Origin of the sequence: Roseococcus microcysteis, from assembly GCF_014764365.1 — a bacterium.
Lineage (GTDB): Bacteria > Pseudomonadota > Alphaproteobacteria > Acetobacterales > Acetobacteraceae > Roseococcus > Roseococcus microcysteis.
In genome coordinates this window covers 2563247-2619149 of the sequence record NZ_CP061718.1, presented here as the reverse complement: position 1 = coordinate 2619149, position 55903 = coordinate 2563247, and the positions used below count along the sequence as shown (strand labels likewise).

Annotated in this window: 52 protein-coding genes, 1 tRNA gene and 1 pseudogene (2 of these 54 cut by a window edge); 27 read left to right on the top strand and 27 right to left on the bottom strand. The window is 70.4% G+C overall.

Features of this window, described 5'->3' with window-relative positions:
- The 6 genes from ICW72_RS12645 to ICW72_RS12620 all read right to left on the bottom strand — a co-directional run.
- Positions 1–1138, bottom strand: partial view of an HAD-IC family P-type ATPase gene (locus ICW72_RS12645; protein ID WP_191083035.1) — the beginning only. 1505 nt of this gene lie to the left of the window's left edge; only the first 1138 of its 2643 coding nucleotides appear in the window; the start codon lies at positions 1136–1138; the stop codon falls past the left edge of the window.
- Between the two features lie 244 nt (positions 1139–1382).
- Complete coding sequence (locus ICW72_RS12640) at positions 1383–2957, bottom strand: PAS domain-containing sensor histidine kinase (RefSeq protein WP_191083034.1); 1575 nt, start codon at positions 2955–2957, stop codon at positions 1383–1385.
- Positions 2958–3305: 348 nt separating this feature from the next.
- Positions 3306–4556, bottom strand: a complete 1251-nt coding sequence (locus ICW72_RS12635) for an MFS transporter (protein ID WP_191083033.1) — start codon at positions 4554–4556, stop codon at positions 3306–3308.
- A gap of 5 nt (positions 4557–4561) precedes the next feature.
- Positions 4562–6538, bottom strand: a complete 1977-nt coding sequence (locus ICW72_RS12630; RefSeq protein WP_191083032.1) for a BCCT family transporter — start codon at positions 6536–6538, stop codon at positions 4562–4564.
- 447 nt (positions 6539–6985) lie between these two features.
- On the bottom strand, positions 6986–7900 hold the full coding sequence (locus ICW72_RS12625) for a hypothetical protein (protein ID WP_191083031.1): 915 nt from the start codon (positions 7898–7900) through the stop codon (positions 6986–6988).
- Complete coding sequence (locus tag ICW72_RS12620; RefSeq protein ID WP_223880566.1) at positions 7897–8109, bottom strand: helix-turn-helix domain-containing protein; 213 nt, start codon at positions 8107–8109, stop codon at positions 7897–7899. Before ICW72_RS12620 ends, ICW72_RS12625 begins: the two co-directional genes overlap by 4 nt.
- A gap of 337 nt (positions 8110–8446) precedes the next feature.
- Between ICW72_RS12620 and ICW72_RS12615 the strand changes: the two genes are divergently transcribed.
- The gene (locus ICW72_RS12615) at positions 8447–9967 is read left to right on the top strand and encodes an N-6 DNA methylase (protein WP_191083030.1); all 1521 of its coding nucleotides are present in this window, start codon (positions 8447–8449) and stop codon (positions 9965–9967) included.
- Positions 9968–10249: 282 nt separating this feature from the next.
- Here the strand turns inward: ICW72_RS12615 and ICW72_RS12610 are convergent.
- From ICW72_RS12610 to ccmA, 3 genes are all read right to left on the bottom strand, one after another.
- Positions 10250–10340, bottom strand: a tRNA-Ser gene (locus tag ICW72_RS12610).
- A gap of 54 nt (positions 10341–10394) precedes the next feature.
- Positions 10395–11045: a heme exporter protein CcmB gene (gene ccmB / locus ICW72_RS12605; protein WP_191083029.1), complete on the bottom strand. Its 651-nt coding sequence runs from the start codon at positions 11043–11045 to the stop codon at positions 10395–10397.
- Positions 11042–11644, bottom strand: a complete 603-nt coding sequence (gene ccmA / locus ICW72_RS12600; RefSeq protein ID WP_191083028.1) for a heme ABC exporter ATP-binding protein CcmA — start codon at positions 11642–11644, stop codon at positions 11042–11044. The genes ccmB and ccmA overlap by 4 nt, the downstream gene beginning before the upstream one ends.
- Before the next feature lie 61 nt (positions 11645–11705).
- Here ccmA and acnA point away from each other — a divergent pair, with 61 nt between their 5' ends.
- Positions 11706–14399: an aconitate hydratase AcnA gene (gene acnA / locus ICW72_RS12595; RefSeq protein ID WP_191083027.1), complete on the top strand. Its 2694-nt coding sequence runs from the start codon at positions 11706–11708 to the stop codon at positions 14397–14399.
- A 48-nt stretch (positions 14400–14447) separates the two neighbouring features.
- Positions 14448–16070 (top strand): Na/Pi cotransporter family protein, encoded by a 1623-nt coding sequence (locus tag ICW72_RS21085; protein WP_191083026.1) that lies wholly within the window; start codon positions 14448–14450, stop codon positions 16068–16070.
- On the opposite strand, the gene ICW72_RS12585 is transcribed toward ICW72_RS21085, so the two are convergent.
- From ICW72_RS12585 to ICW72_RS12565, 5 genes are all read right to left on the bottom strand, one after another.
- Positions 16040–16309 carry a YMGG-like glycine zipper-containing protein gene (locus ICW72_RS12585; protein ID WP_191083025.1) on the bottom strand — a complete coding sequence of 90 codons (270 nt, stop codon included), beginning with the start codon at positions 16307–16309 and terminating at the stop codon, positions 16040–16042. The genes ICW72_RS21085 and ICW72_RS12585 overlap by 31 nt on opposite strands.
- 55 nt (positions 16310–16364) lie before the next feature.
- Positions 16365–16622 carry a hypothetical protein gene (locus ICW72_RS12580; protein WP_191083024.1) on the bottom strand — a complete coding sequence of 86 codons (258 nt, stop codon included), beginning with the start codon at positions 16620–16622 and terminating at the stop codon, positions 16365–16367.
- A 267-nt stretch (positions 16623–16889) separates the two neighbouring features.
- The gene (gene rho, locus ICW72_RS12575; RefSeq protein WP_191083023.1) at positions 16890–18170 is read right to left on the bottom strand and encodes a transcription termination factor Rho; all 1281 of its coding nucleotides are present in this window, start codon (positions 18168–18170) and stop codon (positions 16890–16892) included.
- Between the two features lie 162 nt (positions 18171–18332).
- Complete coding sequence (hemJ, locus tag ICW72_RS12570) at positions 18333–18788, bottom strand: protoporphyrinogen oxidase HemJ (RefSeq protein WP_191083022.1); 456 nt, start codon at positions 18786–18788, stop codon at positions 18333–18335.
- Between the two features lie 36 nt (positions 18789–18824).
- Positions 18825–19781, bottom strand: coding sequence for a GDP-mannose 4,6-dehydratase (locus ICW72_RS12565; protein ID WP_191083021.1), 957 nt, complete (start codon positions 19779–19781; stop codon positions 18825–18827).
- A gap of 74 nt (positions 19782–19855) precedes the next feature.
- Here ICW72_RS12565 and hisB point away from each other — a divergent pair, with 74 nt between their 5' ends.
- The 13 genes and pseudogenes from hisB (at position 19856) to ICW72_RS12500 (ending at position 30319) form a co-directional block, all read left to right on the top strand.
- Complete coding sequence (hisB, locus tag ICW72_RS12560; protein ID WP_191083020.1) at positions 19856–20467, top strand: imidazoleglycerol-phosphate dehydratase HisB; 612 nt, start codon at positions 19856–19858, stop codon at positions 20465–20467.
- Positions 20467–20874 (top strand): DUF2628 domain-containing protein, encoded by a 408-nt coding sequence (locus ICW72_RS12555; RefSeq protein ID WP_191083019.1) that lies wholly within the window; start codon positions 20467–20469, stop codon positions 20872–20874. The genes hisB and ICW72_RS12555 overlap by 1 nt, the downstream gene beginning before the upstream one ends.
- Positions 20871–21518 (top strand): imidazole glycerol phosphate synthase subunit HisH, encoded by a 648-nt coding sequence (gene hisH / locus ICW72_RS12550; RefSeq protein WP_191083018.1) that lies wholly within the window; start codon positions 20871–20873, stop codon positions 21516–21518. The genes ICW72_RS12555 and hisH overlap by 4 nt, the downstream gene beginning before the upstream one ends.
- Positions 21515–22087, top strand: a complete 573-nt coding sequence (locus ICW72_RS12545) for a GNAT family N-acetyltransferase (protein ID WP_223880565.1) — start codon at positions 21515–21517, stop codon at positions 22085–22087. The genes hisH and ICW72_RS12545 overlap by 4 nt, the downstream gene beginning before the upstream one ends.
- Positions 22084–22821, top strand: a complete 738-nt coding sequence (hisA, locus tag ICW72_RS12540; protein ID WP_191083017.1) for a 1-(5-phosphoribosyl)-5-[(5-phosphoribosylamino)methylideneamino]imidazole-4-carboxamide isomerase — start codon at positions 22084–22086, stop codon at positions 22819–22821. The genes ICW72_RS12545 and hisA overlap by 4 nt, the downstream gene beginning before the upstream one ends.
- A 102-nt stretch (positions 22822–22923) precedes the next feature.
- Positions 22924–23694 (top strand): imidazole glycerol phosphate synthase subunit HisF, encoded by a 771-nt coding sequence (gene hisF, locus ICW72_RS12535; protein WP_191083016.1) that lies wholly within the window; start codon positions 22924–22926, stop codon positions 23692–23694.
- Positions 23694–24227, top strand: coding sequence for a phosphoribosyl-ATP diphosphatase (locus ICW72_RS12530; RefSeq protein WP_191083015.1), 534 nt, complete (start codon positions 23694–23696; stop codon positions 24225–24227). Before hisF ends, ICW72_RS12530 begins: the two co-directional genes overlap by 1 nt.
- Positions 24224–25174, top strand: a complete 951-nt coding sequence (locus tag ICW72_RS12525; RefSeq protein ID WP_191083014.1) for a DUF2332 domain-containing protein — start codon at positions 24224–24226, stop codon at positions 25172–25174. The genes ICW72_RS12530 and ICW72_RS12525 overlap by 4 nt, the downstream gene beginning before the upstream one ends.
- Positions 25175–25187: 13 nt before the next feature.
- Positions 25188–25561: pseudogene (locus ICW72_RS12520) on the top strand (histidine triad nucleotide-binding protein).
- A 27-nt stretch (positions 25562–25588) separates the two neighbouring features.
- Positions 25589–26440, top strand: coding sequence for a SirB1 family protein (locus tag ICW72_RS12515; protein WP_191083013.1), 852 nt, complete (start codon positions 25589–25591; stop codon positions 26438–26440).
- A gap of 10 nt (positions 26441–26450) precedes the next feature.
- Positions 26451–27002 (top strand): DUF5943 domain-containing protein, encoded by a 552-nt coding sequence (locus ICW72_RS12510; protein WP_191083012.1) that lies wholly within the window; start codon positions 26451–26453, stop codon positions 27000–27002.
- A 36-nt stretch (positions 27003–27038) separates the two neighbouring features.
- On the top strand, positions 27039–27851 hold the full coding sequence (locus tag ICW72_RS12505) for a substrate-binding periplasmic protein (protein WP_191083011.1): 813 nt from the start codon (positions 27039–27041) through the stop codon (positions 27849–27851).
- A complete protein-coding gene (locus ICW72_RS12500; protein WP_191083010.1) occupies positions 27851–30319 on the top strand; it encodes a hybrid sensor histidine kinase/response regulator in 2469 nt (822 codons plus the stop codon). The genes ICW72_RS12505 and ICW72_RS12500 overlap by 1 nt, the downstream gene beginning before the upstream one ends.
- Before the next feature lie 7 nt (positions 30320–30326).
- Here the strand turns inward: ICW72_RS12500 and ICW72_RS12495 are convergent, their stop codons facing one another.
- Positions 30327–31733, bottom strand: coding sequence for a phospholipase D family protein (locus tag ICW72_RS12495; RefSeq protein WP_191083009.1), 1407 nt, complete (start codon positions 31731–31733; stop codon positions 30327–30329).
- A gap of 16 nt (positions 31734–31749) precedes the next feature.
- Entirely contained in the window at positions 31750–32607 is an 858-nt protein-coding gene (locus ICW72_RS12490) for an endonuclease/exonuclease/phosphatase family protein (RefSeq protein ID WP_191083008.1), read from the bottom strand.
- Between the two features lie 349 nt (positions 32608–32956).
- Here ICW72_RS12490 and rutA point away from each other — a divergent pair, with 349 nt between their 5' ends.
- The 7 genes from rutA to copM all read left to right on the top strand — a co-directional run bounded on the left by rutA (position 32957) and on the right by copM (position 39121).
- Positions 32957–34039, top strand: coding sequence for a pyrimidine utilization protein A (gene rutA, locus ICW72_RS12485; protein ID WP_191083007.1), 1083 nt, complete (start codon positions 32957–32959; stop codon positions 34037–34039).
- The gene (locus tag ICW72_RS12480) at positions 34036–35109 is read left to right on the top strand and encodes an ABC transporter ATP-binding protein (RefSeq protein WP_191083006.1); all 1074 of its coding nucleotides are present in this window, start codon (positions 34036–34038) and stop codon (positions 35107–35109) included. The genes rutA and ICW72_RS12480 overlap by 4 nt, the downstream gene beginning before the upstream one ends.
- Positions 35106–35969 carry an ABC transporter permease gene (locus ICW72_RS12475; RefSeq protein ID WP_191083005.1) on the top strand — a complete coding sequence of 288 codons (864 nt, stop codon included), beginning with the start codon at positions 35106–35108 and terminating at the stop codon, positions 35967–35969. The genes ICW72_RS12480 and ICW72_RS12475 overlap by 4 nt, the downstream gene beginning before the upstream one ends.
- A gap of 29 nt (positions 35970–35998) precedes the next feature.
- Positions 35999–36796: an ABC transporter permease gene (locus ICW72_RS12470; RefSeq protein WP_223880564.1), complete on the top strand. Its 798-nt coding sequence runs from the start codon at positions 35999–36001 to the stop codon at positions 36794–36796.
- A 27-nt stretch (positions 36797–36823) separates the two neighbouring features.
- Positions 36824–37978, top strand: coding sequence for an ABC transporter substrate-binding protein (locus ICW72_RS12465; RefSeq protein ID WP_191083003.1), 1155 nt, complete (start codon positions 36824–36826; stop codon positions 37976–37978).
- A 26-nt stretch (positions 37979–38004) separates the two neighbouring features.
- Entirely contained in the window at positions 38005–38661 is a 657-nt protein-coding gene (locus tag ICW72_RS12460; RefSeq protein WP_223880563.1) for an isochorismatase family protein, read from the top strand.
- Positions 38662–38731: 70 nt separating this feature from the next.
- Positions 38732–39121 (top strand): CopM family metallochaperone, encoded by a 390-nt coding sequence (gene copM, locus ICW72_RS12455; protein WP_191083001.1) that lies wholly within the window; start codon positions 38732–38734, stop codon positions 39119–39121.
- Here the strand turns inward: copM and ICW72_RS12450 are convergent, their stop codons facing one another.
- Genes ICW72_RS12450 through ICW72_RS12440 form a run of 3 tightly spaced genes read right to left on the bottom strand, consistent with a single transcriptional unit; the run spans position 39122 to position 45797 of the window.
- Positions 39122–40000, bottom strand: a complete 879-nt coding sequence (locus ICW72_RS12450; protein WP_191083000.1) for a transglutaminase family protein — start codon at positions 39998–40000, stop codon at positions 39122–39124.
- 33 nt (positions 40001–40033) lie between these two features.
- Complete coding sequence (locus ICW72_RS21080) at positions 40034–42496, bottom strand: circularly permuted type 2 ATP-grasp protein (RefSeq protein ID WP_191082999.1); 2463 nt, start codon at positions 42494–42496, stop codon at positions 40034–40036.
- A complete protein-coding gene (locus ICW72_RS12440) occupies positions 42489–45797 on the bottom strand; it encodes a transglutaminase family protein (protein WP_191082998.1) in 3309 nt (1102 codons plus the stop codon). Before ICW72_RS12440 ends, ICW72_RS21080 begins: the two co-directional genes overlap by 8 nt.
- Before the next feature lie 100 nt (positions 45798–45897).
- On the opposite strand from ICW72_RS12440, the gene ICW72_RS12435 reads away from it, so the two are divergent.
- On the top strand, positions 45898–46977 hold the full coding sequence (locus tag ICW72_RS12435; RefSeq protein ID WP_191082997.1) for an aminotransferase class V-fold PLP-dependent enzyme: 1080 nt from the start codon (positions 45898–45900) through the stop codon (positions 46975–46977).
- 125 nt (positions 46978–47102) lie between these two features.
- On the opposite strand, the gene ICW72_RS12430 is transcribed toward ICW72_RS12435, so the two are convergent.
- Genes ICW72_RS12430 through ICW72_RS12420 form a run of 3 tightly spaced genes read right to left on the bottom strand, consistent with a single transcriptional unit; the run spans position 47103 to position 48757 of the window.
- Positions 47103–47879 carry a sulfite exporter TauE/SafE family protein gene (locus ICW72_RS12430; protein WP_191082996.1) on the bottom strand — a complete coding sequence of 259 codons (777 nt, stop codon included), beginning with the start codon at positions 47877–47879 and terminating at the stop codon, positions 47103–47105.
- 3 nt (positions 47880–47882) lie between these two features.
- Positions 47883–48413, bottom strand: coding sequence for a rhodanese family protein (locus ICW72_RS12425; protein WP_191082995.1), 531 nt, complete (start codon positions 48411–48413; stop codon positions 47883–47885).
- Between the two features lie 20 nt (positions 48414–48433).
- Positions 48434–48757, bottom strand: coding sequence for an ArsR/SmtB family transcription factor (locus tag ICW72_RS12420; protein ID WP_223880562.1), 324 nt, complete (start codon positions 48755–48757; stop codon positions 48434–48436).
- Between the two features lie 78 nt (positions 48758–48835).
- Here ICW72_RS12420 and ICW72_RS12415 point away from each other — a divergent pair, with 78 nt between their 5' ends.
- On the top strand, positions 48836–49717 hold the full coding sequence (locus ICW72_RS12415; RefSeq protein ID WP_191082993.1) for an MBL fold metallo-hydrolase: 882 nt from the start codon (positions 48836–48838) through the stop codon (positions 49715–49717).
- Positions 49718–49865: 148 nt separating this feature from the next.
- A complete protein-coding gene (locus tag ICW72_RS12410; protein WP_184381870.1) occupies positions 49866–50081 on the top strand; it encodes a DUF3126 family protein in 216 nt (71 codons plus the stop codon).
- An 8-nt stretch (positions 50082–50089) separates the two neighbouring features.
- Here ICW72_RS12410 and ICW72_RS12405 read toward each other — a convergent pair whose 3' ends face one another.
- The 3 genes from ICW72_RS12405 to ICW72_RS12395 all read right to left on the bottom strand — a co-directional run bounded on the left by ICW72_RS12405 (position 50090) and on the right by ICW72_RS12395 (position 53840).
- Positions 50090–52096, bottom strand: a complete 2007-nt coding sequence (locus ICW72_RS12405) for an ATP-binding protein (RefSeq protein WP_191082992.1) — start codon at positions 52094–52096, stop codon at positions 50090–50092.
- Positions 52097–52173: 77 nt separating this feature from the next.
- Positions 52174–52812 (bottom strand): serine O-acetyltransferase, encoded by a 639-nt coding sequence (cysE, locus tag ICW72_RS12400; protein WP_191082991.1) that lies wholly within the window; start codon positions 52810–52812, stop codon positions 52174–52176.
- A 2-nt stretch (positions 52813–52814) separates the two neighbouring features.
- Complete coding sequence (locus ICW72_RS12395) at positions 52815–53840, bottom strand: cysteine synthase A (protein WP_191082990.1); 1026 nt, start codon at positions 53838–53840, stop codon at positions 52815–52817.
- Between the two features lie 232 nt (positions 53841–54072).
- Here ICW72_RS12395 and ICW72_RS12390 point away from each other — a divergent pair, with 232 nt between their 5' ends.
- Complete coding sequence (locus tag ICW72_RS12390) at positions 54073–55023, top strand: Bug family tripartite tricarboxylate transporter substrate binding protein (RefSeq protein WP_191082989.1); 951 nt, start codon at positions 54073–54075, stop codon at positions 55021–55023.
- Positions 55024–55029: 6 nt separating this feature from the next.
- Here ICW72_RS12390 and ICW72_RS12385 read toward each other — a convergent pair whose 3' ends face one another.
- Together ICW72_RS12385 and ICW72_RS12380 are read right to left on the bottom strand one after the other, a co-directional pair.
- On the bottom strand, positions 55030–55383 hold the full coding sequence (locus ICW72_RS12385) for a hypothetical protein (RefSeq protein WP_191082988.1): 354 nt from the start codon (positions 55381–55383) through the stop codon (positions 55030–55032).
- Positions 55380–55903 carry the 3' portion of a zinc-binding dehydrogenase gene (locus ICW72_RS12380; protein WP_191082987.1) on the bottom strand. 454 nt of this gene lie beyond the right edge of the window, so 524 of the gene's 978 nt are visible here — the last part of the coding sequence; the start codon falls outside the window, past its right edge; its stop codon occupies positions 55380–55382. The genes ICW72_RS12385 and ICW72_RS12380 overlap by 4 nt, the downstream gene beginning before the upstream one ends.

Below are 55903 nucleotides of genomic sequence, written 5' to 3'. Positions count from 1 at the left end.
CCGGATGGTCGGCGGCCAGCACCGGCGCCGTGCCCTTCGTGACCTCGCCCGTGGGGGCGTAGCCGGTGCCGGCGGCCGTGTATTCGCCGCTCGGCGTGAGCAGGCTGGTCGCCACCATCTCGTTGCGCGTCAGCGTGCCGGTCTTGTCGGTGCAGATGACGGCGACGGCGCCCAGCGTCTCCACCGCCGGCAATTGGCGGATGATGGCCTGGCGCCCCGCCATGCGCCGCACGCCGAGCGCCAGCGTGATGGTGAGCATGGCCGGCAGGCCTTCCGGGATGGCGGCCACGGCCATGCCCACCACGGCCATGAAGCTCTCGTCCAGCGTCTGCGCGCGCACCAGCATGGCGAAGGCCAGCAGCGCCGCCGATAGCGCCAGGATCGCCGCCGTCACCTGGCGGGCGAAGCGCGACATCTGCCGCAGCAGCGGCGTCTGCAGCGTGTCCACCTGGCCCAGCAGCGCGCTGATGCGGCCGAGCTCCGTGCCCGATCCCGTGGCGACGACGACACCCATGCCCGCCCCGGCCGCGACCAGCGTGCCGGACCAGGCCATGCAGTTGCGCTCGGCCAGGGGTGTCTCGGGGGCGAGGGGCGCCACATCCTTGTCCACCGGCACGGATTCGCCGGTCAGCGCGGCCTCGTCCAGGCGCAGGCTTTTCGCGCGCAGCAGGCGCAGGTCGGCCGGCACGCGGTCTCCGGCCTCCAGCAGCACCAGATCGCCGGGGACGATTTCGGCCGCGGGCACGCGCTGGCGCGCGCCGTCGCGCAGCACGAGCGCGGTGGGGTCTATCATGCGGCGGATGGCGTCCAGCGCGCGGGCGGCCTTGCCCTCCTGCACGAAGCCGATGGTGGCGTTGATCAGCACCACGCCCAGGATCACCGCCGCGTCCAGCAGATGGCCCAGCACCAGCGCCAGCACGGCCGCGCCCAGCAGCACATAGATCAGCGCGTCATGGAATTGCAGGGCGAAGCGCAGCAGCGGGCCGCGCCCCGGCGCCTCGGGCAAGGTGTTGGGGCCGTGGCGCGACAGGCGCTCGGCCGCCTCCTGCGCGGCCAGGCCCTGGCGGGTGGTGGCCTGGGCGCGCAGCGCCGCATCTGGCGTCAGGGCATGGGGAGGCGTGGCGTTTTCTTCCGGCATGGCAATCCCTTAGCCGGGCAGGGTTCAGGCGCCGTTGCGGCAGGTCAAGGCCGTAGAGCGGGATGCGTTGAGGGGGAATCACCGAAAACGCTGAATCCCGCTCTCAACAAAGGTTGGAGCAGGCTGCGTGAACGCAGCATGCTCTGGAGCGGGATGCGTTGAGGTGGCATCACCGAAAACGCTGAATCCCGCTCTCAACAAAGGTTGGAGCAGGCTGCGTGAACGCATGTGAACGCAGCATGCTCTAGGCCGGCAGGGCGGCCTGTGACACCACCCGCTCGATGGCCGCGAAGTGCGAGATGACGCCGCGGCGGTCGCGCAGCGGCACGATCCGCATCTCCACCCAATAGGGCGCGCCATCCCGCGCGTAGTTCAGCACCGTGGCGCGGGCGACGAGGCCGGCGTGCAGGTCCTCGGTCACGCGGCGCAGCACGTCGTGGTCGGTGCCGGGGCCTTGCAGCAGGCGGGGCGAGCGGCCCAGCACCTCCTCCGCCGGGTAGCCGGTCAGTTCGGTGAAGGCAGGGTTTACATAGACGATGGTGGGGCCGGGCGTGTCGAGGTCGGCCGCCGTCACCAGGATGATGTCCTGCGTGGCGGCCACCACCTGCTCCAGCGGGAAGCCGGCCTGGGCGAGCACGCGGGGCACGGGCGCGGGCGGGACGGACGGCGTGGGCGGAGGCGGCGCGGCCTCGCGCGCCATGGGCATGGTGAGGCGCAGGCCCGGCGGCGCGCCCTCGTGCCCGCGCTGGATGAAGAGCTGCCCGCCATGGCCGCGCAGCAATTCCCCGGCGGCGGCAACGGAAAGCCCCACGCCTTCCAGCCCACGGGCATGGCTGTCGCGGTCGGCGCCGGCGAAGGGGTTGTCCAGCTCGGCCAGCAGGTCGGGCGCCAAGGTCAGGCCGGGGCAGGCGACATGGATGAAGGCGATGCCTTCCTCCGCCGCCGCGCCCCACTCCAGCGTCACCTGGCCGCCATCGGGCATGTGGCGCAGCACCTCGCGCAGAACGCCCAGCAGCGCCTGGCGCGCGGCGGCGGGGTCGAGGGCGGCCGGTGCCGCGCCGGGGGCGCCCTGGAGGGTCAGGCCCACGCCGCGCCGCGCGAAGGCGGGCTGCACCGTGCTGGCCACATCGGAGACGGTCTTGCCCAGCAGGGTGGAGCGGCGGGGCGGCTGGGGGCGCGCGGCGGCGACGGAGGCCTGGGCGAAGCCGATCGCGTCATCCACCAGGCCCAGCAATTGCTGGGCGGCGGTGCGGATGTCGTCAATCCAGCCCAGTTCCTCGGCGCCGAGGGGCATCTCCTCCGCGGCCACCGCGGCCAGAAGATCCGTCAGGCCCATGATGCCGTGGATGGGTGTGCGCAGCTCATGGCTCATGGCGGAGAGGAAGCGTGTCTTGGCCACGGCGGCCACGCGGGCGCGGGCCTCGGCCTGGCGCTGGGCGGAGGTGTCGAGCAGCAGCACCACCGCGCCAAGCAGGCTGCCCGCCGCGTCATGGAAGGGGCTGGCATGGGCCGAAAGGGGCACCCGCGCGCCATCCCGCCGACGGGCGATGATGTCCACGCCGCGGATCGGCTGGCCCTCGGCCAGGGCGCGAGCCACGGGGTATTGCGCGGGGGCGAGGAGCTGGCCATCGGCGGCGAAGACGGCATCGCTGCCGCACCAGCGCGTGGTGCGAAGCGGCGGCGACCAGCCCCAGAGCTCCGCCGCCGCCGGGTTGTAGGCGGTGAGCCAGCCCTCGCTGTCCGTGGCGAAGAGCGGCTGCCCGATGGCGCCGAGGATGCGTGCCATGTGCGGTGCCAGGGCCTGGTCGAAGCTGGACATCGCAGCGGCATCACCACCCGGCGAGGGGTTGGTCGGGGAGGGGGCCGTTGAGGCACAAATCATGAAACGGGACTTTCGAACACCGCGCGGCAAGGAGCTTCCCATACCGGGCAGGTTCAAGCCAGATGATGTTTTTGCGGGGAAAAGTCCATATCGGCAGCAGGTGAGTCCCCCGCTCGGACATTAAGCCATGATACTGAATTTTTTCACAACTACAGGAATATTGCTGCAATATCTTTTACTTTTTTTCGCCTGACGAAGCGGCCGGCGACGTGGCGGGGCTTTTTTCGTTACTGCGGTGGCGCGAGGCCGAAGGCGGCGACGGATGGCAGGCATGGCGCCAGGTGGTCAGCTTGCGGCCGGCGGCGTGCCCTCTTCGGCCGTGGCCGGGGTCAGCACCGCGCCGATCGTGGCGGGAGAGGTGGCCGCCACGTCGAAGCTCTCGCGCAGCGCCGGCGCCGGGGCGGCGCGCTGCCGCAGGCGCCACAGGATGAAGGCCAGCAGCGCGGCATGGGTCGCGGCCATGAACAGGAACAGCCCCCCGCCGGGCGCGGCCTGCAGCAGCAGCGCCGCCAGCACCGGCCCCAGGATGGACCCGAGCCCATTGACCAGCAGCAGCGAGGAGGCCGTGCCCACATAGTCCGACGGGTCGGCATGGTCATAGGCATGGGCGGCCGCCAGCGAGTAGCAGGGCAGCGCCACCGCCCCGAACAGGGCGATGAGCACCAGCAGCGCCACCCCGCCCGGCGCCAGGACGAACAGCGCGAGCCCCGTGGCGATGGCGAGCAGGAGCAGCGCCGCCAGCACCAGGCGCCGGTCCATCCGGTCCGAGAGCCGCCCCACCGGGATCTGCGTCAGGGCGCCCGCCAGCACGGCCACCGTCATGAAGACCGCCGCCCCCCGCGCATCGAGGCCGAAGCCCATGGCGGCGACGGGCCCCAGCCCCCAGAAGGCCCCATTGGCCACGCCCACCATCAGGCTGCCCACCAGCCCCGCTGGCGAGGCCCGCCACAGCCGGCCCGGGCGGAAGCGCACCTCCGTGATCGGGGGCGGCTGTGGCAGGCGCGTCAGCGCCACCGGAATGGCCGCGACGCTGATCAGGATGCCGGCGAGGGCAAACAGCTCGAACCCCGACACCGGATAGGCGAAGAGCATCATCTGCCCGCCCGCCATCGCCGCGTGGTTGATCATGATGTAGGTGCCGAGCAGCAGGCCGCGCGTGGCGTTGGTCGCGCGGTCATTCAGCCAGGATTCGACCACCAGGTAGAAGACGGCGAGGCCATAGCCGAAGCCGAAGCGCATCAGCGCCCACGACACCTCGCCCACCAGCAGCGGATAGGCGAAGGCCACGGCCGAGACGCCGCAGACCACCGCCGCGAAGGCGCGGATATGCCCGGCCGAGCGCACCAGATGCGGGCCGTGCAGGCAGCCCGCCACGAAGCCCGCGAAATAGGCCGAGCCCAGCAGGCCGATGGCGACCGCGTCGAACCCCTCCGCCGCCCCGCGCAGGGGCAGCAGCAGCGTCAGCAGCCCGTGGCCGGTCAGCAGCAGGGCCACGCCCGCCAGCAGCGTGGCCACCGGGCGCAGCACGCCGAGCATCAGGCTCAGCGCCCGTTGCGCGCCAGCGCGCGGTCGAGATGGGCCATCACGTCGCCGATCACGTCCTCCCTCGTCCAGCCGAACACGTCATAGCCCGCGCCCGCAACCTCGCTGCGCCACCAGCGGTGGCGGCTGGCTTCGGCCTGGCGGGCGCCGCCCAGGGCGAAGGCCGCCTCCTTGATGGGGCGCAGCCGCACCGTATAGGTGAAGCGCCGCCCATCGGGCAGTTCCGCCTCCAGCGCGATGCCATTCGCGGGTTCCACCACCGTGGCGGTGCCGCCGCGCCGCGCCAGTTCCTCCGCCACGGCCTGCAAGGCGGGCCGCACCGAGGCGTCGAGGTGCCGTTCGGCCGTGCCCCGGCCGGGGCGGTGCAATGTGGCGCCCAGCCGCCTTTGCCAGCCCTCCGCGGCGGGGGCGCGGGCGGGCAGGGTGCCGGCCCGGGCGTCCTCCTCCTCACGCAGGGAGCGCGCCAGCCCCCAGCAGGCGAGAAGGATGATCACGGCGAAGGGCAGCGCGCCGATCAATGTGGCCGTCTGCAAGGCGGACAGCCCGCCCGCGATCAGCAGCACCGCCGCCACGGCGCCGATGGCGATGCACCAGAAGATGCGCTGCCAGACGGGGCTTTCCTCCGCCCCGCCGGAGGCGATGGTGTCCACCACCAGCGCCGCGCTGTCGGCCGAGGTGACGAAGAAGGTCACGACCAGCAGCGTCGCCACCCAGGCGGTGATGGCCGAGAGCGGCAGGGCTTCCAGGAACTGGAACAGGGCGGCGGTCTCGTCCCGCGCGACGGCGGCGGCCAGCCACCCGCCCTGCGCCATGTCCATCTGGATGGCGGTGTTTCCGAACACCGTCATCCAGGCGAAGGTGAAGCCGGCCGGTGCCAGCAGCACGCCCAGGATGAATTCGCGGATGGTGCGGCCGCGGCTGACGCGCGCGATGAACATGCCCACGAAGGGCGACCACGCGATCCACCAGCCCCAGTAGAGCAGCGTCCAGCCGCCCAGCCAGCCCGAGGGTTCATAGGCGTGCAGGCGGAAGGTGCGGCCCACGATGTCGGCCAGGTAGGCGCCGGTGTTCTGCACATAGGCCTGCAGCAGGAACAGCGTCGGCCCCGACACGAAGACGAAGACCAGCAGGGCGCCCGCCAGCACCAGGTTCAGGATGGACAGCCGCCTGATGCCGCCATCCAGCCCCAGCAGCACCGAGCCGAGTGCGATGGCGACGACGCCCGCGATCAGCATGACCTGCACATCCTCGCCCGTCCGCAGGCCAAGGAGGTAGGCGAGGCCCGCATTCATCTGCGCGGCGCCGAGGCCGAGCGAGGTGGCCACGCCCAGGATGGTGGCGATGACGGCGAAGGCGTCCACCGCATGGCCCGCCGCCCCGCGGTAACGCTCACCGATGAAGGGGTAGAGGGCGGAGCGGATGCTCAGCGGCAGGCCGCGGCGGAAGCTGAAATAGGCCAGCACCAGGCCCACCACCGCATAGACCGCCCAGGCGTGCAGGCCCCAGTGGAAGAAGGTGGCGATCATCGCCTCGCGCGCCGCGCCCACGCTTTGCGGGGCGCCGGCGGTGCCGGGCGGTGGGGCGGCGTAGTGCATGACGGGCTCGGCCACGCCGAAGAACATGAGGCCGATGCCCATGCCCGCGCTGAACAGCATGGCGAACCAGGAGCCGGTGCCGAATTCGGGCTTCTCGTCATCCGCGCCGAGGCGCACGGCGCCGTGCCGCCCCAGCGCGATGACGATGGCGAAGACCAGGAAGATGCCCACCGCCAGCACGTAGAACCAGCCGAAACGCTCGATCACCCAGGATTGCGCGGTGGTGAAGGTGGCGGCCGCCCGGTCCGGCATGAGGCCGGCGAAGGCGACCAGCGCCAGCAGCGCGAGGCCCGAGGCGCCGAAGACCGGCCAGCTGATGGTGAGGCGGGGTTTGGGGGTTTCGGCCGTGGTGGCTCTGGTTGTGGGGGTGGTGTCATCCATCTTTCGGCCTGGCTCAAGTTTCGTCAGGTCCAACCGTTTTGGCGACCGGAGGTTGCCAAGGCGGGGTGGGTTTGGCCTGTCAGATGCCGTTGGGGGAAGGCTGGATCAGCTCCGGGGGCGCTGGCGCACTCGTCGTGCGTTGCATCGGCCTGGCGCGCGCCACGGCGCGGACCACGCTGGCGAACCTAGCCTATAACATGCGCCGCCTGGCGTGGATCGGCGGGAGAGGTGTGCCCGCCTGACCGCTCTCGACGCCGAAAAACACCACGCTGACCGCCGCCCAGAGGCGGAACAGGCAATCCGAACGGCTGCTCCCCGTGCATCGGCGCTATCTCCAACACTCACCAGCAACCAAACACCGGGTTATTTCGAGTTGTCCGCGCGACTGCCGCTTTGGACACCGGGTCTCCAGCATTCAGGGTGGCCGCACGCCTTACCTTGATCTGGTCACGCAAGAATCTTGGTGGACGCGAAGAACTCATCTGAAAATATTATCTCGCCACCCGTGAAAAGGACATGACTTACGTATTTCTGAGAACTCGAAAGCGATAGCTGCGAGCCAACGTCTACATTCTGAACAATACCAATTTTTATAGTTTTATTGGGATGCACTCGGTAAACCCATTTTTTTTCTCGCGCACCCTGAGCATCAACTCGATCATAAGACTGCTCTCCGAAAAAGATGCCAGTTCGACGCTGTATGTTAATAATTTCTCTCATGTCGTCTTGAGGGATAGCGCGGTAATTCTGCCTGAATGATAGGATGGTGTCTAAGTTCACCATAAAAGCCTCTTGGTCGAAAAAATGCGCGACGAACATGTTGCTGACGCCGGATCGTCTTTGCCACTCGCTGAGGCGATCCAAATCTTCTTCCTTGACGAAGATGTTTGGCGCGGTCGGTGGGGCGGGAGCCTTCTTCGGCAGCTTCTGTCCTGGCTCGTAGGGTTTAGGTAACTTGTGTCGGCCCTTCATGTCCGCGGCCTTATAGGGAGAGAACTCTACCTCGAAGGCTGCGCACGCTTTTCTATAGACAAAATCTGGAAGCCCGCTCCGCGACATATCATCTAAAGCAAAATCAGCATCAAGGAAGAAAGCTTTTTCCTGATCGCTCAGATCATTTTTACAATATACAAGAAGATCAGGCTCCTTTATTGACTCATCACCCGGATCAATTTCGTTAGATTCCGTGAATTTAGAAAGACCAAATCGGATTGCCACAATGTCGGGGTGGGCGTTAAGGTGCCGAAAAAATATATCTTCTGCCCAGCGGCTTGTCTGAAATTTCTGCTTGTAATCTGAGCCGCGGCCGCGCTTTTTTCTGGTAATCTTGATCTCGGTTAGAGGGAGTAGTGTTTCGGTCATGCCTGCTTTCCTCCTGCTTCTGCGCGCGAAAGCAGGGCGGAAAGCGGCATCTTCAATGCCGATGCGAGCCGCCAGAGCACACTGAGGGTCGGATTGCGCCGACCTCGCTCGATGCCACTGATGTAGGTGACGTGGAGACTAGACCGGGCGGCGAGTTCCTCTTGCGACCAGCCGCGGCTGATTCGTTCGTCACGGATCGCCGTTCCCAAGGCTCTGTCTAATGCAACACGGCCTGCTCGAAGCGGTTCTGGGATGGCGCCACACCCTCACTTTCTCTCACTCACGGTGGCGGCACCGGCTCAAATTAAACCACAGACAATGAGTCAACTCGCGCGCGTTCTATGCGGTATCAAGCGTGCACATCACGCAAGGGTATCAACTGAGTCGTGGGCCTTGCTGCATGTCGAGGAACCATCTCGAATCTCGGAGCGAGACGAGTCGATTCGTGAAGTGGCCATCGGTGCATCAGGCAGCAGCGCCAGCCGGCTCCGGCGTAACCCCGCTCTCCGTCAGCATGGCGAGGCAACATCCAAGGTAGGAAGCACCATGGACCATCCTGTCGTTCAAGCTCTCCCCGCGACCGGTCCGAAGCGGGAAGCCCTTCGCGAGAAAGGTCAATTCTGGACGCCGGATTGGGTAGCGGACGCAATGGTGGCTTGGTGCGCAAAGGACGCTGACCACGTGTTTGATCCCGCAGTTGGTGCGGGAGCCTTCTTCCGAGCGGCGAAACGGCTTGCCGCCCGGACCCGTGCACCCCGGGAACTACTTGGCACTGAGATTGATCCGAAGCAGATCGTACTTGGATGCGAATTGGGGCTCGCGCAGACAGATTACGAGAAAGTGGTCGTGACCGACTTCATGCGGCACCGATTTGAGCGACGCTTTGCCTCGGTGGTCGCGAACCCGCCGTACGTCCGCCATCACCGCTTTCACGAGGACTACAAGGCAGAGCTAAGGGCCTACGGCCTTCAGGTGACCGGGAATGAGTTGGACGGCAGAGCCGGTCTGCATGTGTTCTTCCTCATCAAAGCGTTGACCTTGCTACATACGGGCGGACGCCTTGCTTTTATCGTTCCCGCTGACACGTGCGAAGGTCGCTTTGCTCCGCCGCTGTGGGCATGGCTTTCCAAGCGCTTTCAGATTGAAGCAGCAGTCACCTTCGCGCCGTCCGCCTCGCCGTTTCCGGGCGTGGATACCAATCCCATCGTGTTGTTCATCCGTAATGCGCCCCCTTCTAAAAACCTCTGGTGGGGCCATGTGGCCGCGGCGCACACGAGCGAGTTGCTAGCATGGTGCGAGAAGGGACTCGGGCCATGGTCGTCTTCCGAACTCCAAGTTGTGCCTCGGGAAACGTCAGAGGCAGTGAAGACGGGTTTGACGAGGCGCCAGCCGGCGGACGGCCACGCCGACACCGTTCTCCTAGGCGATCTGTTCAGAGTGATGCGCGGTATTGCCACTGGTGATAACGAGTTCTTCTTCATGGACCGGGGACAGGTCAACCACCTTGGGCTGCCCGCGTCGGCATTTGTGCGCGCTATCGGTAGGACTCGGGATCACACCGGAGAAACCCTTACGCAAGAGGCTCTCGATGCTCTTGAGGCGCGGGGCCGGCCAACTTTCCTGCTCTCTCTTGGCCGCGAGCCTATTGAGAGTCTACCGCCTAGCGTGCGCGACTATCTGAAAGTCGGCGAGGCGAAGGGCCTTCCAAAGCGCCCCCTCATCGCACAGCGTTCGCCTTGGTATCGCATGGAGCGCCGTGACCCTCCCGCATGGCTGTTCGCCTATCTTGGCCGGCGCAACTGTCGCTTCATCCGCAACGTCGCCGGCGCGGTGCCCCTTACTGGCTTTCTTTGCGTCTACCCGCTTGCCAAGCGGGCAATTGACCTTGAAGCGGCGACGCGGGCGCTGAACGATGAGCGAACCATTGCAAACCTTCCGTTTGTTGCAAAGAGCTACGGGGGTGGAGCTCTAAAGGTGGAACCACGCAACCTGGAGCGGCTCCCGATCCCGGCCGCAGTTCTGCGTGAGTATGGGCTAGAGCCGCCTGCGCAGCCGCCCCTGCTCTGATCCGTGCGCGCGACGCTAGAGATGGCATCCTCCACTAGGCTTCACCTAGGCCCTCACGGCTGCGCCGACTGTCCGGTCTAATTAGGGGCCGCTCCATCTCCGTCCTGGCTCAGGTACGCCACTCAGCGGAAGCGCGACCAGAAGGCGACGGAAGGAGGCCGGTCTGAGAGGGACGGGAGACTGCCTTACGAAAAGCCAAAACCAAGCCCCCCAAAGCTGTTAGGAACTGCCATGAGGGGCCGAGAATTACCCCATACAAATTGGTAGCTTGAGAGAATTCACTGGCGGACAGGGTGGGATTCGAACCCACGATAGGCTTTTGACCTATACGCACTTTCCAGGCGCGCGCCTTCGACCGCTCGGCCACCTGTCCCGCTGGGCGCCCTCCATACGCGCGGCGCGCCCCCTTCGCAAGCTAGGGTGCCGCTCAATCCCCGCGCAGCGCCGCCCCCGCGGCCAGCGGCGCCATCGGGGCCGCCAGGGCCAGGATCGCCGCCTCCAGCAGCAGATAGGGCCGGGCCTCCAGCCCGCTCGCCGCCGCCTCGATGGCCGCCGCGCCAAAGATCACGGCCGGGATCGCCAGCGGCAGCACCAGCAGCGGCAGCAGCACCCCGCCCCGCCGCGCGCCCAGGGTCAGCGCCGCCCCCGCCGCGCCGAACACCGACAGGATGGCCGAAGCCAGGCCCAGCGAGAGCATCGCCACCCCCCAGGCCTCGATGGGCAGGTTCAGCAGCGCGGCGGCCACGGGGGTCGCCAGCACCAGAGGAATGCCGGTGGTGCACCAATGCCCCAGCGCCTTGGCCCCCGCGATGGCGGCCGGGTGCAGGCCGGACAGCAGCAGCTGGTCCAGCGAGCCATCCTCCGCCTCCGCCCCGAACAGCCGGTCCAGCGGCAGCAGCGCCGCCAGCAGGGCCGAGGCCAGCAGCGCCCCCGGCGCCAGCCGCGCCAGCAATTCGGGCGAGGGCCCGACGCCGAACGGGAAAAGTGCGGCCACCAGCACGAAGAACAGCACGGCCGAGAGCGTATCGGCCGGGTGCCGCAGAGCCAGGCGCAATTCGCGGCCGACGAGAGCCCTCACAGCCGCAACTCCCGCGCATCGGGCAGGGGCAGGGGCAGGTGCGTGGCCGCGATCACCATGCCCCCCCGCGCCCGATGCGCCGCCAGCAGCGGCCCCAGCCGCGCCACCGAGGCCGTATCCAGCCCCACCGTCGGCTCATCCAGCAGCCACAGCCCGCAGGGCGCCAGCGCCAGCCGCGCCAAGGCGAGCCGCCGCTTCTGGCCGGAGGACAAGACCCGCGCCGGCAGGTCGGCCAGGGGCAGCAGGTCCAGCGCCTCCAGCGCGGCGGGCACGTCGCCGCCATGCAGTCTTGCGTAGAAGGCCAGGTTCTCGGCCGCGCTCAGCGCCGGCTTCAGCGCATCCTGGTGGCCCAGGTAGCGCAGGCGGGCGCCATGGGTCACGCGATCGGCCAGGGCGTCCTCGTTGTTCCACAGCAGCCTGCCCTCGGCGGCGGGCAGCAGCCCGGCCAGCACGCGCAGCAGGGTGGATTTGCCCGCGCCATTGGCACCGGTCAGCAAAAGCGCCTCTCCGGGCGCCAGCGTGAACGAGATTTCCGCGAAAACGAGGCGTTCCGCGCGCCAGCAGGCCAAATCTTGCGCGGTGAACAGGGCCGCCTCCATGGACCCGCGCAGAAGGCCATGCTTAAACGCGCGGCGCAAGAGTTGTTGGGGAAGCCGGCCAATGCGCATGATCGGGCATGACAGCCTCCAGACCGGACGCGAACTCCGGGTGGATGGCAAGACCTACAAGTATTTCAGCCTGCCGGAAGCGGCGGCCAAGATCGGCGACATCGCGCGCCTGCCCTATTCTTTGAAGGTGCTGCTGGAGAACATCCTGCGCTTCGAGAATGGCCGCTCCTACACGGTGGAGGACGCGAAGTCCCTGGCCGGCTGGCTGGCCAATGGCGGCAGCTCCACCAAGGAAGTGCCCTTCCGCCCCGCCCGCATCCTGCTGCAGGACTTCACGGGCGTGCCGGCGGTGGTGGACCTCGCCGCCATGCGCGACGCGCTGGCGAAGCTGGGCGGCGACCCGCGCAAGGTGAACCCGCTGGTTCCCGTGGACCTGGTCATTGACCACTCGGTCATGGTGGACGTGTCCGGCACGGCCAACGCGCTCCAGAAGAACGTGGACATCGAGTTCGAGCGCAATGGCGAACGCTACGAGTTCCTGCGCTGGGGCCAGGAAGCGTTCAACAATTTCCGCGTGGTGCCGCCGGGCGCGGGCATCTGCCACCAGGTGAATCTGGAATATCTGGGCCAGGTGGTCTGGACCACGACCGATGCGGGCGACACCTATGTCTACCCCGACAGCTGCTACGGCACCGACAGCCACACCACCATGATCAACGGGTTGGGCGTGCTGGGCTGGGGCGTGGGCGGCATCGAGGCCGAGGCCGCCATGCTCGGCCAGCCCATCGCCATGCTGATCCCGGACGTGATCGGCTTCCGCATCACCGGCAAGCTGAAGGAAGGCGTCACCGCCACCGACATGGTGCTGACGGTGACGCAGATGCTCCGCAAGAAGGGCGTGGTCGGCAAGTTCGTCGAGTTCTTCGGCCCCGGCCTTGGCAACATGCCGCTGGCCGACCGCGCCACCATCGCCAACATGGCCCCGGAATACGGCGCCACCTGTGGCTTCTTCCCGGTGGACGAGATCACGCTGGGCTATCTGAAGCTGTCGGGCCGCGACGAGCACCGGGTGAACCTCGTGCGCGAATACTGCAAGGCCCAGGGCATGTGGCGCGACGAAAACTCGCCCGACCCGGTCTTCACCGACACGCTGGAACTGGACCTCGGCACGGTCGAGCCCTCGCTGGCCGGCCCGAAGCGCCCGCAGGACCGCGTGGCGCTGGGTTCGGTGGCCTCCTCCTTCGCCAAGGACCTGGCCGCCGGCAATATGGGCGTGCCGGGGGATGAGGCGAACAAGCGCGTGCCGGTCGAGGGGTCGAACTTCGACCTCGGCCATGGCGATGTCGTGATCGCGGCCATCACCTCCTGCACCAACACCTCCAACCCCTATGTGCTGGTGGCGGCGGGCCTCGTGGCGCGCAAGGCGCGGGCGAAGGGGCTGCGGCCGAAGGCCTGGGTGAAGACCTCGCTCGCCCCCGGCTCCCAGGTGGTGACGGACTACCTGAACGCCTCCGGCCTGACGGAAGACCTGGACGCCATGGGCTTCCAGACGGTCGGCTATGGCTGCACCACCTGCATCGGCAATTCCGGCCCGCTGCCGGACGCGATGGTGGACGCCATCGAGGGCAACAAGCTGGTCGTGGCCGGCGTGCTCTCGGGCAACCGCAACTTCGAGGGCCGCGTCCACGCGAACGTCCGCGCGAACTACCTGGCCTCGCCCCCGCTGGTGGTGGCCTATTCGCTGGCCGGCAGCGTGAAGCTCGACCTGACGAAGGAGCCGATCGGCACCGGCAGCGACGGCAAGCCCGTGATGCTGGCCGACATCTGGCCGAGCCAGGAGGAGGTGGAAGGCATCGTCCACTCCGTGCTGACGCGGCAGATGTTCATGGACCGCTACAAGGACGTGTTCAACGGCACGACCCAGTGGCGCGCCATCAAGGTGGATGCGGGCAGCGACACCTACCGCTGGAACAGCGGCTCCACCTATGTGCAGAACCCGCCCTATTTCGAGGGCATGACCATGGAGGTGAAGCCGCTCGCCTCCGTGAAGGGCGCGCGCATCCTGGGCCTGCTGGGCGACAGCATCACGACGGACCACATCTCGCCCGCCGGCAACATCCGCAAGGTCAGCCCGGCCGGCGAATACCTGATGGAGCACCAGGTCCGGCAGGCGGATTTCAACAGCTACGGCGCCCGCCGCGGCAACCACCAGGTCATGATGCGGGGCACCTTCGCCAACATCCGCATCAAGAACGAGATGGTGCCGGGCATCGAGGGCGGCATCTCGAAGCACTACCCCTCGGGCGAGACGGCGCCGATCTATGACGTCGCCATGCGCTACAAGAACGAGGGCGTGCCGCTGGTGGTGTTCGGCGGCAAGGAATACGGCACCGGCTCCTCGCGCGACTGGGCGGCCAAGGGCACCTTCCTCCTGGGCGTGAAGGCCGTGATCGCCGAGAGCTTCGAGCGCATCCATCGCTCGAACCTGGTGGGCATGGGCGTGCTGCCGCTGGTCTTCAAGGAAGGCGAGAACCGCCAGACCCTGGGCCTGACCGGCGACGAGACGGTGGACATCCTGGGCGTCGAGGAGCTGAAGCCCCGGATGATGATGCCCATCATCATCACCCGCGCCGATGGCACCCAGGTGAAGACCGAGGTGCAGTGCCGCGTGGATACGGCCGATGAGGTGGAATACTACCGCAATGGCGGCATCCTCCACTACGTGCTGCGCGGCATGGCGGCCTGAGGCTGCGCCTGACACCGGGGGCGGCACCCCGCCCCCGGCCCTTCTGACATGACCGCGGCACTCACCGCCCTGCTGGGCGGGCTGGGCCTCTTCCTCCTCGGCACCTGGATGATGACCGAGGGGTTGAAGGCCGCGGCCGGGGGCGCGCTGCGCGCCATCCTGCAATCCTGGACGCGGTCCCCGCTGCGGGGGCTGCTGGCCGGGTTCCTGATCACGGCGCTGGTGCGGTCTTCCAGCGCGGTCACGGTCGCGGCCATCGGCTTCGTGAATGCGGGGCTGCTGAGCCTGACCCAGGCCGTCTGGGTGGTGTTCGGCACCAATGTCGGCACCACCACCACCGCCTGGCTGGTGGCCTTCATCGGCATCCGCTTCGACATCGGCGCCGCCGCTTTGCCCATGCTGGGGGTGGGGATGCTGCTGCGCCTGCTGGCGGGGGGGCGGCCCCGGCTGGCGGGGCTGGGGCAGGCGCTGGCCGGGTTTGGGGCGTTCTTCCTGGGCATTGATATTCTCCAGGACGGCTTCGCCGGGCTGGCGCCGCGCATCGCGGAGCTGGGCCTGCCCGAGAGCGGGCCCATTGCCATCCTGGGTTTCCTGCTGCTGGGCGTGCTGCTGACGCTCGCCACCCAATCCTCCGCCGCCGCCATGGCCATCGCGCTGACGGCGAGTGCGGGGGGTGCCGTGCCGCTGGAACTGGCGGGGGCGGCGGTGATCGGGACGAATATCGGCACCACCTCGACCGCGCTGCTGGCCAGTATCGGCGCCACGGCCCCGGCGCGGCGGGTGGCCATGGCGCATATCGTCTTCAACCTGCTGACGGGGACGGCCGCGCTGCTGCTGTTGCCCTTGCTGCTGGGGCTGAGCCGATGGATCCCCGCCGTCCTGGGCGCGGGCGAAGACATGCCCACCGTCCTGGCCGTCTTCCACACCCTGTTCAACCTGCTGGGCGTGCTGCTGATGTGGCCGCTGGCGGGGCGGATGGTGCGCTGGCTGGCCGGCCGCTTCACCTCGCCGGAGGAGGAACTCGGCCGCCCCCACCACCTGGACGCCACCCTGCGCGAGGTGCCCGAACTGGCCGCGCAAGGGCTGGAGCGGGAGGTGGCGCGGATGCTGGCCCTGGCCGCGCAGGGGGCGGCGGGGCGCATCCGCCCGGGCGCCGGCCCGACGCCGGAAGCCGAGCTGCGCGCCGTGGCGCCGCTGGGGCAGGAGGTCCGGGGCTTCGTGGCCCAGCTCAACGCCGCGCCCCTGCCGGAGGGCGTGGCCACGGCCCTGCCGCATCTGCTCCGTGCCGCCCAGCATGCGGAGGCCATCGCGGCGCTCGCGGCCGGGCTGGACGAGGCGGCCGCCGCCCCCGCGCAACGCGCCGCCCCCGCCCCCTGGGCCGAGCTGCGGATGCGCGCGCTGGAGGCGCTGACGCCGGTGATGGCCGATGATGTGGCGGCGTCCCGCGAGGCGGAGGCCGCCTACCAGGTGGTGAAGGCCGCGCTGCTGGCGGCGGCGGCGCGCGGCCAGGTGAATGTGTCGGCGCTGGATGCCGCGCTGCTCCAGGCGCAGCTTCTGCGCCGGATGGCCGAGGCGGCGGTGAAGGGGCGGCGCCGCCTGCGGGCGGGCCACCCCGACGCGGCGCCGGAACTGGCTTCCGACTATTTCAGCTCGGGTTCCGGGCGGCCGTAATAGGGAGGGGGCGGCGGTTGCGGCGTGGTGACCACGCCGGTGGCGACACCGACGGCACCGCCGGTGATGGCGCCGATCGCGGCGCCCCGGCCACCGCCGATCATGGCGCCGAGCGCCGCGCCGGCGCCGGCGCCGATCAGTCCGCCGCCCGCGGCGCGCTGGGCCGGGTCATTGGGGTTGGTGCAGCCGGCCGTGGCGAGCGCGGCGGCGAGGGTCAGGGGCAGGGCAAGGCGGCGCATTCGTGGCGGCTCCTCTGGTGTGACCCAGGGAGCCTATCACAAACGCGCCGTTGACTCACCGGTAGTAGTAGCCGCGGCCGCGCGGGCGCTGCGGCGTGGTGATCACACCCGTGGCGGCACCGACCGCACCGCCCGTGATGGCACCGATGGCGGCACCGCTGCCACCGCCCGCCATGCCGCCCAGCAGGGCACCGGCGCCGGCGCCGATCAGGCCGCCACCGGCGGCGCGCTGGCCTTCGCTGTAGGGGTTGGTGCAGCCGGCGGTGGCGAGCGCGGCCACCAGAGCGGCGGCGAGGGTGAATTGACGGGTCATGGCGTCACTCCTTGTTCAACGTCTTCCCGCTCTGGTTGCACCAGGAAGGCGGCGGGAAAATGGGGGCGGCTGTCACTTTGCCGCCAGCATTCAACCATCTTGGGTTGGGTTGGTTGCGCGGAAAGGGGGGCGGCGTCTCAGGGCGAACCACTCCGGGATCCGGCCGCAAGGCGGCCGGCGCCGCCCAGGCAACCGCGCCCCAGGCGCACCCGCCGCGCGGCGAAAGCCAAGCGGCCGGAGGCCGCGCCCGGCGCCTGAGGGCAAAAATCAGGTATTCATTGCGTCGAAGAAGTCCTGATTGGTCTTGCTGTACTTCAGCTTGTCTTGCAGGAACTCCATCGCGTCCTGCGTACCCATGGGGTTCAGGATGCGGCGCAGCACCCACATCTTGGCCAGGGTGCCACGGTCCACCAGCAGTTCTTCCTTGCGGGTGCCGGACTTGGTGATGTCGATGGCCGGGAAGACGCGCTTGTCGGAGAGCTTGCGGTCCAGCACGATCTCGCTGTTGCCGGTGCCCTTGAACTCCTCGAAGATCACCTCGTCCATGCGGCTGCCGGTGTCGATCAGCGCGGTGGCGATGATGGTCAGCGAACCGCCTTCCTCGATGTTGCGCGCGGCGCCGAAGAAGCGCTTGGGGCGCTGGAGGGCATTGGCGTCCACGCCGCCCGTCAGCACCTTGCCGCTGCTCGGCACCACGCTGTTGTAGGCGCGGCCCAGGCGGGTGATCGAGTCGAGAAGGATCACCACGTCGCGCTTGTGCTCGACCAGGCGCTTGGCCTTTTCCAGCACCATCTCCGTGACCTGGACGTGGCGGGTGGCCGGTTCGTCGAAGGTGGAGGCCACGACCTCGCCGCGCACGGTGCGGGCCATGTCGGTCACTTCCTCCGGGCGCTCGTCAATGAGCAGCACCATGAGGAAGACTTCAGGATTGTTGGCCGTGATGGACTTGGCGATGGTCTGCAGCATCATCGTCTTGCCGGTGCGCGGCGGGGCGACGATGAGGGCGCGCTGGCCCATGCCGATGGGCGAGATCAGGTCAATGACGCGGTGCGTCATGTCCTTCATCGGGCCCTTGTTCTTGGAATCCGCCTCCATCTCCGCGTTCTCCATCAGGAGGCGGCGGGTGGGGTAGAGCGGCGTCAAATTGTCGAAGTTGATCCGGTGGCGCAGCGCTTCGGGCGGCTCGAAATTCACCGAATTGATCTTGAGCATGGCGAAGTAGCGTTCGCCATCCTTGGGGGCCCGGATCTGGCCTTCCACCGTGTCACCCGTGCGCAGGCCGAAGCGGCGCACCTGGGCGGGGGAGACGTAGATGTCGTCCGGGCCGGGCAGGAAGTTGGCCTGCGGGCTGCGCAGGTATCCGAAGCCGTCGGGCAGGATTTCCAGCGTGCCTTCGCCGTAGATCGCCTGGTCATTGTCCGCCAGGGTCTTGAGAATGGCGAACATCATGTCCTGCTTGCGCAGGGAGGAGGCGTTCTCGACCTGGACTTCCTCGGCGAAGGCGAGGAGTTCGGGCGGCGTCTTGGCCTTGAGTTCGGAAAGATGCATGGCGGGGACGTGTTCCGCGGGTGTTGGCGCGACGCCTCTCTGGGGCGGGGTCCGGCCGGGCCGGCGGGGGAGACATCTGCGCGGAGGAAGGGCCGGGGGCCTCGCGGGCGCGCCGGTGGCTTGACAGTTAGGGGCGGCCGCGCCGCCCGTCAACAAGGCCGATCAAAACGGCTTCACGATCACCATGAGGACGATGACGATCATCAGCACGGTCGGCACCTCGTTCATGATGCGCCAGTGGCGCTGGGGGAACAGGCGCTCGTCGCGCTCGAAGGCGCGGCGGTGCTTCGCCAGGTACATGTGGAACCAGGTCATCGCCAGCACCGAGGCCAGCTTCAGGTGCCACCAGCCCTCGGTCCAGGAGACGGCGCCGGGCGTCAGCACCAGGATGACGCCGAACAGCCAGGTCGCGATCATGGCGGGGTTCATGATGGCGCGCAGCAACAGGCGTTCCATCTTCTTGAAGCGCTCATGCTCCCGCCCCGCGCCGGGCTCGATCTCGGAGTGATAGACATAGAGGCGCGGCAGGTAGAACAGCCCCGCCATCCAGGCCATCACGGCCATCAAATGCAGGGATTTCACCCAAAGATAGAAGGGCGCCAGCGCGTCTATGGTCATGCGCGCATATGAACGGGAAGGCCCCGGCGCGACAAGCTACGCCTCCTGCCGTGCCCGCCCACGCCAATCCGCCAGCACCGTTTCCAGCGTCTGCTCGATGGTGAATTCCGGCGCCCAACCCAGCAGGTCCCGCGCCGCGCGGGGGTTGCCGCTGGCGCTGGGCACATCGGTGGGGCGCAGCAGGCCGGGACTGGTGCGGATGTCGATGGGGCGGCTGGCCCGCGCCCGCAGCGCCTCCAGCATGTCGGCCACGCGCTGGGGGTGGCCGGTGGCGAGGTTGAAGGCGGCGCCGTTCGGCAGGGCGTCGAAACGGTCCAGAGCAAGGGCATAGGCGCGGCAGACGTCGCGCACATCCAGCATGTCCCGCCAGCGGTCCAGCGCGCCCACCTCCATGACGGGGGGCTGCAACCCGGCCTCGATGCGCGCCACCTGGCGGGCGAAGGCGGGCAGGACGAAGGCCGGTGCCTGGCCCGGGCCGCTGTGGTTGAAGGGGCGCAGGCGCAGCGCCCTCAACCCGCGCAGCGCGGCCTCGCCCACCGCCAGGTCCGCGGCCGCCTTGGAGGCGGCATAGGGGTTGGCCGGGCGCATGGGCGCGTCCTCGTCCAGCGGCAGGCCGCCCTGGAAGGACAGCCCATAGACCTCGGCCGTGGAGGCGAAGACGCAGCGGCATTCCGGCGCCGCCACGCGCACCGCCTCGGCCAGCCGCAGCGTGTGGCCGAGATTGACCTCCCACACCGCCAGCGGGTCCTGGAAGGAGCCGCCCACGGAGGAAAGTGCCGCCAGATGCACCAGCCCATCGGGCCGAAGGGCGGCCAGCGCCGCCTGCAACCCGGCGGAATCCTCCAGGGGCAGTTCCACCGCCTCATCCCAGCCGGCGAGGGCCGCGCCATGCCGCACCCCCATCAGCCGCGCGGCCGGAAAGCAGGCCCGCAGCGCGGGCAGCAAATGGCGGCCGACGAAACCGGAGGCCCCCGTGACGAGGATGCGCTTCATCCCTGATGGATAGCAGGATTCCGGGCACCATGCACCGCTGGCCTTCCGGGGCCGGCGGGATTACACGGGCGGCCATGGACGCCACCTCCGCCCCGCGCCGCGCCGAGATCGCCCGCCGCACCTCCGAGACCGACATCCGCGCCACCCTCGTGCTGGACGGGCAGGGGCAGGCCGAGATCGCCACCGGCGTGGGCTTCCTCGACCACATGCTGGTGGCGCTGACGCGCCATGGCCTGCTGGACCTGGCGCTGCAGGCCGATGGCGACCTGCACATTGATTTCCACCACACCACCGAGGATTGCGGCATCGTCCTCGGCCAGGCCATCCGCCAGGCGCTGGGCGACAAGCGCGGCATCCGCCGCTTCGGCCATGCCCTGGTGCCGATGGACGAGGCGCTGGCCGAATGCGCCATTGATATCTCGGGCCGCCCCTACCTCGCCTGGAGCGTCACCTTCGCCCGCGACAAGGTGGGCGCCATGGACACGGAACTCTTCGAGGAGTTCTTCCGCGCCCTGGTGATGAATGCGGGCCTCACCGTCCACATCACCCAGAAGGCCGGCACCAACGCCCACCATGTGGCCGAGGCCTGCTTCAAGGCCTTCGCCCGCGCCCTTCGCATGGCGGTCGAGACGGACCCGCGCGCGCCGGGCGCCATTCCTTCCACCAAGGGCTCGCTGGAGGGGTGATGCGCGTCTGGACCGTCCACCTTCCGCCCGGCGCGGCCGCCGGCTCCGTCCCCAGCACCGCGAAGCCGGGCCGCGCGCCCGTGCTGCTGCGCGAGGGCTGGTCCTTCTGGGCCTTGATTTTCGGCCCGCTCTGGCTGCTGCGGCATGGCTGCTGGGCGCTGGGGCTGGCCTCGCTCGCCCTGCTGCTGGGCACCTCGCTGCTGCCCGCGCCCTGGGACATCGCCGTGGCGGCGGCGTTGCACATGGCGCTCTGCCTGCACGGGCAGGATGCGCGGCGCTGGACGCTGGCGCGGCGCGGCTGGAAGCTTGTGCATGTCGTGGCCGGGGCGGATGAGGAAACGGCGACCTTCCGCCTGATCCATGCCGAACCGCGCCTGGCGCGGCTTTTCGCCGGGGAGGCCGCATGAAGACCGTGGCGCTGATTGATCCGGGCTCGGGCAACCTCGCCTCGGTGCGGCGGGCGCTGGAACGCGCGGCCGATGCCCCCATGCAGGTGGTGCTGGTGCGCGAGGCCGCGGCGCTGCGCGGGGCGGATGCCATCGTCCTGCCCGGCCAGGGCGCCTTCGCCGCCTGCCGCGCGGGGCTGGACGCGCTGGAGGGCATGGTCTCGGCCCTCTACGAACATGTGCTGCGGCGCGGTACGCCCTTCCTGGGCGTCTGCGTGGGGCTGCAATTGCTGGCCGAACGCGGGCTGGAGCACGGCACCACCCCCGGCCTCGCCTGGCTGCCGGGCGAGGTGGCGGCGATGGACCCGCGCGCCCCCGATGGCGCCCCGCTGCCCCTGCCGCAGATGGGCTGGAACGGTCTGGACTTCACGCCCGGCATCCATCCCTTCCTAGAGGGCATCGAGCCCGGCGACCGCGCCTATTTCGTGCACTCCTACGCCTGGCAGGGTGCCGCGCCGGCGCAGCTTCTCGCCACCACCGACTATGGCGGGCCGGTGCCGGCCATCCTCGGCCGCGACAACATCGTGGGCACGCAATTCCACGTGGAAAAGAGCGGCCCGGTGGGGCTGCGCATGCTCTCCAACTTCCTGCGCTGGTCGCCATGAGCGCCGTGCGGGAAATGAGCGTCGAGCGGGTGGAGGTGCTGGAGCCGCACGACATGGCGGACCTCTGCGACGCCACCAACGCGGCCATCGTGGATGGCGGCGGCTTCGGCTGGCTGGAGGCGCAGAGCCGGTCCTCCCTTGAACGCCATTTCGGCGGCATCCTGCTCATCCCGGACCGCGAATTCTTCATCGCGCGACTGGATGGCGAGGTGGTGGGCAGCGCCCAGCTCATCCGCCCGCCGCGGCACAACGAGGCCCAGGCCTTCACCGCGCAACTGGCCCATGCCTTCATCGCCCCCTATGCACGCGGCTTCGGCCTGGCGCGGATGCTGGTGCGGCGGGTGGAGCAGCGGGCGGCGACGCTCGGGCTGCGCGTCATCAACCTCGATGTGCGGGCCACGCAGGAAAGCGCCATCGCGCTGTTCGAGGGGCTGGGCTACACGCGCTGGGGCACCCACCCGGCCTATGCGCGGGCCCATGGGCAGACCATTCCGGGCTACTACTACTATCGCATCCTCGAAGTGCCGGGCGGGCGCAGCACCGCGGCCGCGCTGGGACATATCGCATGAGCAGCTTCACCCTCTACCCGGCCATTGACCTCAAGGGCGGCGAGGTGGTGCGCCTGAAGCGCGGCGACATGAACGAGGCCACCGTCTATGCCGCCGACCCCGGCGTGCAGGCCCGCGCCTTTGCCGAGCAGGGCTTCCGCTGGCTGCATGTGGTGGACCTGGACGGCGCCTTCGCCGGCAAGCCCGCCAATGCCGAGGCGGTGGCGCGCATCCTGGCCGCCGCGCCCGGCATGCCGGTGCAGCTCGGCGGCGGCATCCGCAACATGCCCACCATCGAGGCCTGGCTGGCCGGTGGCGTCACGCGCGTGATCCTGGGCTCGGTCGCGGTGAAGAACCCCGCTTTGGTGCGCGAGGCCTGCCGCGCCTTCCCGGGGCGCGTCGCGGTGGGCATTGATGCGCGCGGCGGCATGGTGGCGACCGAGGGCTGGGCCGAGACCAGCACCCTCTCCGCGCGCGACCTGGCGCTGCACCTGGAGGATGCCGGGGCGGCGGCCATCATCTACACCGACATTGACCGGGACGGCATGCTCTCGGGCGTGAACCTCGACGCCACGCGGGCGCTGGCGCGGGCGCTGGAGACGCCCGTCATCGCCTCGGGCGGCGTGGCCTCCATCGAGGATGTGCGGGCGCTGAAGGCGGCGGAGGAGGATGGCATCGCGGGCGCCATCCTGGGCCGTTCGCTCTATGAGGGGCGGATCGAGGCGGGGCCGGCGCTCGAGCTGGCGGCGGCGTAAGCCCACCGCCTGAAACCATCGCTTGACCGGGGGCCGAAAAGAAAACATTCACCTCGCCCCAGGGTGATCCGGCGCCCTGGATGACCGGGACATTCATCCACAGTGCTCGCGCTCCGCATCATCCCCTGCCTGGACGTCAAGGAAGGCCGCGTCGTGAAGGGCGTGAACTTCGTCTCGCTGCGCGACGCGGGTGATCCCGTCGAGCAGGCCCGCGCCTATGACGCGCAGGGGGCGGACGAGGTCACCTTCCTCGACATCGGCGCCACGCATGAGAACCGCGACACCATGCTGGACGTGGTCTCGCGCACGGCGGCCGAGGTGTTCATTCCCCTCACCGTGGGCGGCGGCGTCCGCAGCGTGGAGGACATCCGCCGCCTGCTGCTGGCCGGCGCGGACAAGGCCAGCATCAACTCCGCCGCCGTGAGCGAGCCCGAGCTGGTGCGCCGCGCCGCCGAGGCCTTCGGCAGCCAGTGCATCGTGGTGGCGGTGGATGCGAAGCGCGTGGCGGAGGGCCGCTGGGAGGTCTTTACCCATGGCGGCCGGCGCGAGACGGGCATTGACGCCGTTTCCTGGGCCGAGCGCATGGCGAGCCTGGGGGCGGGCGAAATCCTTCTCACCTCCATGGACCGCGACGGCACCAAGCAGGGTTTCGACGTGGAATTGCTGCGCCAGGTCACGTCGCGGGTGCGGGTGCCGGTGGTGGCCTCGGGCGGTGTGGGTTCGTTAAGCCATTTCGCGGAAGGTGCGGCGGCGGGGGCCACCGGCCTGCTGGCCGCCAGCGTCTTCCATGATGGCGTCTACAAGATCCACGAAGCGAAGGATGCGCTGGAGGCCGCGGGCTGGCCCGTGCGCCGCCTGCGGGAGATGGCGTGATGGCGAAATCCGTGAAGCCCAAGGCCGCGCCCAAGGTGAAGGCAAAGGCGAAGCCCAAGGCGAAGCTGCCCCTGCCCAAGGATGTGCCGGCCAAGAAGACCCGCCTGTCCAAGGCGGTGCTGGCGGCGGAGCGCGCGCATCTGGTCACCTACACCCCGCCCGAGGATGGCGATGCGCGGGTGCTGGACCGGCTCTGGGCCACCATCGAGAGCCGCCGCGTCTCGGGCGACAGCACGCTGTCCCACTCCGCCCGGCTGCTGGCGCGCGGCACGCCCAAGGTGGCGCAGAAGCTGGGCGAGGAGGCGGTGGAGCTGGTCATCGAGGCCGTGGCCCACAACAATTCCGCCATCGTGAGCGAGAGCGCGGATCTGCTCTACCACCTCATGCTGCTGCTGGTGGATGCCGGCATCCGCCCCGACGAGGTCTGGACCGAGCTGCGCCGGCGCGAGGGCATCTCGGGCATCGTCGAGAAGGCGTCGCGGCCGCGGCCCAAGGCGCTGCTGGCCATCGCGCAGACCACCAAGCTGCCGTGAGCGGGACGGCGGCGCGCTACCGCCGCTTCGCCACGGACGAGGCGGCCGGGCGCTCGCCGCTCTATGAGGCGCTGGCGCTGGGCGTGGCCGGCGACGCGGACATACTGGCCTTCCTCGATGCCCTGCCGGAGCCGCGGCGCCAGCCCAACCTGCTCTTCGCCGCCTTCCGTCACCTGCATGGCGTGCCCACGGGCTTCGACGCCTTCCGCGCCGCGCTGCTGGCGGCACCCGGCCCGCTGCGGGCCGCGATGCTGGCCCGCACCACCCAGACGAACGAACCGGGGCGCTGCGCGGTGCTGCTGCCCTTCCTGGCCGCCTTGCCGCAGCCGCTCGCGCTGATCGAGGTGGGGGCCTCGGCCGGGCTCTGCCTGCTGCCGGACCGCTATGGCTACGATTATGGCGGGGCGCGGCTGGGCGAGGGGCCGCCGGTGCTGCCCTGCGCGCTGCGCGGCATGGCGCCGCCCGTGGCGCTGCCGCGCATCGCCTGGCGCGCGGGGCTCGACCTCAACCCGCTCGACCCCGCCTCGCCCGAGGATGCCGCCTGGCTGCGGACGCTGGTCTGGCCAGAGCAGCGGGGCCGGGCCGAAAGGCTGGACGCCGCGCTGGCGTTGGCGGCCGCGGACCCGCCCCGGCTGGTGGCGGGCGACCTGCGGCGGGACCTGGCGGCGCTGGCCGCCGAGGCCCCCGCCGGCACCACCCGCGTCATCTTCCACACCGCCGTGCTGGCCTATCTGCCGGACCCCGCCGACCGCGCCGCCTTCATGCGCGAGGTGGGCGGCCTCTGCGATGTCTGGATCGCCAATGAGGCGCCGGGCGTGCTGCCCGGCCTCGCGCCGCCCGGGCCCCCGCCCGCCGCGGGGCGCTTCCTGCTGGCGGTGAATGGCGTGCCCCGGGCCTGGACCGACCCGCACGGGGCTGCCATGGAGGTCTTCCCCGACCCGTCCTGAAGGAGAGCCCGCCATGCCCGTCTCCGGCCTGCCCCCTATGACCCGCAGAACATCTTCGCCCGCATCCTGCGGGGCGAACTGCCCTGCAAGCGGGTGCACGAGGATGAATTCGCCCTCGCCTTCCACGACATCGCCCCCCAGGCCCCGCTGCATGTGCTGGTGATCCCGAAGGGCGCCTATGTCAGCGCCGCCGATTTCCACGCGACGGCGCCGGAGGCCGAGATCGCGGGCTTCTGGCGCGCCGTGGCGAAGGTGGCCAAGGATCTGAACCTCGAGGAACCCGGCTACCGCCTGCTGGCCAATGTGGGCCATGACGCGGGGCAGGAAGTGCCGCATTTCCATGTGCATCTCTTCGCCGGCAAGCCGCTCGGGCGGATGCTGGGCTGACACCCCCGCCCGGTCTATGCTGGGCCCATGAGTGGCAACCCTGAGCAGGAGGCCCGCGCCGCGCTGGACGCGGTCGGCCAGCTTCCGGACGATGAGATCGACATCGGCGCCGCCGCGCTGCAATTCGCGCGCATTGACGCGCCCGATGCCGATTGGCGCGCGGCCGGCGGCCTGCTGTCCGACCTGGCGCGCCAGGCGGTGGAGGCCGCCACCGCCGATGCGCGCGCCGATGCCGGCGATGTGGAGGCGCGCCGCGCCACGCTGGCCCGGCTGCTGCACACCGACTGGGGCTTCGCGGGCGATACCGCCACCTATGACGACCCCCGCAACGCCAACCTGATCCATGTGCTGGAACGCCGGCGCGGCCTGCCCGTGGCGCTGGGCATCCTGTGGCTGCATGTGGCCGATGCGGCGGGCTGGGCCGCGCATGGGGTGGACTTCCCGGGCCATTTCCTGGTGGCGCTGGGCAGCGCCCGCGGGCCCGCCCTGCTGGATGTGTTTGGCGGCGGCGTGGCGCTGGGGGCGCCGGAGCTGCGCGGGCTGATCAAGGCGGTGGAAGGCCCCAAGGCCGAGCTGCGGCCCGGCCTCGTTGTGCCCATGACGCGCCGGGCCGTGCTGCTGCGTTTGCAGAACAACATCAAGCTGCGCCGCCTGCGCGCGGGGGATCTGGAGGCCGCGCTCACCTGCACGCGGGACATGCTGCGCATCGCCCCCGACCACGCGGCACTCTGGCGCGAGGCGGGGCTGATGGAGCAGCGGCTGGACCGCATCGGCGCCGCGCTGGCCAGTTTGGACCGTTCGCTGGAACTGGAACCGGAGGGCGAGGCCGCGAGCCGCATCCGTGGCCTGGTCGAGGAACTCCGCAACCGCCTGAACTGAAAGGCCCGCCATGCCCGCCCCGGAAGTGCAGATCGACGTGGAGGCGGAAACGGGCATCTGGCGCACCGATGGCCTGCCCATGGTCTACACGCCCCGCCTGTTCCTGGTGAACATGCAGCGCGGCATGGAGGAGGCGATGGGCGAGGCGGCGGTGCGCGACATGCTCTATCGCTCCAGCGAGAGGTCGGCCGTGCAGTGGTGCCGCCACCAGGCCGCCGAACAGGGGCTGGGTGGGGAGGAGGTGCTGCGCCACTACATCCGCCGCATGTCCCAGCGCGGCTTCGGCCAGGTGGAGCTGGCGGCGCTGGACGTGGCGGCGGGCACGGGCACCCTCCTCGTCCGCCACTCCGCCTTCGCGCTGGGCTATGGGCCGGAGACGGGCCGCGCCGTCTGCCACATCTTCACCGGCAGCTTCGCGGGCGGCATGCGCCATGTGCTGGAGGCGGCGGGCGTGGCGGGGGAGCCGGTCTGCGAGGAGGTGGAATGCATGGCCGCCGGCGCCTCGCTCTGCCGGTTCGAACTGCGCCTCGCGGCGATGGCGGAGGGGCCGCCGATCGGATAAGTTTTCTGTAACCCGGATGTCGGAGATTGCGACGCCATGGCCCCTATCCTCTCCATTGGCCGCGTCGCGCTGGGTTTTCTGCTGCTCATGCTCGTCGCCGCCCTTCCCGCCGCGGCTCAGCCCGCCGACCGTCTCGCGGAGATCCGCGCGCGGGGTTCCCTCGATGTCTGCATCTGGCCGGAATATTTCGCCATCTCCTGGCGGAACCCGCGCACCGGGGCGCTGGAGGGGCTCGACATTGACATGGCGCGCGCGCTGGCCGCGCGGCTCGGCGTCCAGGCGCGCTTCGTGGAGACCAGCTTCGCGGCCTTCATGGACCGGATCGAAGGGGGCCAGTGCGACATCGCCATGATGGCGGTGGGCATCACCGAGGCCCGCGCGCAGCGGGTGGATTTCAGCGCGCCCTACCTCGCCAGCCCCATCTACGCCGTCACGACCAGCACCCATCCGGCCATCCGCGCCTGGGCCGACATTGACCGTCCCGGCCATGTGGTCGCCGTCGCCGCCGGCACGGTGATGGAGCCCGTGATGCGCGAGACGTTGCGCCACGCCACGCTGCTGGTGGTCCCGCCGCCCCGCACGCGTGAGGCCGAGGTGCAGTCCGGCCGCGCCGACGTCTTCATGAGCGACTTTCCCTACACGCGCCGCACCCTCGCCGCCCATGCCTGGGCGAAGGTGATCGACCCGCCCGGCCGCTTCGGCGAGACGCGCTATGGCTGGGCCCTGCCCCAGGGCCAGCCCGCCTGGCGGGCCGAGGTGAACGCCTTCCTCGCCGCCATCCGGGCCGATGGCACATTGGCCGCCGCCGCCGCGCGACATGACCTGACACCGATCCTGATCCGACCCTGATGCCGCCGCGCGCCCGGCCCTTCGCGGTGCTGCTGGGGCTTGGTCTGGCCCTGGCGGCCGCGCTGCTGCTGGTCTTCCTGCTGCAAAGCCATCGCGGCACCCAGCGCGCCACCCAGGAGGCCGAGCGGCTGACCCAGGCGCTGGCCCTCAGCATCGCCGACCAGATGGCGCGCACCGTCGAGCCCGCGGAAATCCTGCTGGCCGACATCATGGCGCGCCACAATGGCGGGGGGCCGCAGCGCCTCTCCCCCAGCATGGGCGAATTGGCGCGCGACATGCCGCAGATGCGCGCCCTGCTGGTGACCGATGCCGAGGGACGCGTCACCGAGGCCAATGTGGCGGCCCTGCTGGGCCACGAGCTCGGCGGCCGCGCCTGGTTCCAGGAGCTGTGGGCGCGGCCGGGCACCCTGCTCTTCCTCGCCCCGCCGGAGCCGGGGCGGCTGCTGGACGGCACGGCGCCGCCCTGGCCGGCGCGCTGGACCCTGCCCGTGGCCATCTCCCTGCGCGATGCCGAGGGGCGCTTCGCCGGCGCGGCGGTGGCGCTGCTCAATGCCGAATACGTGACCGCGCTGGCGCTGCGCCAGGCCGAGGCGCTGAACGTCCTCATCCGCCTCTACACCTTCGAGGGGGTGATGGTGGCGCGTGGCGACGCAAGGCGCCCGGGGAATGGCGACGCCACCCTGTCCGGCATCGGCGAGGCCCACCCCGCCGCCTGGCCCTTCGCCCGCTTCCTGCCGCGGCGCGAGGTGGGCACCCACACCGGACCCGACGGCTTCGGCGCCGAAGTCTCCGCCGGCTTCGCGGTGACGCCCCAGCTTCCCCTTGTGGTGGAGGTGGCGCAGCTTCGCGAGGTGGCGCTGGCCGGCGTGCGCGAGCAGGACATGGTCTTCCTGGGCGCCATCGCCGCCGTCACGCTGCTGGCGCTCACGGCGGTGCTGGTGCTGTGGCGCCAGGGAAGGCGCCTCGCGGAAAGCGAGCGCGCGGCGCGGGCGGCGAGCGAGGCCAAGCAGGAATTCCTGGCCTCCATGAGCCACGAGATCCGCACGCCCGTCTCCGGCGTCATCGGCCTGTCGGAGCTGATGATGGAGACGCCGCTCTCGCCCATGCAGCGCCGCTATGCCGAGACCATCAACGGTTCCGCCGCGCATCTGCTCACGCTGCTGAACGACATCCTGGACTTCTCGAAGCTGGAGGCCGGGGCCGCCACGCCGGAATCCGTGCCCTTCCGGCTGGAGGAGCAGCTGGGCGTCATCGTGGAACTCTTCGCCGCCCCCGCCGCCGCCAAGGGGGTGGAGCTGGTCTGCCTGCCCGCCCCCGGCCTGCCCGACCGCGTGCAGGGCGACCCGGCGCGCTTCCGGCAGATCCTGTTCAACCTGGTGGGCAATGCGGTGAAGTTCACCGAGACCGGGTGGGTCCGCCTCGCCATCGCCGCCACGCCGCTGCCGGGGAACCGCTGCCATTTGGTCTGCACCGTCAGCGACACGGGCATCGGCATAGACCCCGCGCGCATCCCGGCCCTGTTCGACCGCTTCAGCCAGGCCGATGCCTCCATCCGCCGGCGCTATGGCGGCACGGGGCTTGGGCTGGCCATCTCGCAGCGCCTGGCGGAGCTGCTGGGCGGCACCATCGAGGCGGCGCCGCGCCCCGGCGGGGGCAGCGTGTTCCGCCTGCTGCTGGACCTGACCGTGCTGCCGGGCGAGGCGCCGCCCTGCCAGCTGGCGGGGCGGCGCGCGCTGGTGATCGAGACGTCGGCGGTGCAGCGCCAGGCGCTGGCGCAGCAGCTGGAGACGCTGGGGCTGGTGGCGGTGACGGCGACGACGGTGGAGCAGGGGCTGGCATCCGGCGGCAAGGGTTTCGACCTCGTGATCCTGGGCGCCGGCCCGGAGGAGGTCACGCCGGCCCAGTGCCTGCGCGCGGCGCTGGGCGAGGGCACGCCCCTGATCCGCTTCGGCCAGGCGGAGCCCGGCGCCCCGCCCTCGCCGCCGGGCCTGTTCCAATCCGTCCTGCTGAAGCCCGCCTTGCCCGCGCGGCTGCGCGAGGCGCTGGCCCAGGCCTTCCGGCGCGAAGCCGCGGCGGCACCCCAGGCCCCCGCCGTCCCGCCGCCCGGGCGGGCGCTGCGGGTGCTGCTGGCCGAGGACAACCCGGTGAACCAGTTCGTGATGAGCCGCATCCTGGAAGCGGCGGGCGTCAGCGTGGAGGTGGCGGCGGATGGCCATGCCGCCGTGCGCCAGGCCGCGCTGAGCCGCTTCGACGCCATCATCATGGACATGCAGATGCCCGAGATGGACGGGCTGGCCGCCACCCGCGCCATCCGCGCCGGGGAAGGGCCCAATGCCGCGGTGACCATTATCGGCCTGACGGCCGCGGTGGGCCCGGAATATGCGCGCCAATGCGAGGAGGCGGGCATGACCGCCTACATGACCAAGCCCCCCGACCGCGCGGCGCTGCTGAAGCTGCTTGGAGTTTGACGGGACTCTACAGCTGCTCCTCCACCGGCAGGCGACGCACCACGGCGGCGGTGGCGCGGCGCCAGAAGCCCGCCATGGGCTCGCGCCGCCACAGCCTGCCGTCATTCTCGCGCCAGCCCAGCCGGCCCTCTTCCCACACCACCTGCCAGCTCCGGCTGGATTGGGCGAGGCGCGCATGTTCCGCCGCCACCTCGCTGGCCACGCCGCGGTGGCGCACGAAGGCGCCCATCTCGGTGTTCAGCGCGGCCGAGCGCGGGTCGAGGTTGAAGGAGCCGACGAAGGCCAGCACTCCATCCACCACGAAGGCCTTGGTGTGCAGTGAGGCCCCGCGCGAGCCGAGCAGCGATGCGCGTTCCTCGCTGGGCGTGGGCTTGAGTTCGAACAGCGTCACCCCGGCATCGAGCAGGGCGCGGCGATACTTCGCGTAGCCGCCATGGACGGCCACCACATCCGTCGCGGCGAGCGAATTGGTCACGACCGAGACGCGCACGCCACGCGCGCGCAAATCCCGCAGCAAGGCGAGGCCCGCGCGGCCGGGCACGAAATAGGGGGAGATGAGCAGCGCCTCCTCCCGCGCCACGCGCAGCGCATCCGCGATCTCGGCCGCGATGCCGCCGGCCGCGCGCGCCCGCTTGCGCGCGCGCAGCCCCCGCCGCGCCTTGTCGGGCGGGTCGGAGACGACCTGGATGCAGCGGGCCTCCACCTCCGTCAGGTCCAGCCAGCGCGGCATGGCGTTGGCCGGCGGCACGAGCGGGGTGGCGGCCTCATGCCGCGCGCGCGCCCGCGCGAGTTCGCGCCGCAGGGCCGGCAGGCTGCGGGGCAGGGCGGCGGTTGTGGTGACCTTGGCGGCGGGGCGGGAGAGGTTGCTGTTCCAGTATCGGTTGAACACGGCCGTGGCCTGGGACGCCGCCTCGCCCATGATGGCGATGTCGAGGTCGCGGAAGGCGACCGCGCCTTCCTCCACCTGGTCGAAATACTCGTCGCCGATGTTGCGGCCGCCCACGATGGCCAGCCGCCCGTCCATGATCCAGTTCTTGTTGTGCATGCGGCGGTTCAGGTGCCAGCCGCCAAAGGCCATCTCCAGCAGCAGCCCGAGGCGCCCGAAGCGGCGCCAGCGCGTCGCGTTGAACAGCCGCACGGCGATGTTGGGGTGCGCGTCCAGCGCGCCCAGCACACGCTCCCGCCCCAGCGCGTAGACATCATCCAGCAGCAGCCGCACCACCACGCCGCGATCGGCCGCGGCGAGGGTCTCGGCGGCGAGCAGCTGTCCCGTCACATCGCCGCGCCACATGTAGTATTGCAGGTCCAGCGTGTGGCGCGCCGCGCGGGCGCTGTCGGCGCGGATGTGGAAGGCGGTGGCGGCGTCGGGCAGCAGGGCCACGCCATCGGTGGTGAGGGGCCCGTCCTGGGCCATGGCAATGACCCGCGGCTCAGGCCGCGCGGAGCAGGGCCTGCGCGCCCTCGCCCAGGCGCACCCGCGCCGTCAGCGGCAGATGGTCGGAGGCCACGCGCGCGCGCGGGCTGTCATGCGTCACCACATCGGTGACCAGGCCCTGCGGCCAGCCCAGGATGCGGTCCAGCGCCAGCACGGGCAGCCGGGCGGGGAAACTCGGCGGTGCCTTGGGGGTGGGGCCGAAGAAGGGCTCCAGCATCCGCAGCGAGGATTTCGCGCCGGGCCGCCATTCATTCAGGTCGCCCAGCAGCAGGGTGGGCATGGGGTCGCCCTCGGCGATGGCGTCCAGGATGGCGATGGCCTGGCGCTGCCGGCTGTGCAGCAACAGGCCGAGATGCGCGCCGACCACGCGCAGCGGGCCCATCGGCAGGTCGAGTTCCGCGATGACCGCGCCCCGCGGCTCCGCACCTGGCAGGCGCAGGCGGCGGATGCGGGCCTGCATGCCAGGCCGCACCAGCAGCGCATTGCCGTGCCAGCCATGGCCATCCGGCAGTTCCGAGATGTCGAGGGGGACGAGGCCGGCCTCACGCTCCAGCGCCGCGAGGTCGAGCAGGCCGGTGCGGCGGCCGAAGCGCTTGTCGGCCTCCTGCAGGGCCACGAGGTCCGCGCCCATCTCGGCGATGACGGAGATGGAGCGGTGCGGGTCGAACTTGCCGTCCGTGCCCACGCATTTGTGCAGGTTCCAGGAGGCGACGCGCAATTCCCCTTCCGCGGCGGCATAGGCGCGCGGTGCGTCGGGCCGGTCGCGGAAGTCACGGACCAGGCGGCGGACACGGCGCGCGACGCGGCGGATGCCGGGCGTGCCCGCCAGGGGCCGGAAGGGAAGGAGCGTCATGGGGGGCGTTTCGACAATTCCCGATAGGTATCCGAGGCTTCAACGCCCCACCGCAAGATGGGATGCGCCGGCCCCGCTGCCAAGCGACAAAGCGTGCCTTGCCCGGGTTGGCGGAAGGTTAAGGCGGCGCGAAGGGCCGCCCTGGGGCAGGGCGCGCCCACTGGAAACATGACGCAGCCGACACGTTCTGGGCGCGCATTTCGGCGGCGCCCGTGCGCGAATGGCTGATTTTATGTGCAATCAGCTTCGATGAGCGCTGTGAATCCAGCGATGGCGGGCAAAATGCCCGTTGATTGGGCTGCACCGCGCTGCCTAGCCTTTCGCCACGCAGCGCGAGGACCCCCGCTTCATGGACATCGGCGTCTTCCTTCCCATCGGCAACAATGGCTGGCTGATCTCGACCACTTCGCCGCAATACATGCCGAGTTTCGAGCTCAACCGCGACGTGACGCTCATGGCGGAGAAATACGGCTTCGAATTCGCCCTCTCCATGATCAAGCTGCGCGGCTTCGGCGGGAAGTCGGAATACTGGGACCACAACCTCGAAAGCTTCACGCTGATGGCGGGCCTGGCCTCCATCACCACGCGGGTGAAGCTGTTCGCCTCCGTGGCCGTGCTGACCGTGCCGCCCGCGCTGCTGGCGCGCATGGCCGTGACCGTTGATGCCATCGCGCCCGGGCGCTTCGGGGTGAACATCGTCTCCGGCTGGCAGAAGGCCGAATACGAGCAGATGGGCATCTGGCCCGGCGAGGCGCATTTCGCCCGCCGCTACGACTATTGTGGCGAATATGTGCAGGTGCTGCGCGACCTCTGGGCCACCGGCCGCTCCGACTTCAAGGGCGATTTCTTCCAGATGACCGATTGCCGCGTCAGCCCGCGGCCCAAGGGCGGCAAGCTGGACATCATTTCGGCCGGGCAGTCCAACCGGGGCATGCAGTTCGCGGCCGAATATGCCGAGATGAACTTCATCAGCGCGGGCGGCATCAACGACGTGTCCAAGGTGCGGCCGCACACGGAACGCCTGCTGGCCGCCAATGCCGCCGCCGGGGCCGACTGCAAGGCGGTGCTGCTGATGATGATCATCGCCGACGAGACGGATGAGGCGGCGATGGCCAAGTGGCACCGCTATGTCGAGGGCACGGATCTGGAAGCGCTCGCCTGGCGCGACAGCCAGGCGGCTGCTGATGTGAAGGCGGAGGCGCATTCCACCGTGGGCCGCATGGTCACCTCCGACCGCGTGCCGACGAACATGCTGCGCCTGATCGGCTCCTACGAGACCATCGCGCGGCAGCTCGACGAATTGAGCGAGACGCCCGGCCTGCGCGGCGTGATGCTGACCTTCGACGACTACCTGATCGGCATGGAGCAGTTCGGCACGCGCATCCAGCCGCTGATGAAATGCCGGGCGGACAGGCTGGCGAAGGCGGCGTGAAGGTGGTGCACGATCTGGAGATCGTCGCGCTCCGGAAAAAATATGGCGGCTTCACCGCGGTGGATGATGTCTCGCTGCGCGTCGGCAAGGGGCAGTTCGTCTGCCTGCTCGGCCCCTCGGGCTGCGGCAAGACCACCACGCTGCGCTGCGTGGCCGGGTTGGAGGAGCCCGATGAGGGCGACATCCTCATCGGCGGCAAGAACGTCACGAATGACCCGCCCTGGGAACGCGACATCGCGATGATGTTCCAGGATTTCGCGCTCTTCCCGCACATGACGGTGGAGAAGCAGGTCGGCTTCGGCCTGGAGATGCGCAAATGGCCGGCGCTGAAGCGCGACAAGCGCGTGGCCGAGGTGCTGAAGGCCTTCGAGATTGACCGCTTCGCGAACCGCAAGCCCGGCAGCCTCTCGGGCGGGCAGCGGCAGCGTGTCGCACTCGCGCGCGCCATGATCACCGAGCCGCGGCTGCTGCTGCTGGACGAGCCCATCGGCGCGCTGGACTACTCGCTGCGCGAGACGGTGATGATCGAGCTGAAGACGCTGCAACGGCGCACCGGCATCTCCTTCATCTGGGTCACGCATGACCAGAACGAGGCCTTCTCGCTGGGTGACCTGGTGGTGGTGATGAACCACGCGAAGATCGAGCAGCAGGGCACGCCGGAGGAGATTCTCCAGCGCCCGCGCACGCCCTTCGTGGCGGGCTTCGTGCAGGGCAACAACGTCTTCCACGGGAAGGTGGAGGATGTGCGCGGCGAGGAGGCCGCGATCGGCACCGCCGCCGGCCGCTTCGTGGTGCCGCTGCGCGGGCTGTCGCCGCAACCGGGGCAGGCGGCGTCCTTCTCGGTGCGCGCGGAACGGCTGCGGCCGGCCCCGCCCGGCGATTGGCCCAACCGCCTGCCCACCGCCTGCCGCACGGTGGAGTATTTCGGCTCCGTCCGCCGCTACATCCTGGAACGGCCCGATGGCGAGGTGATGAAGCTGGACCAGTTCGGCGCCGAACCCGCCTTCTCCATGCCCGACGGCGCCGCCGAAATCGGCTGGCCCACCGAAGCCGGCGTGCTGCACGGATGAGCACGATCCGACCACGTTCGCTCCCCGCCTATCTGCTGGCGCTGCCGGCCGGCTTGTGGATGTTCGGCGCGGTGGTGATGCCGGCCGTGCTGATTCTGTGGGTGTCGCTCTGGGGCGGCACGGCGTTCGGGCCGGGCAACCCCATCACCTTCGCCAACTACGAACGCTTCTTCGCCAATGCCTCCTATCGCGGGCTGATCGCGAACACCTTCCTGCACACGCTGATGCTGATGGCGATCACGGGCGTGCTGGGCTACGGCATCGCCTATTTCCTGGTGATGAAGGTGCAGAGCCGCGCCTGGCGCACGGCGCTGTTCCTGGCCTTCATCATTCCGTTCTGGACCAGCGCGCTGATCCGCGCCATCGCCTGGGTGCCTTTCCTGGGCGTGAACGGCGTCATCAACCAGGCGCTGATGGGGCTCGGCATCACCGAACGGCCCATCGAGATTTTTCTCTACTCGCGGACCGGTATCTCGATGGCGCAGGTGTCGCTCTACACGCTGATGGCGTCGGGGCCCGTGGTCTACATGCTGGCGCAGATCCCGCCCTCGCTGCGCGAGGCGGCGATGACGCTGAAGGCGCCGCCCGGCGTGGTGTTCCGCCGCGTCATCTTCCCGCTGACGCTGCCCGGCGTCGTCATCGGGCAGGTGCTGGTGTTCCTCTCCGTGATGGCGGATTTCGCGACCGTGCAATGGATCGGCGGCAACAAGATCGCGCTGCTGCCCAACCTCATCCTGAACTTCTACGAGGGCGCGCAGCTGCGCGCCGCCGCCGTGGTCTCGGTGGTGCTGATGGCCTGCATGCTGGTCGGCACCTTCATCGCCATGCGCGTCGTGGACATCCGCAAGCTGGGGACGTGACGATGCATTGGCGCACCCGTTCCCGCCTGATGACCTGGCTGCTGGGCACGCTGACGGTGGGCTTCCTGCTCTATCAATGGCTGCCGGTGTTCACGCTGGGCCTGCTCTCCTTCAGCGGGCCGACGGGGGGCACGACCTTCCCGATGAACGGCGTCTCGCTGCACTGGTACCGGGAGCTGATCGAGGCCTCCATCATGAACGACTTCAAGCCGCCCTTCGGCCGGTCGGTGATGCTGGCGGCGGCGTGCTCGGTCGTGACCTGCGTGCTGGCGGTGGCCTCGGCCCAGGCCATGCGCGGCCGGTTTCGCGGGCACAATCTGTTCTTCTATCTGCTGCTGCTGGGCATCATGGCGCCGGGGCTGCTGGTGGGCTTCGGCGTGGCCATCATGGGCCGGCTGCTGGGCATCGAGCCCGCCTGGAACACCACCGCCTTCTTCGTGCAGGTGAGCTGGACGCTGCCCTTCGGCTTCCTGGTGATGCTGGCCATCTTCAACCGCTTCGACAGCAGGTTGGAGGAGGCCGCACTCACGCTTGGCGCCAACCGCCTCACCACCTTCCGGCGCATCACCCTGCCCATCGTGCTGCCGGGCGTCATCGGCGCGGCGCTGTTCGGCTTCACCCTCTCCTATGACGAGTTTCCGCGGACAATGTTCACCTCGGGCGCGGACATGACGCTGCCGCTGGCCGTCATGGCGCAGCTCGACCGGGAACTCACGCCGGAGCTCTACGCCATCGGCACCGCGACCACGCTGCTCTCCCTGGTCGCGATCCTGGCTTGCACCTTGATCCTGGTTTCGCTGCGCCGGACGGCGCGGCCCGGTTCGTGACACTCCAACCAAGGGGACTGACGCAGCATGACGATTTCCCGCCGCACCCTGCTCGGCGCCGGTGTCGCCGCACCGGCCCTCATCCTTCCGCCCACGGCCATGGCGCAGGCCCGCACCATCAGCTTGGCCGGCGCCAGCTTCGACATCCGTGAGCCCATCCTGCGCGAATGGGTCCGCCGCACGAATGTGACGCCGCGGCCCTGGGTGAATGCCTCCACCCTCGCGCGTGCGGACCGCATCCGCACCGCGCAGGTGGATTTGGCCACGCTGGACGCGCCCTTCTCCAAATACGCGCATGACGAGGGGCTGACGCAGCCCATTGACGTGACGCGGCTGACGCATTGGAACCGGCTGCATCCGCTCTTCGCGGAAGGCCAAGCGACGCCGGACAGCCCGCTCGGCCTGGGCGCCAATCCCGGCCGGATGATGTGGCTGAACCCGGAAAAGACGCGCACCATCTTCGCGCCGATGTTCTTCCAGATGGACAGCATCGGCTACAATTCGCGCCATGTGCAGGCGGAGAACAACACCCTCTCCTGGGGCGAGCTGTTCAACCCGCGCTATCGCGGCCGCGTGGCGCTGTTCGGCATTGACTGGCTGGGCATGCTGGACGCCGCACTCGGCATGCAGGCGCTGGGCCTGCTGCCGGCCACGACCAACCCCACCAACCTGACCAATGCCGAGGTGGACACCGTCATCGCCTACCTGAAGGAAAAGAAGCGCGAGGGGCATTTCCGCGCGCTGTGGCGTGCCTATGGGGAGCTGGTGAACCTCATGACCTCGGAGGAGGTCTGGATCGCGGATGCCTGGTGGCCGGTGGCGGTGGAGGTGGCGCGGCGCGGCGTGCCGATGCGCTATGCGGTGGCGAAGGAGGGCTATCGCGCCTGGTGCCAGGGCTATGCGATTTCGTCCAACTGCCGGGACCTGGACCTCGCCTATGAATGGCTGAATTTCTGGATGGCGGGCTTCCCCGGCGCGCGGCAGTCGGAGATCGGCTACTTCTCCACCACCGACACCTATGGCCCCTATCTGGACGAGGCGACGAAGCGCGCGGTCTATGACGGCGTGGACCGTGACGGCGGCTCGCTGGAGGACCGCGCGCGCAAGGTCTATGTGTGGAACACGCGGCCCGACAACATGGGCTACTACACCGAGAAGTGGAACGAGTTCCTCGCGGCCTGAACGGAGCACAGATGCAGGAAAGCGACATGACCGCGCGGCAGCTCTACGCCGCGCTGAAATCGGCGCCGCCGCGCGCGCGCTTCGGCTTCGGGCGCCGCGCGGCCCTGGTGAACGTGGACCCGCAGCGCGCCTACACCGATGTCGCCGCCTTCCCCGCCACGGCCTATGAGACCGACCCGCTTCAGTGCGAGCACATCAACACCCTCGCCGCCCTGTGCCGCGAGAAGCGTTTCCCCGTGGTCTGGACCTATGTCGCCTATGTCGAAAGCGGCGAGGATTGCGGCGTCTGGGGCACGCGCACCAATACGCCGGACAGCCTGCAGAACATCAAGGAAGGCTCAGCGCGCGCGCAGTTCGACCCGCGCCTGCACATCTCCGGCCAGGACATCGTCATCAAGAAGCGCATGGCCTCGGCCTTCTTCGAGACGAACCTGCGTTCGCTGCTGACCTTCCATGGTGTGGACACGGTCATCGTCACCGGCGGTTCCACCTCCGGCTGCGTGCGGGCGACGGTGGTGGAGGGTTTGTCCTGCGGCTACCGCATGGTGGTGCCGGAGGAATGCGTGGCCGACCGGCACGAAAGCCCGCATTTCGCGAACCTCTACGACATGGCGGTGAAATACGCGGATGTGCTGCCGGTGGGCGATGTGGTGCAGGGCCTGTCGGGCATGGAGGCCCGCTGAAACACCGCGCTTGACCTTCCCACAGGGGCACGCCGCAACCCTTGGCGAACACCGCCACGGGAGAATTCATATGCGCCGCGCCATCCCCCTTCTTCTCGCCGCCCTGATGCTGGTCGGCGCCGGCGGCGTGCTCGGCTATGTGCTGGCGCAAGGCGGTGGCGGGCATGGCGGCCACGCCCATCACCAGGCCGCTGCCCCGCCCGCCAATGCCGCCACGCGCGCCTTCATGGAAGCCAATGCCCGCATGCATGCGGCCATGGACATCACCTACACCGGCGACGCTGACCGCGACTTCGTGGCGGGCATGATCCCGCACCATGAGGGGGCCATCGCCATGGCGCGCATCGTGCTGGAACACGGGCGCGACGCCGAGGTGCGCGCCCTGGCCCAGGACGTGATCCGCGAGCAGGAGCGCGAGATCGCGCAGATGCGCGCCATCCTCCAGCGCCTGCCGCGCTGATCACCGCGCGGGCAACGCATCCTCCAGCGATTCGAGGTCCACGCTGACGGTCAGGCGGTGCTCGCCGCCGCCCAGCAGCACGCCGCGCAGGGGCGAGACATCGGCGAAGTCGCGCCCCCAGGCGAGCACCACATGCTCGTCCCGCACCACGATGCCGTTGGTGGGGTCGAGCCCCAGCCAGCCCTGCCCCGCGCCTATCCAGGCCGAGACCCAGGCATGGCTCTGGTCGGCCCCGCGCCGCCGCGCCTGGCCCGGCGGTGGCCGCGTGCGGATGTAGCCCGACACATATCGCCCCGGCAGGCCGAGGCCCCGCATCCCCGCCAGCATCACCTGCGTGAAGTCCTGGCAGACGCCGCGGCGCGTGCGCATCACCTCCGCGATGGGCGTGGTGACGCTGGTGACACCCGCCTGGAAGGTGAAGTCGCGCCGGATGCGGGCGTTGAGGTCGAGCAGCCCCGCCAGCACCGCCCGGCCGGGCGGGAAGGAGGGGCGTGCATAGTCCGTGGCGGCGGACAGCGGCGGGATCAGCCGCGTGGGCGGCAGGAAATCGGCGGTCTCCACGCCCTCGGCCGCGGCGGCGACCGTCTCCCAGGGCGGCGTCGCCTCGGGCGGGGGCGGTGGGGGGAAGCAGACATCCACCAGGCTCTCCGCCTCCACCTCGAAGCTGGTGTGGGGGGCGGCCAGGAAGAGGCGCGTGGCCGGATTGCCGAAATGGTCGTGCGTCTCGGTGTGGTGGTCGGGCGCGGGCAGGCAGGTCAGCCGCGCCGAGATCACCTTCTGGCCGGGCAGGGCGCGCGGCTTCAGGTGCAGCAGGTGCGCGGCCAGGTCCACCGGCTGGGCGTAGGTGTAGGCCGTGCGGTGGCGCAACGAGTAGATCATCCGCCGGACCCTATCGCAGGTTGGGGGCCGGCGTCAGGCCTCGATCACCGCCGCCTCACCCATGTCCACCCCCACCGCGCGGGCGGGCGGCAGCAGCGCGAAGTAGCGGCGCGAGACCACGTCGGACAGCGTGGCCAGGTCCTGCGCGATCTGGCGGAGTTCCGGCGGCAGCAGCGCGGCCTCCTGCGCCTGGTCGCGGGCGGCCAGCAGGCGGGGGGTGATGTCCTCCGCGATGGCGAGCAGGCGTTCGGCCTCGGCCGCGCCGGGGTCCTCCGGGTCGGCCGAGACCTCGCCCAACGCGTCCGCGATGGCCTGGAGCTGGAAGGCGAGGCCGCGCGGGTTGGCGCCGTCGGCCAGCACCAGGTCCAGCGCGGGCGCGGGTTGCAGCACGCCGAGGTAGCGGCTGCGGTAGGTGATGACGGAATCACACAGTTCCAGCACCAGGCGCAGCCCGGCCTCGATGCGCGCGGGGGGGCCGTCCAGCGCCACCGCCACCTCGCCCGCCACGGCCTGGGCGCGTTCCATGCGGCGCCCGAGTTCCAGGAAGAGCCGCGCGCCGCCGCGCACCATGTTCTCGGCCGCCACGCCGGCCACCGCATTGGCGAAGCGCAGCGAGGGGATGAGCGCGCGGCCCAGATCCTGGAGGTCCGGCAGGGGGGTGGCCAGCGCCTCCTCCGCCGCGCGCAGGGTCTGGGTGAAGGTGGCGTGCATGTCCGCCGTCAGCCGGTCGCGCACCGCCTCGATCAGCCCGCCGATGCGGCGGTGCAGGTCGCGCAGGCCGGGCCGCGCGCCGCGCATCAGCGCCTCGGCCAGCGGCGTCAGGCTGCCGGCGGAGACGCGGGCCTCGTCATCCACCAGCGCGGCCTCGCGCAGGCAGAGGGTCAGCGCCGAGAGTTCCGCCAATTCGCGCGGCGACAGCCCGCCGCGCCGCAGCCGCGCGATGGTGGCGCGCAGCAGCCGCGCGCCACGGTCCAGCCGCTCCACATAGCGGCCCAGCCAGAAGAGGTTGTCCGCCACGCGCGAGGGGATGGCCGCCGGGGTGCGTCGGATGGCGAGCGGCGGGGCGGATTGCGCGGCGGGGCCGATGATGGCCTCGCCCGGGTCGGCCGGCACCCAGACATCCTTGCACCAGCCCGCGCCGGGCAGGCGGCCGGTCAGCCGCGTGCCGGGGCTGACATGGCGGGCGAGGCCGCCCGGCAGCACCTGCCAGTTCACCCCGTCGGAGATGGCGAACATCCGCAGCACCAGGGGCACGGGGTTCAGCTTGCCCTCCTCCAGCGCCGGGGCCACGGGCAAAGGCGGCAGGGCGATGGCGGCCTGGGGCGTGCCGGGGGCGGGGGACCAGGATTCGGGCGCCAGCCCATCACCGGCGGGGCGGAAGGCCCAGGCGGCGTGGCCGGGGGGCAGGGGCGGCGGGGCCGCGTCCGCGCGCAGCCAATGGGTGGGGAGGGAGGGCAGGCGCAACTCCTCGCCCAGCAGGCGTTCGCTGAGGGCGGGCAGGAAGGCGGGCAAAGCGGGCATCTCGGCCAGGGCCGCGCCGGGGGCGTTCAGCAGCGTCAGCGCGCCGTGGCGGGCGGCGTCCAGAATGCCCGGCACGCCGGCCGCCGCGTGGGAATCGGGCTGGTCGAGCGGGTCCAGGCCCGCGGCGTTCAGCCGGCTCAGCACCACATCCACCGGCTGCAAACCCACCAGCGTCTTGAGGTAGAGCGCGCCGCCGCGCACCGTCAGGTCGCCGGGTTCGACCAGGGCGCAGCCCAGCTCGCGCGAGAGCACCACATGCTCGAACCAATGCGCGTCGCTGGTGCCGGGCGAGAGCAGGGCCACCGCGGGGTCCGGCTTGTGGCGGGGCGCGAGGCGCGACAGCGCCTCCTGCCACAGGTCGAAGAAGGGGGTGATGGCGCGGGGCAGCAGGGTCCGCATGGCCTCGGGCATGGCGGCGCCCAGCAGGCGCCGGTTCTCCAGCAATTGCCCCAGGCCGGAGGCGGTGCCCGTGCGGTCCTGCAGCACCGCCCAGCGCCCGTCCGCGCCGCGCAGCAGGTCCACGGCGTAGAGGTGCAGCAGCGGGCGGTGCGGGGCGCTCATCCCCCGGCGCGCGGCGCGGAGGAAGGCGGGGCTGCCGAAGACCAGCGGCGCGGGCAGCAGCCCGGCCGCCAGCGTCTCCTGCGCGCCGTAGAGGTCGGCCAGCACCGCATCCAGCAGCCGGGCGCGCTGGGCGATGCCCTCGGCCAGCGCCTCGAATTCGCGGGGTTCCAGCGGCAGCGGCACGGGGTCGAGCCGCCAGGCGCCGCCGCCCGCCGCGCCGGGGAGGATGGAAGCCACCCCTTCTTCCAGCATGGCGCGCGTCAGGCGCTGGCCGCGCTCGGCCACCGCGGGGCGGCCCAGGCTGCCGATGACGCCCACCACCCCGCGCCAATGGGCGCGGATCTCGCCCTGGCCCGAGACCATCTCATCCGGCCCGTCCTCGAACAGGGCGGCGGGCCAGGGCGTTTCAGGCATGGGCGCGCAAATCCAGCGTGCAGGGGTGTTCCAGGCTGGGGGCGGCGACGGGTTCGGCCATCAGGCCGGGGGTGTGACCGATGGGGTAGAAGCGCGCGCGGCGCCGCGCCTCGGCGGAGTTCGCGTTCACCGGGAAATCCGCATAGGCGACGCCGCCGGGGTGCACCACCTGGTGCGTCAGCCCGCCCAGCGAGCGGCCCGTCCAGCGGTCATACACGTCCAGCACCAGCGGGCCCTGGGCGCGGATGGTGGGGTGCAGGGCCGAGGGCGGGTCCCAGGCCTTGAAGCGGATGCCGGCCACGTATTCGCCCGCGCGTTCCGTCGCCATCAGGGGCACGGCCACGCCGTTGGCGGCCAGCACGAAGCGTTCGGGCACCCAGTTGGTGACGCGCGCCTGCACGCGCTCGGCGCTGCTGTCCACATAGCGCACGGTGCCGCCGGCCGCCGCCTCCTCGCCCAGCACATGCCAGGGTTCGAGGGCGTGGCGCAGCTCCACCTCCATGCCGGCCACCTGTGTGCCGCCGATCTTGGGGAAGCGGAACTCGATATGCGGCGCGAACCAGGACGGGTCGAGCGGCGTGCCGATCTGCGAGAGTTCCTCCAGCGCGCCCTTGAAATCCGCCACGGCGTATTCGGGCAGCATGAAGCGGTCATGCAGCGCGGTGCCCCAGCGCACGAGGCTGCGGCGATAGGGCTTCTCCCAGAAGGCGGCCAGCGCCGCGCGCATCAGCAGCATCTGCGCCATGCTCATCTCGGCATGGGGCGGCATCTCGAAGGCGCGGAACTCGACCAGGCCGCGGCGGCCGCCGCTGTGGTTCGGGTCATACATCTTGTCGATGCAGAACTCGGTGCGGTGGGTGTTGCCCGTCATGTCCGCCAGCAGGTTGCGGAAGAGGCGGTCCGTCATCCAGGGGGGCGGGTTGGGGCCGGCGCGGTCGAGTTCGCGGAAGGCGATCTCCATCTCGCGCAGCGCGTCCATCCGCGCCTCGTCCACGCGCGGGTGCTGGCTGGTGGGGCCGATGAAGAGGCCGCTGAACAGGAAGCTCAGCGAAGGGTGGTTGTGCCAGAAGGAGACGAGGCTGCGCAGCAGGTCCGGCCGGCGCAGGAAGGGGCTGTCGGCGACGGTGGTGCCGCCCATCACCACATGGTTGCCACCGCCGGTGCCGACATGGCGGCCATCCAGCATGAATTTTTCCGTGGCCAGCCCGACCTGCCGCGCTTCCTCGTAGAGTTGCGTGGTGCGCTCGGTCATCTCCGCCCAGGAATGCGCGGGGTGGATGTTCACCTCGATCACGCCCGGGTCCGGCGTCACGGAGAAGTGGTTCAGCCGGTCGTCGGAGGGCGGCAGGTAGCCTTCCAGGAACAGCTTGCGCCTGGCGTCGGCGGAAGTGTCCTCGATGGCGGCGACCAGTTCCAGCCAGTCCTCGGCGGCGAAGAGCGGCGGCAGGAAGACGTGCAGCATCCCGCCCCGCGCCTCGACGCAGAGCGCGGTGCGGACCTGGGCGGGGTCGTCCATGCCGACTTCCGGCGCCGGCTGGGGCTGCGGGCGGAAGCCCTCGATCCGGCCCTCCCGTGCGACGCTGGCACGCAGCTGGTCCCGCAGCGGCAAAGGCGGCTTCTCCGCGAAGGGGTCGGGCGGGCTCTCGGCCTCCAGCGCCGCGGCCTTGGGGTCGATCCAGGGCAGCGAGGCCAGCGGCAGGCGCAGCCCCATGGGTGCGTCGCCGGGCGTGAGGAACAGCGTATCCTCGCGGAAGAACCAGCGGCCCGACTGCCAGCGCCGCTGGCCCGCCCGTACCACGCGGCGCAGCGGCAGCACCGCGCCGGCGGGTTCCGCGAGGCCCTGGGTGAACAGGCGGCGCATGCGCGCGCGTTCCAGCGGGTCCGCGAGCTTGCTGTCCTCGGCCACCACATTCGCGGGGAGGCGCGCTTCCTTCCAGAGGTAGTAGTGGATGTCCTCATGTGCCGGCACGGCCAGCGCGGGGTCCACCTGCAGGCGCTCGGCCAGCTGCTTGGCGAAGCGGATGGCGTCCAGCGCCGTGGCGTCGTCCTTGTCGTCGTCGGAGGCCAGCAGGGCGGCGTCGCGCCACACCGCCTCGCCATCCGGCCGCCAGATGCATTCCAGCGCGAAGCGCGGCAAGGGCTCGCCCGGATACTGCTTGCCTTGGCCATAGTGCAGCACCGCCCCGGGCGCCCAGAGCGGGGCCAGCCGCCGCAGCAGCCGCCCGGCATAGGCGCGCTTGGTGGGGCCGAGCGCATCGGTGTTCCACTCCGCGGCCTCGCGGTCGGTGGCGGCGACGAAGGTGGGCTCGCCGCCCATGGTCAGGCGCACGTCGTGGCGCTTCAGCGCCGCGTCCACGCGCTGCCCGGCCTGCTGGATCGCCTGCCATTGCTGGGGCGTGTAGGGCTTGGTGACGCGGGGCGTCTCGCGCACGCGGGTCACCTTCATCTCGAAGCCGAACTCCACCTCCGCCTTTTCGACGCCGCCCGAGATGGGCGCGGCCGAGGCCGGTTCCGGCGTGGAGGCAAGCGGGATATGGCCCTCGCCCGCCAGCAGGCCGGAGGTGGCGTCGAAGCCCACCCAGCCCGCGCCGGGCAGGTAGACTTCCGCCCAGGCGTGCAGATCGGTGAAGTCGGCGCTGGGGCCTTCCGGCCCGTCCAGCGGCTTCACATCGGCGACAAGCTGGATGAGGTAGCCCGAGCAGAAACGCGCCGCGAAACCGAGATGCCGCGCCGCCTGCACGAACAGCCAGGCGCTGTCGCGGCAGGAGCCCCTTCCTTCTTCCAGCGTGCGCTCTGGGTCCCACACGCCCGGCTCCAGCCGCACGATATAGGCGATGCGTTCCTGCACGCGGCGGTTCAGGTCCAGCAGCAGGTCCACGCTGCGCTGCCGCTCGCGCGGGATGTCGGCCAGCAGGGATTTCAGGCGCGGCCCGGGCGCCGCGGCGCGGCGGAAGGGGGCGAGTTCCTGGTCCAGCACCGGGTCGTAGGCGAAGGGCCAGTGCTCGGCCTCCGGCTCCAGGAAGAAGTCGAAAGGGTTGATGGTGGCCATGTCGGCCACGAGGTCCACCGTCACGTCGAAATGCGTCACGCGCCCGGGGAAGACCACGCGCGCCTGGAAATTCCCCTGCGGGTCCTGCTGCCAGTTGATGAAGTGGGGCTTGGGCTCGACCTTCAGCGAGTAGGACAGGATGGGCGTGCGCGCATGCGGTGCCGGCCGCAGCCGGATCACCTGCGGGCCCAGCATCACCGGGCGGTCATAGCGGTAGGTGGTGCGGTGGGTCAGCGCGGCGTGGATGGACATGGGCAGCCCGATCTGTGATTGCCCGAGGTTATAGGCGCCTTTGGGCGGGACGAAACGGCGAAGATTGCGCGTTTTTCGCGCCTGGCCACACACTTGGCGCATGAGCACGCTGTTCGACGCCAATGATTTCCGCATCCCCCCCGGAATCCTGCATCTCTGCGCCGGGGGGAAGACGCCCGCGCTGCACGCGCTGGATGCGGCGCTGGGCCGGTACCTGGCCGACAAATCCGACGGGCCGGCGGGCGATGCGCGGCAGGAGGCGATGGTGGGGCGGCTGCGCGGCAAGCTCGCCGCCAATTGGGGCTGCGCGGTGGAGGAGATCGGCCTCGTCTCCTCGGTGGCCGAGGGTGTCGCCATGCTGGCCGAAAGCCTCGACTGGGAAGAGGGCGATGAGGTGGTGCTGGCCGACATCGAATACCCCTCGCTCGCCGCGCCCTTCGCCATGCGGCCGGGTGTCACGCTGCGCGTGGCGGAAGGGCCCGGTGGCGTGGCCGCGCTGGTCGGGCCCCGCACGCGCGTCATCGCCGTCAGCAGCGTGAGCTTCCTCACGGCCGAGCGCGTGGACCTGCGCGCCCTGCGTGCCCTGGCCGATGGCGTGGGCGCGCTGCTGGTGGTGGACCACACCCAGGCGGCGGGCTGGGCGCGGATCGAGGCGGGCCTCGCCGACTTCGCCTTCGCCGCCTGCTACAAATGGATGCTGGGCATCAGCGGCATCGCGGTGGCCTATTGGAACCGCGCGCGCCAGCCGGGATGGGCGCCGCGCAGCGCGGGCTGGTATTCCATGGCCGTGCAGGGAAGGCCCGACTGGACCCAGCCCTTCGCCCTGGTGCCCGATGCCATGCGCTTCTGCCGCGGCAACCCCAACCATGCGGGCGTCTATGCGCTGGATGGCGCGCTGGATTATCTCGCGCGGCATGAGGGGATCGAGGCGCATGTGCTGGCCCTGGCGGGCGATCTGCGCGCCCGCTGCCTGGCGGCGGGGTTGCCGATGATGACGCCGGAGAACCACGGCGCCAGCGTATGTTTGCCTCACCCCGAGGCGGCGAAGGCCGTGGCCGCGCTGGAGGCGCGCGGCGTGCTGGTCTGGAATGGCCGCGGCCGCATCCGGGTGAGCTTCCACGGATACAATGGCGAGGCGGACGTGGCCTGGGCCTTGGCGGCGTTGAAGGGGGTGTTCTAGCGTCCGATCGGCCGCTCAGCCCCGCGTCCGATCGGCTTCGGCGTCTTCGCCGGGGCCGTGAATCGGCCGCTCAGCCCTGCGTCCGATCGGCTTCGGCGTCTTCGCCGAAGACGTGAATCGGCTGCTCAAGCGAGCGTCCGCACCAGCATGAACACGGCCAGCGCCAGCAGCATCGCCGCGAACACCCGCGTCAGCACGCCCCGCCTTGCGGCCAAACCGCGCGCCACCCGCGCCCCGCCCAGGCTGCCCAGCACGCCGCCCGCCACGAACAGCGCGGCCATCCACCAGTCCACCAGCCCCGACAGGGCGTAGCTCGCCGCCGTGGTGGCGCCGAAGGCCGTCACCGCCACCAGCGAGGAGCCGATGGCATTCAGCGACCCCATGCCCGTCGCCGCCATCAGCCCCGGCACGGCCAGGAACCCGCCGCCGATCCCGAAGAAGCCCGACAGCAGACCCGTCGCGCCCCCGGCCCCCACCAGCGCCGGCGCATTCCCGCGTGAGAGGCGCACGGTGGTGGTGGGCACGGGTTCGCCCTTGCGCAGCATCAGCACGGCCACCACCGCCATCAGCACCGCGAAACCGGCCAGCAGCGCCTGCCCGTCCACCCGCTTGCCGATGGCGGCCCCCGCGAAGGCGCCCGCCACACCCACGGTGGCGAAGACGCTGGCGCAGGGCCAGCGCACATTCCCCGCCCGTGCATGGCTGAGCAGGCCCAGCCCCGCATTGAGCGCCACGGCCACCGCGCTGGTGCCGATGGCCAGGTGCGCCTGCGGCATGCCCACCAGATAGACCAGCAGCGGCACGGCCAGGATGGACCCCCCGCCGCCCACCAGCGCCAGGGTGAAGCCCACCAGCGAGCCGGAAGCCCCGGCCAGCAGCGCCTGGACGGCGGAGATGTCCATGGCTCAGGCCACCGCGCGCTTGTTCCAGGGCATCATGGCCAGCGCATTGGCCATGGGGCAGAGGCCCACCACGCCGGCCATCACCAGCCCAGCCCCGACAAAGGCCGAGAGCAGGTGGAACAGCGGCGACACCGCGAAGCCCAGCACGGCGCCGAGCACGACCAGCGAGCCGGCCACGATCTGCACCTGGCGCATCAGCGGCAGCGGCGCCTTGCGGTTCTCCGCCACGGGCAGCCCGGCCTGGCGCCAGGCGTCGAGGCCGCCTTCCACGATCATCGCCTCGCAGCCGGGGGCGCGGGCGGCCAGCGCCGCGGCGTTCTCGGCCGTGCGGCGGCCGGACTGGCAGTGGAAGATGACGGGCTTGCCCGCCTGCACCGCGAGTTCGGCCTCCGCAAGCCGCGAGACGGGCAGATGCGCCGTGCCGGGGATGTGGGCGCGCGCGCGCTCATCGGCCTCGCGCACATCCACGAGGATGGCGTCGCCGGACTTCAGCAGGGCGGCGGCGCGGGCGGGGGTGATGGTGGGAAGGGTCATGGCATGGTCTCCTTGCGTCTTCAGTGAGAGAGGGCGGGCGGTTGCGCTTCGCAGAACAGGCCGTGCAGCGCCTCCATCAGGCGCCCCACCCGCGGGTCCGCGATGCGGTAGTGCAGATGCGTCCCTTCCCGCCGCCGCGTGACCAGGCCTTCCGCGCGCAGGCGCATCAGGTGCTGGGACAGCGCGGCCTGGGACAGGCCCACCCGTTCCGCCAGCCGCCCCACCGTCACCTCGCCCTCGGCCGCGAGCTGGCAGAGCAGCATCAGCCGGCGGGCATTGGCGAGCTGCCGCAGGAGTGCGGCGGCATCCTGGGCGTGGGTCTCGAGTTGGGAAGCGGGGTCCATCGGAAAGGGGCTCATCTATTCGTTGACGCTAAAATAGCGAAGCCTTATATATAAGTCAACACGCATACGGAGACCGTCATGCCCGCCCCCCTGATCCAGCCCTTCTTCGACGAGCCGACCAACACCGTCAGCTACCTGGTCTCGGACCCCGCCACGAAGCAGGCCGCCATCGTGGACCCCGTTCTGGACTGGGACCACAAGTCCGGCACGGCCGACACCGCCTTCGCCGACCGCATGCTGAAGACCGCGGAGGAACAGGGGCTCAAGATCGTGCTGGTGCTGGAAACCCACGCCCATGCCGACCACCTGACGGCCGCGCCCTGGATCAAGGCGCGCACCGGCGCGCGCATCGGCATCGGCGAGCACATCACGGAGGTGCAGCGCATCTTCCGGCCCGTCTTCGCGGCCGAGGACGTGAAGGAGGCCGGCGCTGATTTCGACCTGCTCTTCACCGATGGCGAGCGCTTCCAGCTGGGCGGCCTCACCGTCGAGGTGATGCACCTGCCCGGCCACACGCCGGCCTGCGTGGCCTATCGCTTCGGCGACGATGTCTTCGTGGGCGACACCATCTTCATGCATGACTACGGCACCGCCCGCGCGGACTTCCCGGGCGGCGACGCGCGCACGCTCTACCGTTCCATCAAGCGCCTGCTGAGCCTGCCCGGCCACACCCGGCTGTGGATGTGCCATGACTACAAGGCGCCCAACCGCGACACCTATGCCTGGCAATCCACCGTGGCGGAGCAGCGCGCCCACAACCCCCATGTGAAGGACGGCAAGACCGAGGAGGAGTTCGTGGCCTTCCGCCAGGGCCGCGACGCCACCCTTTCGGCGCCCACGCTGCTGCTGCCCTCGATCCAGGTGAACATCCGCGCCGGGCGCTTCCCGGAGGCCGAGAGCAACGGGGTGCGCTACCTCAAGGTGCCGGTCACGGCGCGCAACCCGGCGGGGGTGGTGTAGCGTCCGATCGCCTTTGGTAGAATGACCAAAGGCGTGAATCGGCCGCTGCACAGCGGCGCGGGCATGGCGGCGTCCCGGCCTCCGGATTGGACAAGCGCGGCCGGGGCGCCTATTCGCACCCCCCGCGCCACACAGGGATGACCAGACCATGAAGCCCGCCGAAATCCAGGCCGTCCAGGCCCATCTCCGCCGCCTGCTGGGCACCCAGAAGCTGACCATCCGCGCGGCCCAGACCCGCAACGGCCCGGTGGAACTGCTGGTGGACGGTGAGACCATCGGCACCGTGGACCGCGATGACGAGGATGGCGAGGTGGCCTACCACATCACCATCTCGGTCCTGTCCGAGGACCTGCCCCTCAACTGAGGGGCGCTTCAGCTCAAGGCATGCCCGCACACCAGCCGGCGGAGGGCCTGCTGCAGATCGTCCGGCCGGCAGGGCTTGCGCAGCAGCAGCGACCTGCCGTCGAGTTGCTCCAGTTCCGGCTCGGCATGGCGTGAGACGAAAAGGACCGGCAGGTCCGGCCGGTCGCGCCAGGCAGCGCGGGCCAGTTCGGGGCCGGACAGGCCCGGCGGCATCCGCATGTCGGTGATCAGCACGTCCGGGGCCAACCCCTCCGCCAGCAGACCCAGCGCCGTCGTGCCGTCCGGGGCGGAGGTCACGCTGTGGCCCAGTGCCGCCAGCAGGTCGGCCAGCATCATCCGCACCGAGGCCTCGTCCTCCACCAGCAGCAGCCGCAGCTTGCGGAAGGGCTTGGCCGCATCGGGCCCGCGGGGCTGGGCGGGCCCGGCGATGGCGGGCAGCAGGAGATGGACGGCGGTGCCCTGGCCCGGCGCGCTCTCGATACGGACCATCCCGCCCGATTGCCGTGCCAGCCCCTGCGTCTGGCTGAGGCCGAGCCCGCTGCCGCCGCTGTCGCCCTTGGTGGTGAAGAAGGGCTCCAGCGCCCGGCTGCGCACCGCCTCGCTCATGCCGATGCCGGTGTCGCGCACCGTCAGCACGGCGTAGCGGCCAGGGGAGAGGGGCGGGGAGAGGGGCGGGTCGGGGGCGCCTTCCTCCTGGCGCGCGGCCAGGGTCTCGGTGCCGAGCGAGAGCATGAGGCGCCCGCCTTCGGGCATGGCGTCGCGCGCGTTCACCGCCAGGTTCAGCACCACGAATTCGAGCTGCGTGGGGTCCACCAACGCCACCGGCGGGTCCGGCGGCAGATCGAGCGTGATTTCCACCGCGCTGCCACAGGTTGTGCCCAGCAAAGGCAGCATCCCTTCCAGCAGCGGCGCCAGCGCGACGGCGCGCGGTTCCAGGGGTTGGCGGCGCGAGAAGGCGAGGAGCTGCCCGGTCAGCGCCGCCCCGCGCGCCACGGCGTCGCGCAGCATGGCCATGCGTCCGGGCCGCCGCGCATCCTCGGGCGTGGCCTCCAGCAGGTCGAGCCCCGCCTGGATCACGGCGAAGAGGTTGTTGAAGTCATGCGCGACGCCGCCGGTGAGCTGGCCGATCGCCTCCGCGCGCTGGCTGCGCTGCAAGGCGGCCTCGGTGCGGCGACGCTCCTCCATCTCGGTCTTGAGCGAGGCGGCCAGCGCGGCCGAGCGCAGCTGCGCCGCCGCGGCCGCGCGTTCCAGCCGCACCAGGTCGGTCACGTCCACATGCACGCTGATGCCGATGCCGTCCTGGGTGCGGCGTTCGCTCACGCGCACCCAGCGGTCGCCGGGCAAGGGAACCTCGAAGGGGGCGCCCTCGAAGCGGGGGTTGTCCGTCAGGGCCACGCGCGCCTCCGCCGCGCCGGGGCGGCCGGCCCAGAGCGCCTCCACCAGCGTACGGAAATCCTGCCCCTGGGCATCCGTCGCATGGTCCAGGCCATAGATGGCGGCGAAGCGGTTGTTCACGGAGAGGATGCGGTCCTTCTCGTCGCGCACCATCGCGCCATCCGCGATGAGCGGCACCTCGTCCTGCCGCAACTCGGGCAGATGTTCCTCGGCCAGCCCCGCCTCGCCCCCCGGCCCGAGGCCGAGCGGCACCCAGACGCGCAGCCGCCCGCCATCGGCCATGGGCAGCACCGCCACCCGCAGCCTTCGGCCCCGATGCACGAATTCGAAGGGCCAGGACTGGCGTTCATGCCGCAGGATGCCATCGGCGATGTACCGGTCCATATGCGCGGCCTCCGACTCGCTCAGTCGCGCGGCATAGAAGCGGCGGAGATTCTCGGCATAGGATTCGCCCGGATAGACATGCCCCGCATGCTCGGGGAAGTAGCGGAGGAAGCTGTCATTCCAGAGACGGGTGCGATGCCGCGCGTCGAAGACGCACATGGCGAGGCCCATGGAATCCAGAAGCCTGGCCAGTTCGGCCAGCGGCACCACGGTCGCCTCGACCCCGGCCTCTGCCATTTACGCCCTCCTTCCACCCCTCCCGAATTGATACGAGTGGTGTCATCATGTCGAGGGGGTGGCAAGTGGAAAGGGAGTCACCCTGCCAGGCGACGTTCCAGCAAGACCTTGAGGGCACGAAGTTCCGCCTCCACGGTCGCCAGACGTTCCCCCACCGGATCGGCCTCGCCGGCCGGCAGGCCGTAACCCACGGTGGCGGTATCCGGGCAGTCCGCGCCCACGCAGCGTGCCGGGATGCCGACGACGGTGGTGTGCGGCGCCACGGGGGCCACCACCACGGAGTTGGCGCCGATGCGGCTGCGCTCACCCAGTGTGATGGGCCCCAGGACCTGGGCGCCCGCGCCGATGACGACGCCGTCCTGCACATCCGGGTGGCGCTTGCCGGCCTTCATGGACAGGCCCCCCAGCGTGACGCCGTGATAGATGGTGACGTCGTCGCCGATGGTCGCCGTCTCACCGATCACGACGCCCATGCCGTGGTCAATGAACAGCCTTTGGCCGATGCGCGCGCCGGGATGGATCTCGATGCCCGTCAGCATCCGCCCCAGATGCGAGGCGAAGCGCCCGAGGCCCCGCAACCCACGGCGCCAGAGCCAATGCGCCAGCCGGTGCCACAGCACCGCGTGCAGGCCGGGATAGGAGAAGATCACCTCCGGCCAGGAGGGGCGGGCAGGGTCCCGCTCCCGGATGGAGCGGCCGAGGGCGATGATCTCCATGGTCAGTTCACCAGCCAGGGTGGGGCGGGCAGGTTCTTGCCGCGCAGGAATTCGGGGTTGAACAGCTTGGACTGGTAGCGCGCCCCGCCATCGCACAGGATGGTGACGATGCGATGCCCGGGGCCGAGGCGTTTCGCCACCCGGATGGCGGCCGCCACATTCAGCCCGGCGCTGCCGCCGATGCACAGGCCTTCATGCATGGTCAGGTCGAAGACCTGTTCCAGCGCCTCCTCGTCCGGCACCTGCACCGCGTCGTCAATCCGCACGCCTTCGAGGTTCGCCGGCACGCGCGACTGGCCGATGCCCTCGGTGATGGAACCGCCCTCGCTCATCTCCGGCGTGCCGGTCTTGACCCAGGAATAGAGGGCCGAGCCCATGGGGTCCGCCAGGATGATCAGCGTGCTGGGGTCCGCCCGCGTCAGCGCCATGGCGACGCCCGCCAGCGTGCCGCCGGTGCCGCAGGCGCAGGTGAAGGCGTCCACGCGGCCGCCGGCCTGGCTCAGGATCTCGGCACCGGTGGTCCGCCGGTGGCCCTCGCGGTTGTCGAGGTTGTCGAACTGGTTGGCCCAGATGGCGCCGCCCGGGTGGGTCTGTGCCAGCTCCTCCGCCAGGCGGCGGCTGACATGGACGTAGTTGCCGGGGTCCTTGAAGGGCTTGGCGGGAACCAGGCGCAAATCCGCGCCGATCATGCGGAGGAAGTCGATCTTCTCCTGGCTCTGCGTCTCCGGCATCACGATGACGCTGCGATAGCCGCGGGCATTGCCCACCAGCGTCAGGCCGATGCCGGTGTTGCCCGCCGTGCCCTCCACGATCAGCCCGCCAGGGCGGAGTTCGCCGCGCGCCTCCGCGCCCTCGATGATGGCGAGCGCGGCGCGGTCCTTCACGCTGCCGCCGGGGTTCATGAACTCCGCCTTGCCCAGGATGTCGCAGCCCGTGGCGGCCGAGGCCCGGGCCAACCGGATCAATGGCGTATGGCCGATGGCGCCGAGCAGGCCGGTGACGGGGGAGGGGGGAGGGGGCGCGTCCATGAAGGCAGCATATCAGCTGAGCGGGGGCGTGAAACAAGGGCGCGTTGAGAGCCGCGCGTGGCGTGCGGGACGGGGTTGCGGAAAGGCGCATACACAATCGGTAAATGCCGATTGATTTTCACGAGGACCGATGCGTATATGCCGGGCATGAACGTGCATATGCCCCGCCAGAAAGAACGATGTCGTGCGGTGAAATAGCCCGCCGACCCCTCATTCCTTCTGGAGACATTCCATGCACCGCCGTTCCCTCCTCGCCGCCCTGCCGGCGCTTTCCTTCGCCGCGCCGGCCCTGGCGCAGTCCGACCGTCCCATCCGCCTGATCGTCCCCGTCGCCCCCGGTGGCAGCCAGGACATCGTGGCGCGCCTCTTCGCCCGCCATCTGGGCCCCGTGCTGGGGCAGAACTTCGTGGTGGAGAACCATCCCGGCGCCGGCAGCAACATCGGCTACGCGCTGGGCGCCCGCGCGCGGCCGGACGGGCTGACGCTGGTGGCGGGCTCGGACAGCCTCTCCATCAACCGGTCCTTGTTCCGCAACCTGGGCTTCGACCCGGTGGAGGATTTCGCACCGGTGGCCCAGGCCACCTCGGTGCCGCAGATCCTGGTGGTGCGGGCGGATTCTCCCATCCGGGACCTGGCCGGCTTCGTCGCCGCCAGCCGCGCCGAGCCCCTGGCCGTGGGCACGCCCGGCAATGGCAGCCTGTCACACCTGCTGCTGGAGGTGCTGCAACAGGCCAGCGAGACGCGGGTGATCCACGCGCCCTATCGCGGCGGCGCGCTGGCGCTGGTGGATCTGATGGGTGGCTCGCTCCAGGGCGTCATGATCAATATCGGCGCCATCACGGACCGCGTTCGGGCGGGGCAGCTGCGCGGCATCGCGGTCTCCACTGCCCAGCGCGCGGCCGCCCTGCCCGATGTGCCGAGCTTCGCCGAGGCCGGCTTCGCGGGCGTCGCCGTGGCCGGCTGGCACGGGCTGGTGGCGCCCCGTGGCACCGATCCCGGCGTGGTCGCGCGGCTGCACGGCGCGCTGGTCCAGGTGCTGGCCCTGCCGGAGGTGGCGCAGCGCCTGCACGCGCTGGGCATCGAGCCCGTCACCGAACCGCCCGAGGCCCTGGGCGAACGCCTGCGCGCCGATGCCGCGCGCTGGGAAGCGGTGATCCGCCGCACCGGCATGCGGCCCGAGTAAGGCCCGCTACTGGCAGCTGATCCGCGTGGCCGCCGCCAGGCGGTCGGGCGTCATGGGCGGCGCGCCGGGGCGGCGGTTCTGGTAGCCCAGCGGCACCGACCAGGTGGCGCCGGGCGGAAGGCTGCGCGGCGTCCCCTCGGGCCGGCCCAGGGCATCGCCGGTGAACAGCACCACCACGCGCAGCGGCACGCTGTGGGTGTTCCGCAGATGCGCCACGAAATGCGAGCGGGGGTTCTGCCCGGTGGTGCCGCGCACCTCGAAACTGTCGGCCGTCAGCCGCCCGTTGCAATAGGTGGTGGGCTGGGCGGCGGCGGGCAGGGCCAGCGGCAGCACCGCCGCCGCCAGCAACCAGGCCCTCACGCCGTCACCATCGCGATCTTGCCGAAATGGCGGTTGGCCTTCATGTGCGCCAGCGCTTCCGTCACCTCGTCCAGGTGGAAGACGCGGTCGAGCGGCAAAGCGAGCTTGCCCTCGGTCAGCGCGGGCCAGAGGTCGGCCCGCATGCGGCGCACGATCTCGCGCACCTCGGCCACGCTGCGCGTGCGGAAGGTGACGCCGATATAGCTGATGCGGCGCGCGGCGTGCAGGTCGAAGTCGAACTCCGCCACCGCGCCGCCGAGGCGCCCGACATTCACGATGCGCCCGAGAATGGCCGTGGCGGCCAGCGTCTGGGACACGAGCTTCCCGCTGATCTGGTCCACCACCGCGTCCACGCCGCGCCCGCCCGTCGCGTCCAGCACCTGCTGCACCCAGCCCGGATCATTGGTGTCCACCGCCAGCGTCGCGCCGAATTCCGCGAGCCGCGCGCGCTTCTCGGGGTTGGTGGAGCTGCCGACCACCACCGACGCCCCCATCAGCCGCGCGATCCGCAAGCCCATCA

Bases quoted from the DNA above. Each gene is read 5' to 3' on its own strand.
- ICW72_RS12565 (WP_191083021.1), bottom strand. From the start codon at position 19,781: ATGAAGCGCATCCTCGTCACGGGGGCCTCCGGTTTCGTCGGCCGCCAT.
- ICW72_RS12555 (WP_191083019.1), top strand. From the start codon at position 20,467: ATGCGCGTCTGGACCGTCCACCTTCCGCCCGGCGCGGCCGCCGGCTCC.
- ICW72_RS12475 (WP_191083005.1), top strand. From the start codon at position 35,106: ATGAGCACGATCCGACCACGTTCGCTCCCCGCCTATCTGCTGGCGCTG.
- ICW72_RS12625 (WP_191083031.1), bottom strand. From the start codon at position 7,900: ATGACCGAAACACTACTCCCTCTAACCGAGATCAAGATTACCAGAAAA.
- ICW72_RS12395 (WP_191082990.1), bottom strand. From the start codon at position 53,840: ATGGACGCGCCCCCTCCCCCCTCCCCCGTCACCGGCCTGCTCGGCGCC.
- copM (WP_191083001.1), top strand. From the start codon at position 38,732: ATGCGCCGCGCCATCCCCCTTCTTCTCGCCGCCCTGATGCTGGTCGGC.
- ICW72_RS12465 (WP_191083003.1), top strand. From the start codon at position 36,824: ATGACGATTTCCCGCCGCACCCTGCTCGGCGCCGGTGTCGCCGCACCG.
- rutA (WP_191083007.1), top strand. From the start codon at position 32,957: ATGGACATCGGCGTCTTCCTTCCCATCGGCAACAATGGCTGGCTGATC.
- ICW72_RS12490 (WP_191083008.1), bottom strand. From the start codon at position 32,607: ATGACGCTCCTTCCCTTCCGGCCCCTGGCGGGCACGCCCGGCATCCGC.
- ICW72_RS12470 (WP_223880564.1), top strand. From the start codon at position 35,999: ATGACCTGGCTGCTGGGCACGCTGACGGTGGGCTTCCTGCTCTATCAA.
- ICW72_RS12405 (WP_191082992.1), bottom strand. From the start codon at position 52,096: ATGGCAGAGGCCGGGGTCGAGGCGACCGTGGTGCCGCTGGCCGAACTG.
- ICW72_RS12410 (WP_184381870.1), top strand. From the start codon at position 49,866: ATGAAGCCCGCCGAAATCCAGGCCGTCCAGGCCCATCTCCGCCGCCTG.
- ICW72_RS12420 (WP_223880562.1), bottom strand. From the start codon at position 48,757: ATGGACCCCGCTTCCCAACTCGAGACCCACGCCCAGGATGCCGCCGCA.
- ICW72_RS12505 (WP_191083011.1), top strand. From the start codon at position 27,039: ATGGCCCCTATCCTCTCCATTGGCCGCGTCGCGCTGGGTTTTCTGCTG.
- ICW72_RS12515 (WP_191083013.1), top strand. From the start codon at position 25,589: ATGAGTGGCAACCCTGAGCAGGAGGCCCGCGCCGCGCTGGACGCGGTC.
- ICW72_RS12615 (WP_191083030.1), top strand. From the start codon at position 8,447: ATGGACCATCCTGTCGTTCAAGCTCTCCCCGCGACCGGTCCGAAGCGG.
- hisA (WP_191083017.1), top strand. From the start codon at position 22,084: ATGAGCAGCTTCACCCTCTACCCGGCCATTGACCTCAAGGGCGGCGAG.
- ICW72_RS12435 (WP_191082997.1), top strand. From the start codon at position 45,898: ATGAGCACGCTGTTCGACGCCAATGATTTCCGCATCCCCCCCGGAATC.
- cysE (WP_191082991.1), bottom strand. From the start codon at position 52,812: ATGGAGATCATCGCCCTCGGCCGCTCCATCCGGGAGCGGGACCCTGCC.
- ICW72_RS12460 (WP_223880563.1), top strand. From the start codon at position 38,005: ATGACCGCGCGGCAGCTCTACGCCGCGCTGAAATCGGCGCCGCCGCGC.
- ccmA (WP_191083028.1), bottom strand. From the start codon at position 11,644: ATGGAGGCGGCCCTGTTCACCGCGCAAGATTTGGCCTGCTGGCGCGCG.
- hisB (WP_191083020.1), top strand. From the start codon at position 19,856: ATGGACGCCACCTCCGCCCCGCGCCGCGCCGAGATCGCCCGCCGCACC.
- acnA (WP_191083027.1), top strand. From the start codon at position 11,706: ATGCGCATGATCGGGCATGACAGCCTCCAGACCGGACGCGAACTCCGG.
- ICW72_RS12580 (WP_191083024.1), bottom strand. From the start codon at position 16,622: ATGACCCGTCAATTCACCCTCGCCGCCGCTCTGGTGGCCGCGCTCGCC.
- hisH (WP_191083018.1), top strand. From the start codon at position 20,871: ATGAAGACCGTGGCGCTGATTGATCCGGGCTCGGGCAACCTCGCCTCG.
- ICW72_RS12450 (WP_191083000.1), bottom strand. From the start codon at position 40,000: ATGATCTACTCGTTGCGCCACCGCACGGCCTACACCTACGCCCAGCCG.
- hemJ (WP_191083022.1), bottom strand. From the start codon at position 18,788: ATGACCATAGACGCGCTGGCGCCCTTCTATCTTTGGGTGAAATCCCTG.
- ICW72_RS12640 (WP_191083034.1), bottom strand. From the start codon at position 2,957: ATGTCCAGCTTCGACCAGGCCCTGGCACCGCACATGGCACGCATCCTC.
- ICW72_RS12635 (WP_191083033.1), bottom strand. From the start codon at position 4,556: ATGCTCGGCGTGCTGCGCCCGGTGGCCACGCTGCTGGCGGGCGTGGCC.
- ICW72_RS21080 (WP_191082999.1), bottom strand. From the start codon at position 42,496: ATGCCTGAAACGCCCTGGCCCGCCGCCCTGTTCGAGGACGGGCCGGAT.
- ICW72_RS12530 (WP_191083015.1), top strand. From the start codon at position 23,694: ATGGCGAAATCCGTGAAGCCCAAGGCCGCGCCCAAGGTGAAGGCAAAG.
- ICW72_RS12545 (WP_223880565.1), top strand. From the start codon at position 21,515: ATGAGCGCCGTGCGGGAAATGAGCGTCGAGCGGGTGGAGGTGCTGGAG.
- ICW72_RS12510 (WP_191083012.1), top strand. From the start codon at position 26,451: ATGCCCGCCCCGGAAGTGCAGATCGACGTGGAGGCGGAAACGGGCATC.
- ICW72_RS12500 (WP_191083010.1), top strand. From the start codon at position 27,851: ATGCCGCCGCGCGCCCGGCCCTTCGCGGTGCTGCTGGGGCTTGGTCTG.
- ICW72_RS12430 (WP_191082996.1), bottom strand. From the start codon at position 47,879: ATGGACATCTCCGCCGTCCAGGCGCTGCTGGCCGGGGCTTCCGGCTCG.
- ICW72_RS21085 (WP_191083026.1), top strand. From the start codon at position 14,448: ATGACCGCGGCACTCACCGCCCTGCTGGGCGGGCTGGGCCTCTTCCTC.
- ICW72_RS12585 (WP_191083025.1), bottom strand. From the start codon at position 16,309: ATGCGCCGCCTTGCCCTGCCCCTGACCCTCGCCGCCGCGCTCGCCACG.
- ICW72_RS12390 (WP_191082989.1), top strand. From the start codon at position 54,073: ATGCACCGCCGTTCCCTCCTCGCCGCCCTGCCGGCGCTTTCCTTCGCC.
- ICW72_RS12415 (WP_191082993.1), top strand. From the start codon at position 48,836: ATGCCCGCCCCCCTGATCCAGCCCTTCTTCGACGAGCCGACCAACACC.
- ICW72_RS12425 (WP_191082995.1), bottom strand. From the start codon at position 48,413: ATGACCCTTCCCACCATCACCCCCGCCCGCGCCGCCGCCCTGCTGAAG.
- rho (WP_191083023.1), bottom strand. From the start codon at position 18,170: ATGCATCTTTCCGAACTCAAGGCCAAGACGCCGCCCGAACTCCTCGCC.
- ICW72_RS12630 (WP_191083032.1), bottom strand. From the start codon at position 6,538: ATGGATGACACCACCCCCACAACCAGAGCCACCACGGCCGAAACCCCC.
- ICW72_RS12440 (WP_191082998.1), bottom strand. From the start codon at position 45,797: ATGTCCATCCACGCCGCGCTGACCCACCGCACCACCTACCGCTATGAC.
- ICW72_RS12495 (WP_191083009.1), bottom strand. From the start codon at position 31,733: ATGGCCCAGGACGGGCCCCTCACCACCGATGGCGTGGCCCTGCTGCCC.